This is a genomic window from Pontibacter ummariensis, assembly GCF_900188175.1.
Taxonomy (GTDB): Bacteria; Bacteroidota; Bacteroidia; order Cytophagales; family Hymenobacteraceae; genus Pontibacter; species Pontibacter ummariensis.
On record NZ_FZOQ01000015.1, the window covers coordinates 57,672 to 115,342 of the forward strand.

Here is a 57,671-nt window from a genome sequence, read left to right on the forward strand (position 1 = left end):
TCCTGTAGGGTGCTTAGGACCTGCTTCAGGTCTTGCAGGCTCCCGGTGGGGACACGGTGGGCATTGAAGGGGAAAAAGACCGTGGCACCGGTATACGTTGGAGCGGGAGCAGTTGGCGGCGTAGCAGGCCTGGCCTTCGCTTGCTTCAGCCGGGCTACCTCCTGTTCGTACTGGTTCAGGCGCTGCACAAGGCTATCGGTGCGCAGGACTTGCTGCTGCAGGTTTTGTGTCAGGCTGCTGTCCCGGGCAATGCGGATGGTGTCCGATACCTTCAATGCCTGGAGCGAGTCGACCTTGCTTTGCAGCCGCCGGATCTCTGCTTCTATCAAAGCCTGCCGGAACTGCTCTTTGCGGAGCTGTGCGGTGTCCGCCTGCATGGCTGGAACAGGTACTAAAATTGTTTGAGAAGGAACCGCTACCGTTTGAGCGGCCACACGCCCTGCTTCCGTTTTGCGTGCAGGTGCCGCCTGCTGTGCCCGGGCAGGCTCTCTTCGCGCAGGAGCAGGCCTTTGCCCGGTGCGGGTCCTTTCCCTTTCCGGAGCGGCTCTCACCTGCTGCTGTTTTGTTTCTGCTTTTTCAGAAGTCAGCTCCCTTTCCTGTGTGCGGGCAGCTGGTCTTTCCTGCCGGGTGGCTTTCTGTGTTTCCTCTGGCGTTCCAGGGCCTTGCACCTGTACCAGGGTGTCCACGAGCACCACAACGTTGCGCTGCGCCGTGGGCAGCGGTCGTAGTTCCCCCTGTGTCATTATGGAGTCGAGGCGGATCATGGACCTGGCGGAAGAAATCGTTTGGAGGGTTGTGGTGGCTGTATCCGCGGCCTGGTTGGGTTCGGCGCTTACTACCTCCCGGGGAAGGGGCTGGGCTTGTGTACTGGTATCCACTTCCACGGGGCTACTGTTCACCAGGGCGGTATCAACCGGCACTTTTGTTACGACTGGCTCCGGGAGGACGGTGGCATCTGGCAGGCTGTTCACCTGTGCCTCCTTCGGCTCCAGCTTCAGGATGGCTTCCAGCATGTTTTGCCGCGGCTGGCTTCGCTCCGCCACGGGGCGTAACAGGTCGCTGTCTCCCACATAAAACTGCGGGGCTTTAAAGGTCGACTTCCGGAAGCCAAAGCTATACCCTACCGTGATGCCTGTATGCAGGTAGGCATCGTAGCGGTTATGCTGCTCCAGGGCTGCCTCCGGTAGGTGGCGCTCGGTGTGGTAGACCCACTCCGCCTGTAAAGCCGCTTGCCAGCGCTCGGCAATCCGGAACTTCAGGCCTACGCCGAAAGGGATGGCAGGCACGTAGCGGGACTCTTCCTCTATGTCCTGGTGCGAGGTTTTGAGGATGCTAAAGCCATATCCCCCGAACACATACGGCGACACCAGGGCCATCGAAGGCAGCAGCCAGCCGTTATCGGTGTAAAAATAGGCCCTGAGCGCCGACAGGTGCACCCCCGTCGTAAAGGCGTTCCCCTGCGGATCGCTCCCCCATACATCGCCAACCGTATAGCCCAGCGACAGCGCCACACTGTTGCCGATATGGCGGCTTAGCTCTACCCGGTACAGCAGGTTATCGTCTGTTTTAAAATAGTCGGTGCTGCTGTTCGCGTCGTTCACGTAACGGGCGAGGCCGGTATAGCCGCGCAGCTGCCACGTATACAGGTCCTGCTGGGCAGAGGCCATCTGGCAGCCAAACAGGAGCATCCCGAAAAGTATAAAACGTTTCATGGCTACCGGTTTAAGTCCATCCACAAGTTAAGCTCCAGGCTGAGGCCGATAAAAGGCCGCACGTAAACGCGATCGACATTAAAGTCAGAAATGGAATTCGACCCCTGGTCGCTCTGCAGCACGGTGGCTCCCGCATTGATGCGGACAAACGGAAGGGCGCGGTAGCCCAGGGCCACGTATACCGGCCGCTTTACCACCGGGCCGGTGGCCACGTTATCGTCGCCAAAGTCCAGGTTCTTTAAGAACACACCCGTGGAGATGCTGGACCTGGACCAGAAAGTAGAAGAGAAGGCTGCCCGTCCCAGTGGAATGGAAATGCCCGCATAGGGCGCTGTGTCAGACGACAGGTTATCGGTATCGCCGGAGTAGTATACACCGCCGTAGCCCAGGTTAAGGGCCAATACGTTTTTGGTTTTCTCGGTGGCGTAGTCCGTTATTTTCTTCCGGTCCACCAGCACGAGGAGGCGCGTGTTAGCATACTGGACCAGCTCCTGGTTTACCATTTCTTTCAGGGCCTCGATCTGCTCCTGCGCGTACTTCAGCCGGACAGTGCGGTTGTCATCGTCTTCCCGGGCCAGGATGTTGAGTTTGGCCTTCCGGAGGCGCAACTCGTCCAGTTGCTCCAGCTTGTCCAGCACAATATCAGAGAAGCCCCGGAAGTCGTAGTCGATCTGGTTCCGGTAAAGGCCCAGCCCTTGGTTTACGATGGCATTCAGGTCGCTGCGCAGCTTTTTGGGATGCTGGCGCAATTCGACGCTGCTTCTGCTTACCTCAAAGGACTGGTCGATGTAGGCGTCCAGGGCCGAGGTAAGCTGCCGCAAAAGCTGCCGTTTCTGGCGTATAGAGGCGGGCGCGTAGTAACTGAGGACGAGCGTGTACTTCTCGTTGCCACGCAGGGGGTAATTGACGGGCAGTACAAACTGCTTATCGGTGTTGGCGCCGCGCGCTTTCCAGATGTTCGTATAAAGCGGCTCTTTGCTGGTGTCCGCCGTGCGGTAAATCGCAAGCTCCACCAGGCGTATGTTCCGTCCCACCTCTCCCGTCAGCATCAGGTTGCTTTCGGCTGGCAGGGGCTGTCCTTCGTTAAAGTAAGCTCTGTCGTAGTTAAACACCACCGTCTCGTACTGCGCAAAAAGTGGGGAAGCGTACAGCAAAAGAAAGAGGAGTGTGTAAAGTTTTTTCATGGGGCTGAGTTTTAGTTAAAAATGTGGTAGCAAGCACAACCAAAGGGATGATGAGAAGGGAGAGGCTCACACGTCCTATGTTAGGTTATACGAGATGTACCAATATTATGGGAACAGCCCCAGGGAGATATTGTTCAGGGGAAAAGCTATATACAGATTGGCTGTTATGCATAAAACATTGTGATACAAAGCCTTAAAACACAACTGCTCTTCGGGTTCCGATAGACAAGGAATGGTTCTTCTTTTAATTAGGGCGGGGCAAATTGCACTCTTTTTAGCGAGTGGTTTTAGTAGGTGCATAGTCCCCTGCCAGGGCAGTATGAATAGCGGTGGTAAGGTGTTCCTCTCTACAGGTGCGGTTTTCCGAACAGGTAAATCTATGGTAGATAGGTTAGAGGTGCTTGTAGCTCGTGCCTCTTCTTTACCACAATCCAGCAACAGGATCAGTAAACTGCTTAAGGCCCTTCACTTAAACCTCCCTCTCTGGCGGTCGTAAGTTAAGCTAACAGGAGGCCTGCAAAGGTTGTGGGCCCGCTTCATGCTAAAACACATTTACGATATGGCAGATAACAGAAATAAAAACCAAGACCAGACGGAACCAACGAAACGCGACCTCGCCAGTAAGGCAAAAGCACAGCCGAACCCGGAGGACTACTCGAACAAGGCGAACATAACCGGTGCTACCGACACCGGCGAAAACGGCACGAGGGCAACCGCCTCTCAGCAGCAAGGGCAAGGTGCCCGGAACAAGAAAACCGATACCCGAACAGGCTCCGACAGCGGCAGTGGCCACGGCGGCCATGGCGGTGGTAGCCCTACTGGTAAATAAGCATTTGTTTTTTTAAACACAAAGGCCCCTGGAGCAATACTCCAGGGGCCTTTGCTTCGGATAACTTCCGCTGCGCCAGCTTGGTACCTATCGCGCAAGTGTCCGTTTGTGCCAGAGAACAGACCGTCGCTAGCAGCGCTAAACGGACGCGGGACCTTCGGACACCGCAAGGTCTTTTAGGCCACCGCCATACGGCCCTGGCAGCAACACAATAAGTCCATCTCCCGGTGGCACCTGCAGCTTTAGATTGGATCAAAAGTCCCCTGATCTTACCCAGTGGCACCTTTCCTAAAAGAAGCTGGAATAACCCGTTGCTATCCAGTTTAATTGCGTACATTAGAAGATGTTAGAAAACCTATTCCCGATAGGATCGGAAGTATTTGCCAAGGTAAATCCCGATCTTAAATTAGTCATCAGGCAGTACCTGAAGCGTATTTATTATTGCACTGTGCAGGAGAATCCGACACAGAAGGAACTGGTTTATTTTGAGCGGGAGTTAATTCCTGTGCCGGTCAGCTAAGCACAAAGCCCCTGTCAAAAAGGGGCTTTTTTTATTATCAACCTAAGTGGCTGTTTTGCAGCGATACCTTTACGTGCATCCCACCTTTCCAACACATCCTGTCGCTTTATTAAAAGCGCTGTACTTACCAATGCACTGGTCTTTCCGCCCCAGCCAACAGTCGATGTAACTTTTATGCCAATCGCTTTGCCACAGCTGCTTTAACTCATTCTTCAAAACCTTCCCGCAGCCCTTTTACATGGGCATAGCATACCGGGCTGCTGTTTTCCTTCCGTTGGGCCTTTTCCTTTACCAGTTCGTCGTAATTCGCTGGGGTAGCTAAGATCCGGCACTTCGGGTAAAGGACGACACCCCGCCTGATGATCTTGCTGTTTTCTTCAATTTCGTGCGCATTTACCCCTTCCGCCCCATACACGTGAATGGTAAAGAAATGGTAATTCGTTTTCTTTGAATAGCCTTCTGCCGTTATCCTGCCGGTTATCGTCCGCTCCCCGATAAAGTCCGATTCCTTCCCTTCTGTATAAGGGGTGTATACCGACTCTGTCCAAACTACTTTGCAACCGACTGTTAAATTCATAATTCTGAGATGTACCCTTGGCTATACGTATTTAAACCAGGAAGTACATAATTCCCTCCTTCCTCCGCCGGGATGGCAGTTCGTGCCTTTTCATTCCCACGCAACCATACTTTCAGCACTTATAACAGTTAACAGCTGAGCGCACAAGTACGCCCTGATCTCGTGGCATCCGAATGCCTCGCGAGCGTCAGGGTTGATATACTGTTGCATGGAGCTTTAGGCGCACGCAGAACCTCCGTATAGTGTAAACGTCCGCTTGTGCCAGGGAAGGTATAAGGCTAGGCCTTTCTTACGTAGGAGTAGACGCTCGCGGGAGCTGCGCACGCCGCGGGCGTCTTGTGAGTCACCGCTATCTCATTTAGCCAGCAACACGATACTCCTGTTAGGTTAACTCCAGCACCACCACCGAGAAAGGCGGCAGCGTTACGTTTAGCTTGTCGCCTTTTAACTTGGCACCTTTAAAAGGCTGCGGTTTTATCTTCTCCGGGTTATCAAAGGTGTTGTAGTCCTGGAGCTTCTTAGAAGAAAGAATCCTTCCTTTCGCCGTTTTGTACCGGCTACCTTCTATCTGAATGGCTACCTCCTGCGCTTTGTCTGCATGGATGTTGACCAGGGAAACATGCGTTACCCCGTTTTTAGCTTTGGAAGCCGAGGCCGAAACAGCCGGCAGCTCCTCCCCTCCTACTTCGTAGCTGTTGCTCTGCAACTGAATAGGCAAGTATTGGGCATCCTGGTGCACTTTGTACATCTCCATTACGTGGTAGGTAGGCGTCAGTAGCATTTTTTCCTCGTCGGTCAGGATAACCGCCTGCAGCACGTTGATGGTCTGGGCCAGGTTGGCCATCCGTACGCGGTCGCTGTGGTTGTTGAAGATGTTTAAGGTGGCGCCCGCGATCATGGCATCGCGCATGGTGTTCTGCTGATACAGAAAGCCCGGGTTGGTACCTGGCTCTACCTCGTACCAACCGCCCCACTCGTCTACCACCAGGCCTACCTTTTTCTCCGGGTCGTACTTGTCCATGATGGCGCTGTGCTTTTGGATCAGTTCATCCATCTTTAAGGCTCTCTGCATAGTGGTAAAGTACTGCTGCTCTGTAAAGGTGGTAGAGGGGCCTTTGTCGTCCCAGTTGATGACCGCATAGTGGTGCAGCGCCAGCCCCTCCATTAAGTGAAGCGGAATCTTTTTCATCAGCACCTCGGTCCATGCATAATCATCAGAAGAGGGCCCGGAGGCGATCCGGACGATGCCCTGGTCCAGGTAGCCTTTGCCTAAATAAGTGGCGTACTGCTTATACAGGTCGGCATAATACTCAGCTGTCATGTTACCGCCACATCCCCATGGCTCGTTTCCTACGCCCCAGTACTTCACTTTCCAGGGCTCACTTCTACCGTTCTCGCGGCGCAGCTTCGACATGGGGCTTTGCCCTTCAAAGTTGACGTACTGCACCCAGTCCATCATTTCCTGCACCGTACCGCTGCCCACATTACCGGCCAGGTAAGGTTCTGTACCCAACAACTCGCACATGTTCAGGAAGTCGTGCGTTCCGAAGCTGTTGTTTTCCGTCACGCCTCCCCACCAGGCATTCACAATGGTTGGTCTGTCCGCTTTGGGGCCAATACCGTCCTTCCAGTGGTAGGTGTCGGCGAAGCAGCCACCCGGCCAGCGCAGGTTCGGAATCTGCAGCCTCTTGAGCGCCTCCACTACATCGTTCCGGACACCATTCGTATGCGGGATCTTTGTGTTGTCCTCTCCCACATAAAAGCCCCCGTAGATGTTTCGGCCCAGGTGCTCGGCAAAGTGGCCGTAAATGTGTTTGTTGATCTGCTGGTCTCCTTTCCCGGAAGCATCCAGGGTGGCAGTGTTTTGCGCCTGGCTAAAGAAAAAGGTTAGCGACAGGCAGCAACTGATAAGGGTTCTTCTCATGGTATTTTTTATCTAAGCTCTTTTTAGGGTTTGGTTAGGATGAACGCTAAGCGGTACTAGCTACCACTTTAAGTTGTCTTACTTTTACTAAAGTAGTGTTTTTACATCAGATATTATAACAAAGGCTGCTTGTTGGCGAAGGTCAGGCTTATTAGCAGGTGCTCTGTAGGAGGCATTTGCCCCTTCTCCTGCCCCCTAAAACTCTTGGTGCAGGCATAACCAGGAAAGGACTGTTGGTCTTGAAGCCTGCCTCTCCTTGTGAGCAATTCCTGTCGTGCTGTACAAAAAAACAGACTACAGCAAAAGTGCTGTTCGGGTAACGGCTCAGCGGGAAGAGCGTCCTCTTTCTATAGTGCCGTGTCCAACCACCCCCGGCCCCTCCTTGGATAAGGAGGGGCCGGGGGTGGTTGGACACGGTAAAGCAAAAGAAAGAGCTGAATGATTGACTGTGCCGTACGGTTTCCGGAAGTCTTAAAAACTGGGTTACGACCTGGACGAAGAAGAACTGTGGGTAACCGGCAGTTCTACAAGCTTGAGCCTGGGGTTCAGAGCAGGAGAAAAACGGTCTTCCGGTATGGGCTAACCTTCTACTTTTAAAATAAGAAGAGCAGGCACTTTGCAGCACCTGCTCTTTTGGTTTATGATACCGAACGCTGAGCTAGCGCTCTGTTTCCCTGCTATTTGAGGTAGCCGGCTTTCTACGCTCTCCTGGTTTCGGAATCGGTCTGCCGCTTTAGGTCCAGCAGGGTACCGTTTTCCGGGAGCGCCAGCATGGGGAGGTTGAGGTTCTGCAGCAGCTTGTTCGACACGCTGTTGTGGGTGACGCGCTCCAGGAAGTGCCGGTGCAGAATGGTGAAGGCAAGTAAGCTCGTGTTGTTTTCCTGCACAAAACGGGTGATGCCTTCGGCTACGTCATCGTTGGCAATCTCTATGAACTGTATCTCTGCCTGCGGGAATTGCTCCAGCAAGCCCTGTTTCACATACTCGTCATCAATGTAGTCTGGCTGCTTTTTGCTCTTGATGTGCAGGAAAGTTAAGGAGGCGTTAAACAGCTCTTTTAACTGCACCAGCTGCAGGGCTGTTACCTGGTCCCCGTTTTCGAAGTCGGCCGCGTACACAATATGCTCGATCGGTTTAATTGTACCGCTCTCCGGTAAGGCCAGCACCGGGCATAGCCCGCGCTTGGCAATGGCTTCTGTGGTGGTGCCGAACACTCTTTTCGTAAAGCTCTTTCCGCCAGCAGTTGCCATTACCACCAACGAAACGCCATAGGCTTCTATGGCCCCGGCGATCTCATCGGCGGTGTCTCCTTTTCGCACCAGCGTTTCTGTCTGCACGCCCTCGCTGTTTGCGCTGGCTATTAAGTCGTTTAACTTCTGCTGGGCCTCCTCTTTATAAGCTTGCTGCTCAGATGCATTGAAGCCGGGTAAGAACGAGGTCTTATCGTACACGTGGCAAACTACGACCCTGGCATCCACTCTTCTGGCCAGGTCACAGGCATAGGCAAGGGCTCTGCGGGAATTATCGGAGAAATCGGTTGGAACTAAAAAAGTCTTCATGGGCATAACGTTTAGTTTTAAGGTTTTGACTATAGGTTTGCTCTCGGCTCCCCCAGGATGGGCATAAAGGTGCGCGTTATACAGGGGCTTAAAAATTACCTGTGTCATTCAAATACATGATCTTCGTCAACCTGCTCCTTTTGCGGGCGCTTCCTGTTCCGGCCTATCCCCCGGCAGGCTACCCTTGCCAGTTCCGTGCTCTTAATACAGCGCTACTACACAATGTAGTTCTGCCAGGCAGGAAACAGGCTTAGCGATGATGGGCGAAGCTGTCTTGCCTTCTGCTGCTTTTGCGGGCGGCATCCACACTCCAGACGCCGGCCCCGTGTGCAGCGATGTACAGGAAAAGGAAGCAGTACAGCACCGCCTTCTCCCCCTCATTCACCAACGGGTTCCAGCCCTGCGGGGCGTGTGCCATAAAAAAGGCAACGGCCATCTGGCCACTGGCAATAAAGGCCGCCCAGCTGGCGAAAAGACCAAAAGCGATCAGCAGGCCGCCCACAAACTCGATGATGCCAGCAAGCCCCATGAGCGAGGCCAGCTCTACGGTGTTGCCGTCTCCCGGCCAGCCAAACAATTTCTGGGAGCCATGCATGGCGTACATGCTACCTGCTACAAACCGCAGGACAGCGAAAAGCTGTGGACTAATGTTTCCTAAGAATCTTTCCAAACTGGTGTCGCTTTAGGTGGAACATGTTATGCAACAAAATTTACAAATAGTTATAAAACAGCTGTTTGCTTATGGCCATTAACGTTTATTTTAATATAAAGTTAAATTATACCCTGACGCTGCTCCCCAAGGCTTTAGCACAACCGGCTTATTTCTACAGTTTATTTATTATGTTAACACGATTCCGCTGCGGCAGACCTCCAGCCTGACCACAGTACTATCGACCTGCTCTGTGCCCCTGCAAGTGTCGCAATCCGGACCTTTCCCTTACAGGACCTATTCCCCGCAAACAAAACAGCCGCTGTTTTCCGCAGCGGCTGTTTTGTTTTAAGAGGTGTGTTACGCCTAATACCTGTCTGACCAGTACCTGTCGCGGTCATCATCTGTCATCCTGTCGTCGTTTCGGTTGCCAAAGCCACTGCCGTAGCGGGAATCGTCAGGCGATCCGTAACGGTCGGAGAAATTTGCGCTGTTGCCATAGTTCTGATAAGCATAGCCAGAACCGTTGTAGCCTCCACGGGAGCCAGGGTAAAAATCCTGCCGCTCACCTGTTCCTCTGTCCGCATAGCGGTCATAGTCGTTGTAATAGTTTGAGGAGGTACCATAGCCTTGCCATCTGCTGCCGTAGTCTGTATTTCTGTCACGGTCTGTGTCGTAGCGGCCCACGTTTCCCCTAGTATTGTCTCCGTACCCGTAATCCATGCTCTGGTCGCGGTCGCGGTCGTAGATGCCGGTGTAACTCCAGGTGCGCTTCCGGTTATCATCCCACTGGTAATCGCCCCGGTACCCATCGTCGCGGTCCTCTTCCCGGTACCTGCCGTAGGCACTGCCTCTGTTGTCGCCGCGGTTCATGTATTGGTTGCGGTAGCGGTCATCGCTATTCCAATCGCCCTGCTCACGGCTATTCCAGTCGCCCTGCTCGCGCTGGTAGTCCCGCTCGAACTGGTCCTCTAAATGCCTGGCATTATAATAGGTGTCATCATTTCGGTCGGAACGCTGGTAGCGGTCGTAATCGAGTCCGGGCCGGGTACGGTCGTTTAAATCCCTGTATCGTCTGTCCATAGTTTTTTAGGTTTGTTTAGACATATGTGTTTTCTGTTTTAACGGAAGCCGGGTTTACTGGTTTAGCAGCAGGCAGGGAGACCTGGATCAGCTGAGAAGCAGCGCCAATTTTCTGGCTTGGGGATGACGCTAGAAAGGACTGTTCTTCTACCCGTTCTGCGCGTTTCTTTCCATGCTCTTTTAGACCTATCGCAGCCAGGTTTTTACCCAGTTGCTGCGGCGTTAAGGCAAGCTGTTCTGACACAAGAAGAACAGCATATCCCGCCTCAGCTGGCTACCGTTAAACAAAGGATGAAACAAAAAAATAAGCAAATGGGTGTGAAGCACATACATCAAGGCCTGCTGGCCATTTCCCTCCTCGCCTCCCTGTGGCTGGCTGGTTGCCAGGGCAGTACCACGCCAATGGGTACCGCAGCAGGAAACAGGAACGGAGTGCCGCAACGCGTGGATATCAGGGGAATCATCAACACAAGTCGCTACGACCAGGGACAGGTGGTGCTGGAGGTAGAAGGCACTCCTTCGCAATACTCCCGCTACGACCGGGCCTTTGTGCTCGTGCTCCCCACCACTGATGTTGTGGACGGGAACGGTAACTCCATCAGCCTGAGCGAACTACAACGCGGACAAAACGTGGCGATCTTGCTGCGTAGTGGCGGTGAGGGAAACATGGTGGGCATGGGAGTTGCCCGGAAGGTGTGGGTAGAAGAGGATAACTGATATACGCACAGCCATCAAACAAAAACAGCCGCTGCTGTAAGGCAACGGCTGCTCCTGACTAAAAGGCCTGCTTTTATGAAAACCCGCCTAGCTCATTGATATAGCGGTTGGAGTTGTGCGAGGTATCGCCTCCAAGGCCGGTGCGGCCGCCATAGGTGCCTCCCTGCATCGAGCCATAGCCGCCGTAGTTGCCAGCTGAATTACCATAGGTATGGTTACCAAAGGAGCCGCCCCGGTGGCCCGTCTGATAGCCGGTGCCGCCGCCATAGTTCTTCCCGCCGTAAGAGCTGCCTGTGCCCACACTGTAACCATCGGAGAAGTTGCCGAGGCCATAGGAGGTGTCGGGCACGCCCCGGTGAGATCCTGGGAAGGAGTCGCCGATGCCGCCCCCGAAGCGGGAGCTTTCGTAGCCATCCCTGTCGCCGGAGTAGTACACCTGGTCGTCGCCGGCGCCTTCCCTGTTCCTGTCGCTGTCCAAGGTATTGAAGCGGTCGGAGGTGCCGTCGTAGCTGGAGATGCCATAGCCTTGGCGAATGTTGCCGCGCAGGCTTTCGTCCCTGTCGCGGTCACCCCGGTACAGGCCCTGGTCGCCCCGGAAGTCATCCTGGTAGCTGCTGTACCGATCGCGATCGTGGCTGAAGTTCCCGGAGTAGTTTCTTTCCCGGTCCCGGTCGTTACGTTGGTAGCCAAAGTCGTTCCTGAAGCTATCCCTTTCTCTCCAATCCTGCCCAAAGCTATCCCTTCTGTCGTTTTGGTAGCTGTTAGGGTATTGGCTGCGGGTATCGTGCCAGCCGCCTCTTTCGCGCTGGTAATCCCGCTCAAACTGCTCGTCTAAATGTCTGGCATTATAATAGGTGTCATCATTTCGGTCGGAACGCTGGTAGCGGTCGTAATCGAGTCCGGGCCGGGTGCGGTCGTTTAAATCCCTGTATCGTCTGTCCATAGCGTTTAATTAGGTTTAGTTCGTAAAGTATCTTCTGTTTAACGATAGCCGGCCCCGCTGGTTTGGCAGCAGGACAGCTAGGCCAAGGATTCGTAAAGCTGCAGGTCCTTCAGTGAAGCGGGATCAGCCTGCCGTTCGGCTATGTAGGAGATGGCAAAAGATGAAAGGAGGAGATGCTGCTTGGAACGGTTACCCCTAAACAAAAGAGCCCTCACCAGGTAGCAAGGGCTCTTCTAACTTGATCATGAGGATTTTCTAATAGTATCTTTCCTGTAGGTAGCTTCTTCGGTCCGGACCGTACCAGTCGTTTCTGATGATGCTACTCCGTTCGTCGGCAAGGCGCGACCTTCTGTCATCGCCTCCGGAGCCGGGGTAAAAGTCTTGCCGGTCTCCAGATCCGCTGCCGGCGTATTGGTCATAATCGTTGCCATAGCCAGAACGGCCGTAGGCTTGCCGGCTGCTGCCGTAGCCTGTATTTCGGTTATGGTCGTTGCGGTACCGGTCCTGCCCTCCTCTGTATTCGTTTCTGTAGTCGCCCCGATTGCCATAGCCGCTGTACCTATCCCGGCCACAAGCCTCCGAGCTGTTTCGGTCCCGGTCATTCCCCCGGTAGTCGGCAGGTTCGGCGTAGTAGTGGCCCTCTCTCCTGTTATGGTTGTAGAAATCACGTCGAGGATCCTCGAAACCCGTGTGCCTGTTGTTTTCCGGGTTCGTGTTTTGGTTGCGGTAGCGGCCATCGTCATTCCAGGGGTCCCTTTCGCGCTGAAAGTCCCGTTCGAACTGGTCGCTTATGTTTCTGGTGTAAAAGTTATGGTCGTTTCGGCTCGCGCGCTGGTACCGGTTGTAATCCAGCCCGGGCTCGTTGCCGCCGCTTAGGTCTCTGTATCTGCTGTCCATTTCGTGAAATAGCTTTGGTTTGCATTGTACTTCCTTTTTCTAACGGCAGAAGAACTTCCTGGTTTAGCAGCATCCGGCCTGGCTTGTTTCCTTCTTAATCCCGAAAGAAGTAAAAGCAGGGGCTTTTCCTTCCAGAAAACAGAGGTTTCACTACTGGGGCATGTGCCGTAAAGGCAAGGGTCACCAGAATACTGGCCACACCGGTAGCATCGGCAACTTTTAGCTCAACATTAAAACAGTGAAGTACAGTCTTTGAAGCAGGTGTCGCCTTGGGGCAGGTAAAACACTATGCCGCAGAAGGGAGTAAACTGCCTTACAGCATAAGGCAGAAAAGATCTGCTTCAGAACAGCCCATGGCCATTAGTTTAACAAATTACCAAAAGATACTGGATCAGATCCAACAGGAAATCTCCGGGAGAGACATCCCCGGGAGGGTAGCCTCCTATATACCGGAGCTTGCCAAAGTGCCTGCCGACAAGTTCGGGATGCACCTGTACGACCTGCAGGGTGAGAGCTTTTATTTTGGCGACAACGAGGAGCGCTTTTCCATACAAAGTATCTCGAAAGTGTTCTCCCTGGCCCTGGCCATGAAAATGATAGACCATGACCTCTGGAAACGCGTGGGGGTGGAGCCTTCCGGTGCCCGGTTTAACTCCCTGTCGCTGCTGGAAGATAACTTCGGCATCCCCCGCAATCCGTTTATCAATGCCGGGGCACTGGTGGTGGCCGACGTGCTGATCTCCTCGCTGAGCAACCCGAAAGAGGCCTTCCTTACTTTTCTGCACGAACTAACCGGCGATGATAGCATCAGCTATAACGAGACGGTGGCTGCTTCTGAGAAGTCGGAAGGGTACCGGAATGTGGCCATGGTAAATTACCTGAAGTCTTTCGGGAACATCCGCAACGATGTGGAGGAAGTACTGGACTTTTATTTCCATCAATGCGCGGTGGCCATGTCCTGCAAAGAGCTGTCGAAAGCTTTCCTCGTGTTTGCCAACCAGGGGAAATTGCTGAACTCAGAAAAACAACTGCTGACAGGCCAGCAGGTAAAACGCATCAACGCCCTTATGCAGACCTGCGGATTTTACGACGAAGCCGGTGAGTTTAGCTTTGAAGTAGGCCTGCCGGGCAAAAGCGGCGTGGGCGGAGGAATCGTGGCCGTACACCCGAACCATTATGCCGTAGCCGTATGGAGCCCCCCGCTAAACCCCAAAGGCAACTCTGCCCGGGGCATGGCAGCGTTGGAGCGCCTCACCACCCTCACCGGCTACTCCATTTTCTAATACCTCTTCGCTTCTACGTGCTCCTTCGTACCCGCCAGTTTAGGTCGCCGCCCATTGAAGTAAAGCGGGAACTGGTGGGAAGAAATGGTAGCAAGTTTTCATCTTACGAAAGTGGGAACGCGCCTACCACCTGCACAAAGCTTCCTCCCATACAGCCGCGTTAACGCTCTCGCTAAACCAGACCTCGCGGTGTGCACAGCTCCCGCATGCGTCTGACCATACAAAGCAAAGCCTATCCACCTTCTCTGACGCAAACACCCGCTCCTGCCACCTTAGCATACACGTTCATACATTAACAAAGCAGCTTATTTGTTTGCTGCTTCCCCGGGGTGGTAGGTCGCTTTGGCTCTCTTCTCCACGTCTTCGCGGTAATAGGCCACGTCCTTGAACTGTACATCGGCATAGCGCTGCGCCTGGTCTGCGAAATGAGGCGAGGCAGGATCACCGCTCTGGCCACCAGCCAGCAAGGTCTTGGCCTTTACTTTGTCCCCAAACTCCACTACAGCCACAAAGCTGTTGCCGGAGGTACCGTACAGGCGCTTGGTATTGTAAGCATTGGCGCCATAGGAAGCCAGGGCACCCCAATTGCCGGAAGCCAGCCCTACCGGAATACTAGGCAGCGTGTCGTTAAAGGCCTGTTGTATGTCGCCGCTGAGGCGCTGGTAGCGGTTGATCTCGCCCCAAGGCGTGTTCCACTGGCCAAAGTCCTCCTCCAGTTGGGCCAGGGTCTGGCGGAATAGCGCCAGGCGCTCCTCCTCAGGTGATACCTTTGTGTAATGGTCAAAACGCTCCATCAGGCTCAGGCCTTTGGGAGCGCTGCCGTTCCGCAGGGAGTTGATGGCATAGAAATGGGCCAGCGACATAGCCACCGACTCTTTCGATACGGCATAGTCCCAGCGGCGCAGCACATTAATTGCTTCTTGCAGCTTCGGGTCGTTTGGTTTCTGCTTGTCATAAGCCTTTACAAGGCCCGGTATCAGCACTTCAAAGCCCGGCAGGTAAGGGTCATAAGCCAGCTGTATCAGTTTATCGAGGGTTAGGTTGTTGGCTTTCTGAAGAAGCCGAATGGCGTGTACCCCCCGGAAGTTTTCGGGCGATGGCGCCATGTACACCGGATAGTCCTCCTGCTTCGGGCTGTACTCGGCGGCACTGGTAAAAGGGGTGGAATTGCAGTTCTGTATCCAGCCATTCGGCGGGTTAACCAGGCGGATGGTTTCCTCTACGGGGTGCAGCCCGTTCCAGTCTGTCTTCGGGTTGCTGCCATCCACTGGTTTAGAGTAATCGAAAGCGGTATCGCGCCTCGGAAAGAAGTTGCCGTGGTAGTAAGCAATGTTACCGTCCGCATCGGCATATACTGTGGCGTTGGAAGAGTTGGTGCGCAGCTGCATCATTTCGTCAAACTCCTGCAGGTTGCGCTTCTTGGTTCTGGTGTAGGACTGGATCAGGGCCTCAGATGGCTTCCACATCAGGGCTGTCGCCACCCACTTATCGCCGTTTTTATGGGTGATAGGCCCGTGGTGCGTTCTGTAAGTCGTGAAGGTCTTCTGCTTTATTTCATCGCCTTCTTTGTAAGATAAAGTGACTTCATTCGTGGACACCGGGCGCAGCTCTTCGCCATATTTGTAAAAGAGCTTGCCTTCCTGCTCTACAATGGTTTCCTCGAACTCATCAATCACGTCGGCATAAGCGGAGGTGTGCATCCAGCCGGTCTTTTCATTAAAGCCCTGGTACACAAAAAACTGTCCCCAGGTAACCGCGCCATAGGCATTCAGCCCTTCTTCGCTCACCGCATGCACCTCACCCCGGAAGAAGAAAGAGGTATGCGGGTTGATCAGCAGCATGGCTTTGCCGGAGGCAGTATGCTGGCCGGAAATTGAAAAGCCGTTGGAGCCTTTGGGCTCTTCCAACAGGCCGGGCTGCACCAGGCTATGCCCGTAGCTGTTCAGCCCCAGCGACTTATTTTCTTCGTAGAAAGCCTGGATTCGCTTGGTGGAAACACTCTCGATATCACCCCCAATGGAGCCTTCGCTAAAGTACATCGGCATCCAGGGCTCGAAGTGCGTGAGGAGCTTTGGCTTTACCTCCGGGTGCGTATACAGGTAATAGTTGATGCCGTCGGCAAAGGCGCGGCAAAGTTCCTTCAGCCACTCCGGGCTCTTCTCGTACTGCGCAATCGCTTCCTCTTCTGTCATGTACAGGCGGGCACGCAGGTCGCTGTACAGCATTTCCTCCCCTTCTACTTCTGCCAGTCGGCCAATGGCCCACAGGTAATTGCGCTCTACCCGGTTAAAGTCATCCTCGCACTGGGCGTACAAAAGACCAAATACCGCATCGGCATCCGTTTTCCCGTACACGTGCGGCACACCAAAATCATCGCGGACAATGGTGACGCGCGCGGCCTGTTCCTCCCACTGGGCCACTTCTGCCGCAGAGTCGGTGGCCTGCTTTAGGGCACAGGAAGAAAAGAGGGAAACGAAAAGAAAGACAAGGGTAGCATTTTTGAAGGCGTATCTCATGGAGGCTCTTGTTAAGGCGAAAAACAAGCTACCAATTTAACTATATTTTTTTATTCCCTCACAGCCCTCCGAAGGAGCTAACGCGCCATACCTGTCAGAAGCTTGCCCGGTCACAGAAAAAGAAAGCCTTCCTAAAACACAACAGCCCTTGCCATACAGCAAGGGCTGTTATTATATACATAAACTACCAGGCTTTGCTATTGTCTGAACTGCTCGCTGCGCCGGTCGCTGTCGAGCCAGCTGTCTTCGGTGTTGGATCGGCGGTCCCTCTCGTACAGGTCATCGTTGGCAAGGTCACCGCGCCGGCGATTCCTGTAATCGTGATCGCCACCGTAGTTTTGGTCCCCATAGGAATCGTCCAGGCCAGCACTGTAGTACCCTTCGAAATTACGGTTGCTATACCCTGCGTCAGCCCCGCCAAAACGAGCGCCTACGTAGGCATTGCTGTAGCCGCCTCTGTCGCCGGCATAAGCATCCTGCTCTCTGTAGTCATCTCTGTTTTGCCTTGTGTAAGGGTCATAGGTACTGGGGTGCCCCGTGGTACGGTAGCCTTGCCACCTGCTGCTTCGCACGTTCTGGTCCCAGTCTCTCCTATCCATATCCTGGCCTCCCCAGAAGTCGCCCCTAGCATCGCGGTACCTGTCGCGGTCGCGGCCATAAGTATCCGCGTAAGGCTGGTTTTGCCCCCTGTCGTTGCGCGGATAATTGGAATACCCGCTGCCGCCTTCTCTTTCGCCTCTGAGGCGTTCGTAGGCATTGCCCATGTTCCCCTCGTGGTAGGTGTGCCGGATGCCATAGGAGCCCCGGTCATTATCCCAACGTCCTGTTTCGCGCTGGTAGTCCTGCTCGAACTGGTTTGTTAAGTTTCGCGCACTGTGGTAATGTTCATCGTTCCGGTCGTAGCCCCGGTACCCGCTGTAGTCAGCTTCGTAATCGTTGCGATCGTAGTGGTTTCTGTCTTGTCTGTCCATAGCTTTTTAGATGTGTTGGTGAATGGTTTCCTTTTTAAACGACGACAGCCATCCCCGGTTTAGCCCTCTGCGAAAGCGACAGAAGCTCCTCCCCTCGCGCTCCTAAAGCCTGCTTATACCGGCACAGAGTATCCCCCTAAACTCCCTGGTGGCGATGCTGCCTTCCAGAAATTTGTAGCCCAACACTTACGAATAACACCAAAAGGCTATCGCGAACAATATACACAGAGTGACAGGCTTCCTACAGAATACTAGATGCTCTCCCCCCAAGAACAATGGCTTTCCCGGCCTTCTTTAAATACGCGCCTGGTAAGTGTACAACTGGTAATACCGCCCCTGCTTTTCCAGGAGATCCTCGTGCTTGCCCTGCTCTACGATACGGCCCTGCTCAATCACCAGGATCTGGTCGGCCTGCCGGATGGTGCTGAGGCGGTGGGCAATTACAAAGGTCGTGCGGCCCTGCATCAGGGTTTTGAGGCTGGCCTGTATCAGGCTCTCGCTCTCGGTGTCGAGGTTGGAGGTGGCCTCGTCCAGGATGAGGATGCGCGGATCGGCCAGCACGGCCCGGGCAATGGCAATGCGCTGCCGCTGCCCGCCCGATAGCTTGACGCCCCGCTCCCCGATGCGCGTATCCAGGCCCTCCGGGAAACGATCGGTAAACTCCCGTACATGGGCTGCCTGCACGGCCTGCATCAGTTGCGCTTCGGTGGCATTAGGCCGCGGAAAGAGGATGTTCTCCCGTATCGTGCCCTCGAACAGAAAGTCGTCCTGTAAAACCACGCCCAGCTGGCTTCGGTAGCTCCGCAGGCTGAGCGTTTGCAGGTCGTGCCCGTCGACCATAATGGTACCACTGGCGGGGTTCAGGAAAGAAGCGGCCAGCCCGGCAATGGTGGTCTTCCCGGAGCCGGAAGTACCCACCAGGGCCGTCACGGTACCGGCAGGGGCTTTAAAACTTATCTCCTGCACGACCTCCTTCCCCGGCTCATAAGCAAAGGACACCTTGTCGAACACGATGTCCCCGTAAATGTGGTCTAACTCCAGGGTCCTGTTTCCCATGACACTTTCCACGGGGGTGTTCAGAATCTCCTGCGTGCGGTCGAGCCCGGCAAAGGCCTCGGTAAACTGGCTCCCGATGTTGCTCATCTGCAGGATAGGCGCGATCATAAAGCCGAGGTACAGCGTAAAGGCCAGGAAATCCCCGAAGGTCAGCTGTCCCTGCATGATCAGGTAGCCACCTATGCCCATGATGCCCGCCGAGGCCAGGCCCAGTAACAAAGTTGCCGCCGAGGTCACCATGCTTGTAGTAGTCAGGCTCTGCTTTATGTTCTGGAACAAACGCTCCACTCCCACCTCAAAAGTTTTGATCTCCTGCGCCTCTGCATTAAAGCCTTTTATCACGCGCACGCCCCCCAGGGTCTCGGTCAGGCGGCCTGTCACCTCGGCATTGATCACCCCACGCTCCCGAAAGATGGGCCGTATCTTGCCGAAGGCCTTGAGTGAGATCAGCCCGAAGATGGCCACCGGAAACAGCACGTACAGGGTCATGAGCGGGCTGATAACGATCAGCAGCACGAGGCAAATGAGCGAGGTCAGCACGCCGCCGACCATTTGGGCAAAGCCGGTGCCGACGAGGTTACGCACCCCTTCCACATCCGTCATGATGCGCGACACCAGCTCCCCGGTTTTGGTGTTGTCGAAGAAGCGGATGGGCAGCTGGATGATGTGCCGCTGCACCTTGGCCCGCAGTTGGGAAATAAGGTGCTGCGCCTCCACGCTCAGAATCTGTGTCAGGGCAAAGGAAGTGACTGCCTGGATCACGATGGCAGTGATCACAGCCAGGATCAGCCATCTCAGCATATCAAAGTCGCTGTTGGGGATCACGTCATCGATCAGGTACTTGCTGGCTCCCGGCAAGACCAGCCCGGCCAGCCGGCTGATGATGATCAGCACGAGCCCGATGCTCAGGTATTTCTTGCGGGGCCAGATGATGGTTTTGAATACTTCCCCGATGCTTACGTTCTGAAGTTTCTTGGATTTCGACATGCTACTACTCGTGAGGCCTGAAGGTAAACAAATTCAGCTATAAAAAATCTACCCGCCCTTACTTGCCCCACCAGACCTTCCCTGCCTTGCTCTATCCACTGCAGGATACTTGAAGGAATGGAAACGCCAGCATACGGCCCTGCAACGTGCGCTGCGCTTGCAAGCACCTGGGCGAAAGAAGGACGGCGAAGTGTAGCCTTGTAGCGTTACACGCTTTCAGGACCTTCGGACACTGCGAGTTCTTATGAGGTATCCCTTATCGACCCACTCCCAACAGGTATCCTCTTCATTATCCTTCATCCCCTACCTCTTTTACATCCTGTAAATCCTGATCCAGGGGATTGTTTGCCCCAATTTGTGCTAACTTGTCAGCCTTTAACAAAGAGAAACAACAAGGGCTTGCGGTACTTTTTTCATATTGCTTATAAGGGCGGGAACTACAAGGGCTGGCAGCGCCACCCGTATGGCCTGGGGGTGCAGCAGGTAATAGAAGAGTGCCTTGGCAAAATACTCAGAAAGCCTGTGGCGATCGTGGGCTGTGGCCGAACGGATGCGCAGGTACATGCCACCCAGTTCTTCTTTCACCTGGATGCCGACAAGCCCTGGGAATTTGACATGTTGGACCGGCTAAACAAGGTGCTGCCGCCGGACATTGCTGTGTTCGATATCATCCTTATGGAAGGCCTGCCCCACGCCCGGTTTGATGCCAGCCAAAGAAGCTACGATTACTTTATCCATACCTACAAAGACCCTTTTCTGAGCGATGTGAGCTCCTTTTACCTCTTGCGTAACCTGAACCTGGATGCCATGAAGGAGGCCACGGCCCTGCTCCCCCGCTACACCAATTACAGGAATTTGTGCCTGACACCGGCAGAGCAGGACAGTACCATCTGCCATGTTACCGCTGCCCAATGGCTTACCGACCGGAATGGTGACCGCCTGCGTTTTCAGATCTCAGCGAACAGGTACCTGAGTCGGATGATCCGGATCCTAGTGGGGCAGTTCCTTCGCATAGGAATGGGCAAACTAAGCGTGGATGCGTTTGAAAGTTACCTGGCAGGGGAAAACAAGCCCAAACACCTGGCACCGGCCTACCCCCAGGGCCTCTACCTATCCAAGGTTACTTACCCCTACCTGGACCTTCCGCCCCGCAGCTCCTTTGCCGCTATCCATCAGAACCAGAATGACGCAGACTGGAAAGCAGTCTGAGGTCAGGCAGGCCCTCTTAATGCTGCAAGCCAGACTGCTTCACCCCTAGCAAAAGCCCGTAGCTCGCGCCTCTTCTAAAAAACAGCTTTTCCTTGATGGAAAAATAGCACAGGTACTCACCAGCAACAGCAAGTGCCCCATGCCTTATTGTTTAGGATCCCCGCACCCGGGCAGCCAGGATCTTGAAGAGGATGTACAAAAGGGCAAAAGCCAGCATGGCGATCAAAGCCCAGAACTTCTTCCGGTTCATTTCCTGCCAGTAGTCCCGCTCCGCTTCGGTGCGCTTTAGCTGCCGCCTGATCTCTCCGCGTGCCTGTCGCTCCTGATACAGCTCCACCCGCAGCGCATCCAGCGCAGCTGTGTCTTTCAGGTAAACGGTTTTCGTGATCTGCTCACCCACACAGTCCGGGCATTTTGCCGGGGCACGAAAAGGAAGCAAGGATTCCCTTCTCTCCAAGGCCAGTGCAGGGTGCAGCCTCCCGGGCGTAAAAGGCGCAGGCGTGTACACAGCGGGTGGATAGAACCTGGCGGGGAAATGCTTGGCAGCGTAGGCGCTCCCGTGCTCCCGGGTATAGGCGGTATGCTTGTCTACATAGTCGGCCAGCTCCGCTGTGTGTTCATCGAAATACTTTTCTGCCTGGCGTTGGGTGACGCAGGAGCACAGCAGCAGCATTAGTCCGAAGAGTAACCTCATGTATTTATTGCTTGTCAGTTCAACTGTACCGCCACGGCCAAATCTTTACACTCGCCCGCTTCCCGAGTATATACGGAATTAACGATGTTTACAGTGGTACTTCCGGCATAAGAATGTGCCGGCAAGGATACCCACACTCACGGCAGCGCTTCCCTGCTAAACTAACCTTCTAACCCCGTCTACCATAATTACACCCTTCTCAGCCCTGGCTCCAATGCAGCCTGCCCATCGTTTTACATTGCACTTACAGGCCCCTGTATAGCCCCCTTAAAATATATAAGCAATTGATGAACAAGCAGATGATATGTAACCAATTTCACTTTTTGCTTCGTAAAACACAATAACAAGTTATGTTTAACTAAAACTTTGTGATTATGAAAAAGAATATAATGAATATAGGAAAGCTCTTGAAAATGGGATTAGTGTGGGGTGTGACCATAGGCCTCGTGTCATGTGCCAACGAAGGTGCAGGCGTTGTTCAGGAGTCTGAAGAATTAGGCGTAGAGACAGAAGAAACAGGTACGTTTGAAGGTACCACGCCCATGGAGGAAGAACCTGCCTACGACTACGATGCTGACGAAACCACAACGACGGTAGCCCTAGGTGTAAACGCCGATGAGCTGTATACCGACCTGACCACCACAGAGCTCTACGAAGGATGGGATGCCAACGATGACAACCTGCTCGACGAGAACGAGTACTACGGTGCCTTTTATGACACCTGGGATATCAACGACGACAACATGCTGGATGAGAACGAGTGGAACACAGCCCTGAGTGACTTTGGCTTCGACGATAACACCGCTTGGGGGTGGTCTGATTGGGATACCAACAACGATAACCTGATTGATGAGAATGAGTTTGGTACCGGACTCGGAACCGCAGGTCTGTTCTCTGACTGGGACATGAATGATGATAATGTGCTGGAAGAACGAGAGTATACCGAGGGTATCTTTGGCTTATGGAATGATGCCGACGATGACGGTATATTGGACGAGAATGAGTACAACGACTTATATGTAAGGTACTTTGACATGGACGTCGTGCAGTACAACCCTGAAAGAGGTTAATAAAAAGAATTATACCAGTAAGAAGCTCTGCAGCTTTAGCCTGCAGGGCTTTTGCTGTTTTTGGGGCCAAGCGTAGGCACTGCACAGCAAAATGGCCTTTTTAAGCAGGGAAAGCTTCGTTCTGCCTGAGGAGGGTTCTGCAAGAGAAAAGGAACTTTACCCGAGGTGCAGATCACAGCCGGTTTTAGGCTACGAACGGTGCTGCTCAAAAGCCTGCTGCTCATGCATGTTTTAGTACTTTACCGATACACAAATTGCTTCTTAATTTTGCTTAGCAGAGGCAAGTAATTGATAAACAAGTGCAATTAAATGTAACCCATCTCGCTTTGAACCCCGTAAACTATAAATACAAGCGATGTTTAACAAAACTTTAAAATTATGAAAAAGAATATAATGAATATAGGACGATTGTGGAAGATTGGTTTATGTTTTGGTGTAACAATAGGATTAGCCTCTTGCTCCAATGATGAAGCCGGCGCAGTAGAGGATGAAGTAGGCGTGGCCACAGAAGAGACGGCAACTTTTGGTGGTGAAACCGGACTTGCTGAAGAAGCAACAGTTGCTGGTGTTGAAGAGGATGCCTTCTATTCTGATCTGAACACAACCGGACTTTACGAGGAATGGGACGCCAACGATGACAACCTGCTCGACGAGAACGAGTATTACGGTGCCTTTTACGACACCTGGGATATCAACGATGATAACCAGCTGGATGAGAACGAGTGGAACACAGCCGTAAATGATTATGGTTTCGCTGGTAATGACACTTGGGTATGGACTGGTTGGGACACCAACAATGATAACCTGATTGACGAGAACGAATTCGGTGCCGGACTTGGTAACACAGCTATGTTTACGGACTGGGATGCCAACAACGATAGCGTACTGGAAGAACGAGAATACGCTGACGGTATTTACGCACTTTGGGTAGAAGGTGATGATGACGGTATTCTGGACGAAGAGGAATACAATGACATTTATGTAAGATACTATGACATGGATGTAGTGCAGTATATCCCTGAACGAGGATAATCGACACTACATACTTAATACCAAAGCCTTGCAGTTTGTTGCTGCAGGGCTTTTTGTTGATGGGGTACCGTGCCAACTTTCGTATTTCCCTCCTGTTACGCTAAGTCTCTATACACTCCAGTGTGCATAAGATCTCCTTAAAAGCTCCTTTCTTTTCCCTCTCGTCTACAGCTGCAACAGCAGGCTTTCTTGACCTTCTTCATGCAACTTCCTCCCCTCCTGTTGCCTGCATAAATCAGTATCTCCCTCTGCCCACGCTGGTATCTTATACTTAAAACAACGGAAATATTAAACATATCAGGCCTAGTTTTTGTATTTATATAGGCAATGCCCGTAAAAATTCAATTTCACATTCCGCCACCCTAGAGGTGGCTGGCGTGTTTGGGCTTGTCAATTAATTGTACCGAAAACCGAAACAAATATGAAGAGAACAAACATAGATATCCCTTTCCCCCACTACCTACTCGGCCTGCTGTTGCTGCTCGTGCCCTTCCTGAGCACAGGTGCTACCCCGGCCAAACTGCCAGGCAACTCCAATACGATAGGGAGCGCCACTAAAGTAGACAGCACTTACCTGGAGGAGTACATTGGCCATGAACGGGAGTTCAGGCACCAGCTCGACCTGGTGGAGCAGTTTTACCAGGACCGCGATTACCGGCTGGCCTGGTTTGAGAACGACAGGCTGATACCGCAGGCGGATAAGCTGATAGCAGCCATCGAGAAAGCAAACAAACACGGCCTGAACCCAAAGGCCTATAGCCTATCAGACCTGCGCGAGATGTCGCGCGACTACACTGCTTTGTCGGCATCTTCCCCACAGAAAGCACAAAAGAAGCAGGAACTGGACCTGGCCCTCACAGCCTCCTATTTTAACTATGCCTCTGACTTTTATAAGGGGGAGGTAGACCCGCACAGTGCTGCCGCCATTGAGTGGGAAGTGAAGAAGAACAGGATCAAGCTGAACAAAGCCCTGGAAGTGGTGCTGCAGGAACGAGAGAACAACCCTTTTTACGAGTTTGACGCCATCCACGAAGGTTACCAGAAGTTGCGCAATGCCCTGGTAGAGTACCGCCAAATACAGGAACGCGGCGGCTGGCCAAAAGTGCAGGGCGAAGGCATCGTGAAACTGAACGACACCGCCAAGGTAGTATTGGATGTACGCCGCCGCCTGTTTCCGCAACAGCCCATTAACCGGCAGGACTCCACTGCTTATGTATATGACGCACGCCTGGAGCAAGCCGTCCGGGATTTCCAGCAGCACCATGGCCTGGTGGTAGACGGCGTGCTGGGTCCGAACACCTATAAGGCGCTGAACGTGAGCGTAGACGAGCGCATCGACCAGATACTGGTGAACATGGAGCGCTGGCGCTGGCTCCCTAAAGACCTGGACCCGAAGGGAGACGATGAGCGTTACCTGATGGTGAACATCCCGGCCTTTCGGGTGCGCGTGATGGAGAATGGCGAAGAAGTGATGCAGATGAAGGCAGTGGTGGGCGAAACCATGAACTCCACCCCTGTCTTCAGCCATAGAATCCAGTACCTGATGTTTTCCCCTTACTGGAACGTACCCAATAGCATTGTGGAGGAAGACATAAAGCCACACTTACAGCGCGACCTGGGCTGGCTGGAGCGTAATAATATGGAAATGGTGACGACCTTCGGGGCTAACGCTGATCGGGTACCAGTAAGCCGCGTGAACTGGAACACCATGACCGCACAGAACTTCGAGTACCGCATCCGGGAGCGCCCGAGCGCCAACAATGCCCTGGGCCGCGTGAAGTTCATGTTCCCGAACGAGTATGCCGTGTACCTGCACGACACTCCGGCGGATCACTTGTTCTCTGAGCGGGACCGCGACTTTAGCCACGGTTGTGTGCGGGTGGAACGCCCCGCCGACCTGGCAACTTACCTACTGCAGGATAAAGGCTGGAGCAGAAGTCAGGTGCTCCGTGCCATGAATGCCCGCGAGCAGCAGCGTGTGAACCTGGAAGAGGACGTGCCGGTGTACCTGGTGTATTTTACCGCCTGGGTAGGAGACGACGGCGAGGTGCACTTCCGCGATGACCTGTACGGCCATGACAAAGCTCTCGCACAAAAGCTGTTTTAAGTTGCCGCTTAAACATTAGTTTCTCAAGCCTGTAGTGCCCGAGCACATAGGCCAGGGGATGTAAAAGAGAAGGGCCGTGGGTGAAAGCTACAATGTTTATAGCTTTCACCCACGGCCCTTTTATGATACAGCGTAGGCTTTTACTCTTGCAGTGGATCCCAGAAATTACCTGTTAAGGTGAAGAGGTATAAGACACGCGTATTCAGGTTAAACCAGTAGTTATCCCGGAGTTTGCTCAATTCGGTGCCAAATTTATCGACACGTGCCTGGCTGTGGCTCATGGCGGCTACCGTAAAGCCTCCCAGAAAGGCACTGTTCAGCCCATTTTTGCCTATGCGCGTTCCGTTCAGCTCATAGCCATCCACGATATTGGCTGGCCCTACCTGCTCTGCCCAGCCAGAAACCTTCTGGCTCCAGGCTTCGGCTTTCGCGTTTCCATTCCAGAGGTAGTCTAAGGTCAAGCGCCACGGCGCACGGCAGGCATCGTAGCCGAAGTGCCCTGCTCTGCCACCAGGCCCTGGCGTGCCGCTGGCTGTTTGCCAGTCTGGCACCAGGCCAGTGGTCGGGTGAGCACTGCCCTCCAGTAAAGTGTAGGTGTCGTCCGCCAGCTGGGCCCAGATGTTATCACCGGTTACGGTGGCGAAGACCCTGAAGAAGGCCGGAGTGTGGTACATCAGGTCCGTCATGCCGCACCCTCCCCAGGCAATGTTCGAATAGCCTGGCGCCAGGATGTAAATGCTTTTCCCGTTCACGCTGCACTGCACGATCAACTTTGTTTTGATGATCTGCAGAATCTCTTTCGCCGCGTCGGTGTAGGCACTGCCCCAGTGCTTGCCAGCCACGATCAGCGCAAAAGCCACGTCTATGTCGCCGTCGGTGGCACTGCCCGGGTCGTTTATCCCGCTGCAGGTAACAGACCAGGCCATCATGTTTGCCGCCGTCGGCGTGCGTTTGGCGTTGTAAAACTTCAGGAGCCCGTCAAAGGTGTCCTTGTCTTTGGCATAAGCCGACAGCAAAAGGCCGAAGCCGATGGCTTCTACTTTTGTTTCAGCCGCAGGGTCGGCAATCACGCGCAGGCCATCGTTACAAGCCACCACCTGGGTACTTCTCCAGCGCTCGTACTCACTCATGGCCAGCTCATGTGTTACAGTGGCAGGGAAGTAACCGTGCTTATAACCCGCTACCGGGCTAGGCGCAGGGGCAGCTCCCTCCTCAATCACCAGCTCCTTGGCCAGGGTCTCCCCTTTCGTGTAGTTCACTGCCACAGAACCCAGCACCTTATTCTCAGCCCCCTTCAGCACCGTAAAGTACAGGGTACCCTTTGGAGCAAGGCTAGGGAGGCTCTGCAAATTAAACCGGGCTAAGCCGGCTGAGTTTGTGGCCACGGTTTTTAAGGCGTTGGCAGGGGTACGCCCGCTTGTTGTGGTGGAGGGGTCTTTAAACAACAGCACGTTCCGGTTGGCTTCGGTAGCGCCAGCCGCATTCTTTACGGTAATGTCTACCTGGGTGGGCAGTTCTACTGCACTCTCTTCCTCTTCTTTACCACAACCGGCCATGGTACACAGTACCCAAAAGCAGGACAAGGTGTAAAGCATTGCTCTTTTCATCTGTTCCGTATTTAAATTAAAAATTTTGTTCTTTCCCAATGCCGACGCTTTGCCCCCAGAGGGCTTGCTGTTTTCACCCTGATTCAGTTCCTGCAAATGCGCCTTACTTTACCACGTAACCGCTTCTCAGGTAGAGAAGTATGCGTGACAAGCAGTAAACAGGAAGCAAAAGTTCCACCCTGGTTTTAAAGCAGCGCCAGTATAACGGACATAAACTCCGCAAAAGCCCTAAACTTAAAGGGGTCAGGTCTCCCTGCTTCCTTATAAGCGGTAGCAAAATAGGTAAAAAGGAATTAGGAATAGGCCTATATTTATAGATTTTAGTACTTCCTGTTTGACTTTCTAAGGTTGGCCTACGCTTTAGCTCAACGCTTTTCACCCATTGCCCTATCCGATCAAATTGCAGATTTGAACAAAAAAGTTGATATTGAGGCATATAAATGGATGACGGTAAAGCACCCAATCGTGACAGCAAGCCAAAGGTGTCGAAGATCTGCCTCCCACTGCTCATCCACGTTCATGTACCGCAAAACCAGTGACTGATCCGGCATCCTTAAAACATTGAAGACAACCATGACACAAGTCGCTTCCCTTACACCAGAAGTGCTCCACCTGCTAGAAACTGTACCGGATCTGTACCTGATTCTGTCGCCGGACTTTATTATTCTCACGGCCAGTGCACGCTACCTGAAGGCAACCTACACCGAGCGGGAAAAGATCCAGGGCAGACTTGTGTTCGACATATTCCCAGACAACCCGGCACTACAGCATTCGGAGGCGACTACGAATCTGCGGTACTCCCTGGAATGGGTGCTCGCGCACAAGCAGCCGCATGAAATGGGCCTGCTGCGCTACGACATCCTGGAGCCCGGGCAGGTCGGGGCCTTTCAGGAGAAGTATTGGCGCTCATCCCACACCCCGGTGCTGGACGGGGAAGGAAACATTCAGTACATCATCCACAAAACAATTGACGTCACCAGCGAGGTACTGGCCCAAAAGCAGGTAAAGGAGTACGAGCAGCAGCTAGAACAAGCCCAGGGCTTGCAGGAATTAGCAAATGCGGAACTGGCCTCTGCCCGTGCAGAAACAGAGTTGGAGCGGAAGAAGCTTTACGAGGTCTTTATGCGGGCGCCGGCCATGATCTGCATTTTTGAAGGGCCAGCGCACGTTTTTAAATTAGTGAACCCGCCCTATCAGCAGTTGGTAGGAGACCGCCCCCTGCTGGGCAAACCCATTGCCGAGGCCATGCCCGAGCTGGCCGGGCAACCTATTTTCGGGCTGTTAGACCACGTGTACCGTACCGGCGAGAGCTTTCATACAGATGAGATGAAGGTACAGCTCGACCATGACAATACGGGTGGCCTGGGGCACAACTACTATAACTTCACGTATCAGCCTACCCGGAATGTTGTTGGAGAAACAGACGGTGTGCTGGTGTACGCCTACGAGGTGACCGCGCAGGTAGAGGCCCGCCAAAAGATAGAGCAACGGGAGCAGGACCTGCAAATACTGAACGAGCAGCTGACAGCAGCCAACGAGGAGATCAGAGCCGCTTATGAAGAGTTGTCGGACACCCAACTCGCCCTTCAGGACCTGAACCAGCAACTGGAAGCGCAGGTAATGGTCAGGACCCGGGAGCTACAGTTGTCGAAAGCCGAAACGGAAGCACAGCGAAACCGCCTGCACCAGCTTTTTATGGAAGCCCCCGCCCCTATTGCGATTCTGGCTGGGGAGCGTTTTGTTTTTGATCTGGTGAACCCTGCTTACCAGCAGCTATTGCCAGGGCGAAAGCTGTTAGGTAACTCCATGTTGAGTGAAGCTTTGGCAGAATTGGCAGCACAGCCCTTTGCCAACCTCCTGCGGCAGGTCTATCGCACGGGAGAGACCATCGTGAAAAAAGAGGAACTCATTCCCGTCGCCCGGTATGAGGGGGCTCCCCTGGAAGAACGCTACTTCAATTATACCCTGCAAGCGCGGCGGGACGAACAAGACAAGGTAGACGGCATTATCATCTTTGCCTTTGAGGTAACAGACCAAGTGGAGGCCCGGCAGGCGGCGGAGCGAAGCGCAGAGCGCTTACAGCTCATCACCGATGCCCTGCCCGTGCTGATCGGCTACCTGGACAAAGAAGAGAAGTACCGGTTTGCGAACAAGGCCTATGAATCCTGGTTTCCGCTTAAATCAAAAGAACTGCTGGGCCGCCCTGTGCGCGAAGTGGTTGGGGAAAAAGCTTATAAGGGAGTAAAAGAGTATATCGACAGAGCACTGGCTGGGGAGCGGTTGGACTTCGACAGCAGGATGCCGTATCGGGAGGACTTTGTAAAATATATCCATACCAGTTATATCCCGGACATACAAGAGGGGAAGGTAGCTGGATTTTTTACCCTGGTAAGCGACGTGACAGAGCAAGTACAGGCCCGCCAACAAATAGAAGAAAGGGAAAAGGAGGCCCTGGCCCTGACAAAGGAGCTAGCCGCCATCAACGAGGAGCTGAAAACTGCAAACGAGCAACTCCGGCGCACCAACATAGACCTGGATAACTTTGTGTACACGGCCTCGCATGACCTGAAGGCCCCGATTTATAACATTGAAGGACTCCTGCGGCTTCTCACCGATACCCTCCCCACCCCGGTCCTGTCCTCTGAGGGTTTGGAAGGTGTGACAGGTATGATCGAGGACTCGATAACGCGGTTCAAGCGCACCATCGAGCACCTGACAGAAGTGAGCAAACTACAAAAGGAAAACAACCAGGAGCCTGTAGAGGTTAATCTGTCGGATGTGGTGCGGGATGTAAGGCTCGACCTGTCTTCCCAACTGGAAGCGGTGGATGCACAGCTGGACGTGGATATTGCGGCATGCCCTGGAATCCACTTCTCCGAAAAGAACCTGCGCTCTGTGGTCTACAATCTGCTCTCCAATGCCGTAAAGTACCGCTCGCCAGAACGCAAACCCCGCATACAGCTCTACTGCAAGCAGGAAGGGGAATACATTGCCCTTTCTGTTCGGGACAACGGACTGGGCATGGACCTGGCCGGCAAGCAAAAGCTCTTTTCCATGTTCGGCCGCCTGCACGACCACGTGGAAGGCTCCGGCATCGGCCTGTACATGGTGAAGAAGATCGTAGAGAATGCGGATGGGCGGATAGAAGTGGAAAGTGAGGTAGGCGTCGGCTCAACCTTTACCGTGTATTTTAAAAGCTGACCCTGCATAGTTTTATAGCTGCAAAGAGTCTTTGCCCCTTTAAGCGCGGCTTTGCCTAGCCGGCTGGCTCCCTTTCCGCTTTTGTAACCACAGCCACCGTCACAACAAGCACCCTGAAAGCGGGGAGCTAACTGCAACAAAAGACGCTCTGATGACCGTACACCCGGGTTTATCTGCACGCTGAACAAAGCGGTCAGCTCTTGTTTCCTTTCGCCTTATCTCTCTATCCCAATTTAATATCGGGTATCTTTTATAAATATCAGAAAAGCTATATGGCTGCGCTTTATATTTGCTGCACCAGCAGGCAAGGTACGGTTGTATAGTTCTTTCTCTTTTAAAGGGTGATTTACGATGACCGGTCAACCTCTAGCTGCTGCGTTTGTAATTTATTACCTTTAACAACCTGTAATTGAAACAGCTTTACCCTCTTCGTCTAGCGCTTTGCTTTTCCCTGTTACTTTTTAGTTATTGTACCAAGGCCCAACAGCATACTGCCCCATCCATTCCTTTTTCCACGAACAGTACAAGCCTTACTGTCTGGAATGGGGAGAAGTATGTTCCCCTCTTTATCAAGGGCATTAACATGGGTATCGCCACCCCCGGTACTTTCCCGGGCGAACTTGCGGCTAGCAGGGCCGACTATGGCCGGTGGTTCCAACTCATACGGGAAGCAGGTTTCAACAACATCAGGCTCTATACCCTGCACTATCCGCACTTTTATGAAGTACTCGACTCTTTTAACCTCGCAAACCCGCAGCAACCGCTCTTCTTTTTCCAGGGCATATGGCTGGAGGAAGAGGTAGAAGGCTACGACCACGACCTTTACACCCTTAGCCCCTACTTTGAGCAGGAGATAGAAGAGAACATAGACGCTGTACACGGCAACAGGGTAATCGCCAGCCGGTATGGGAAAGCCTATGGCACCTATAAAACCGATGCCTCCAGGTGGCTGCTGGGCTACATCATCGGGCGTGAAGTGCACCCGCCAGAAGTGGTTAACACCAATGAGCGCCATGCCGGCGATACCTCCTACCAGGGCCGCTACCTCTCTATCACCCAGGCTACTGCTGCAGAAACCTGGACGGTAAAACACCTGGATAAACTAGTGGCCCGGGAAACGGACCTGTACCAAACCCAACGTCCTGTCAGTTTTTCAAGCTGGCCAACCTTAGACCCCTTGTACCACGCCGGCGAAGCCAACCGCTATGAGGACATGGCCACCATCGATGTCTCGCAGATGGACCTCTCGAAGGCGAAGGCCGGTTACTTTGCCACCTACCATGCCTACCCTTATTACCCGGACTTCGTGAGCCAGGACCCGGCTTATGCCACTGCCTCTGATTACCTGGGGCAGAACAGTTACCTGGGTTACCTGCGGGCACTAAAGCAGCACTACAGGCACATGCCGCTCATCATTGGCGAGTTCGGGGCGCCTTCCAGCTGGGGCACGGCGCACTATGCGCAGAGCGGCATCCACCATGGTGGCATGGATGAGGAAACACAGGGCAAGCACAACCTGCGCATGCTTCGCAACATAGCAGCTGCTGGCGGTGGCGGAGGCATTCAGTTCGCCCTGATGGATGAATGGTTTAAGCGCACGTGGATCACAGACCCCATGGACTTCAACCCTGAAAAGCGCGCACGCTGGCATAACGTAACCGCCGCCGAGCAGAACTTCGGCCTGCTCGGGTTTAAAAAGGCGGGCCCTGCCACGCAGGCCTGGGAACAGATGTGCGCCACCTGCCCGATCAAAGCCGTTGAGGCTGGCGCTGACTTTGCATTCCTGAATTTAAAGCTTGCCATTCAGGCTCCCTTGAGTGTAGATGACACCCTCTGGGTCGCCCTGGATACCTATGATGCCGGATTGGGGGAGAAAGTATTGCCTAACGGAAAACAGGTTCGGAACAGGGCTGAGTTTGCCCTGATGATCACCAATTATAAAGCCGAACTGTACGTAACCGAAGCCTATGACCTTTACGGCATCTGGCACGAGACCTCCTCTCCGAAGCAGCTGTACCGCTCTACGGCTACCACAGGTGCTCCCTGGAACATAGTGCGCTGGCGCAATAACAACAACGACCGGGAGGTGCAGTACATCGGCAGCCTGCGCGTCAACCGCCTGGGCTTACCCCCCACATCCATGGACGCTGTTACTTTAACTGAATCGTCTGTCGAAATAAAGCTCCCCTGGACGCTGCTTAACTTTACCGATCCCAGCTCTGCTGCCGTGATGCACGATGACCAGGCTGTTGCAGGATACCAGGAAAGAACATCGGACGGCATAGCCCTTACCGTATTTTACAAGGACAAAAGCTACGAAACAACCTCAAGGTTCAAATGGGACAACTGGACTGACACCCGCCTGGCAGTAGAGCACAAAAAGGCATCCTATGAGATCGCCAGCCAATACCTGCCTACCCTGCCCGGCAACCCGATCGCAAAACAGGATACATACCCTGTGCAGCTGGACCAGTTAAATGAAGTACGCGCAAGCCAGGGGGTACTGCAAAACGACCTGTCGCTGGACGGTACCCGCATGGAGGCCGTGTTGCACAAAGGACCGGAGCATGGCCAGCTTATACTCTACCGTGACGGGGGCTTTGTGTACGTGCCGGAAGATGGGAAGGCAGGCGAGGTTACTTTCACTTATGCGGTGCTGGCTGGAACGCACCAGTCAGAGCCTGTCACCGTAAAGCTTATGGTAGAAGGCACCCCGGCCGGTAAAGGTTTTGCCATGCTGTACCCAAACCCTACGCAGCGGGACGTGCACATCAGTTCAAAAGCCGTCATCGACCAGATAGAGCTTTACAATAACCTGGGCGTACGGATTTTCTCCCGTGCTGTGCACGCAAAAGAAGTTGCGTTCCCGCTCGAGAATGTGCCTCCTGGCTTGTATACCATAAAGCTCTACTCAGGTAAAGAGAGCCTGGCCAGAAAAGTTATTCTGATACGATAAGGAAAAGGGCATGGGAAAGTGCCAGTGTATGCGCCTGCCCTTTCCGCTACGTCCTGTAACCATTTTGTGGGAGTTGCCTATAAAGCAGTACTTCGCCAGCAGTATTAGCTGCAGTTTTTAAGGTTGCTGTCTGAGCGGGCTACTTGCCTTTGCTTACAGCGCATGCTCTTTATCCCTGCTACCTATGAACCGTTTTTTATCGAAAGAGAAATCCCTGGAATTGCTCCACACCCTACAGGCGTCCCCCATGAAGACAGCGTATGAGCAGGAGAAGCACCGGATGGCGTTGCTGGACGAGCAGGGCAATGAGCAGGCCTATTTCCGTTTGCCGATCACCCTCCCCGCCCCGGATACCGCGCAACAGGAGGATGAGGGACAGGTGAATTATGTGATCCTGCTGATTCAATCAGGCAACTGTGCGATGGGCTATTTCGAGAACGGGGTGAACCTGGACCACAAAGTGTTCCGCTCCTACATGGTACGCAAAAAGCAGGGCAAGAGCCAGATCAAGTACCTGAAGACGAAAGGCAAGTCCAGGGCCGGCTCCCGCGTACGGCTGGGAGAAACAGTGGAGTTCTTTGAAAACATAAACGGGCGGCTGCAGGACTACTTTGAGGAGCATGAGATCCACCGCATCGCCATTAGCTGCTCCAAAACGCTAATTCCCTACCTGTTCAGTTCTAAAGTCACCACGCCTTTTGATAAAAACGACCCACGCCTGTACAAAATACCCAAGCACATCCATACACCCATTTACGAAGTGATGCTGGACGCGAACAGGTTCCTGACGAAGGGCGAGTTGATCTATGAAGAGGCCCAGCAGGGCCTGGTAGATGACTTGCTGGGGAAAGCGGAAGACCTCTATGAGGAGGACGATGAGCTGGGTTGGTAGGCGCTTGTTTCTAAGTATTCCTGGCGCAAACGACCGCTTGTGCCTCCCCCTTTAGCGGGCATGCTGGAATTAGGCAAAGCTTTCCCCGTACAGCATCATCTCAAGGCGTTAGGCTTATACGTGGGTGGTGAAATGGATTTGAAGTATCTCCGGCTGGTGAGAACTGTTGCGCACTAGCCGGAGATAAAGGCCGGGGGCATACCAACTCGTTAAGAATGCTTATGCGCCCGGCCCAGGTAAATGCCGTAAGCAATGAGGGCTGCCCCGGCTCCAAAAATGATATACTGTTGCTCCTTAACCGAAAGGTTCTTAAAAAACTTTATCCCTTTTCCAGCCGGGTCGTTCACAATGTCTGTTAATTGCGAAGGGTCCTCGATCAGGTCTTTGAGCGATTCTGTAGTAGATTCTGCCATAGTATTGATTTTATTTTTGTTTCAGATAGATACGGGGCTCCCTGCACAATAGATATGTATAGCTAGATCCGTTTTTCATCCACTCCCGATAACCAGGCATGCAGTCATGTCCCGGTTGCCCTAAAAGCAGCTTCGCTCCAGGCGTTTGGCACTCCCTGCTGCTTTTGATTTTAGCCAAGGAACGATTCCTTATTTCTGACTTGGGAGCACGATTGGACCAACCTCAGAGCGCAATGCCCGTATATAACTTTGCCATTATTTTTTTGCCACTTTATTAGTAGCATCAACTGCTACGCCTCACCCTTGCTGTTTCCGCTCCCCCTCTGTCCGCAGCAGTATCAGCTGCGCTCGCCCTGAAGCAACTCCTCAGACCGCGTCCACTATAATTATTTATATAAATATGAAAGTATTGGTTATTGGCGGTACCGGAACGGTAGGTTCCCAAACCGTAAAAGAACTTTTTGACCGCGATGTAGAAGTACAGGTGCTTACTCGCAGCGAAGAAAAGGCAAGGAACCTGCCGGCAGGCGTTCGGGCTGTTGTCGGAGACCTCCTCGACCCCAGGATAGTGCGGAGCGCCTTTAAAGGCATAGACGGCGTTTTCATGCTCAACCCGGTTAGCACGACTGAAACCAGCGAAGGGCTTTTTGCTGTGAATGGGGCCCGGCTGGCTGGCGTAAAGCACTTTGTCTACATGTCGGTGCACAACTACAAAAAAGCGCTTCACCTCCCCCACTTTGGCTCTAAGCTAGCCGTTGAAGCCGCAATTAAAGATGCTGGCATGGCCTACACCTTCCTGCGGCCCAACAACTTTTACCAGAACGACTATATGTTTAAAGACGCCATGCTGCAGTACGGGGTATATGCGCAGCCTCTGGGCAGTATGGGCACCTCCCGCGTAGACGTGCGCGATATCGCCGAAGCGGCGGCCATCACTCTGACAACGACAGGACACGAAGGTGAGGTCTATAACCTGGTAGGCCCTGCCCCATTAACAGGGCAGGAAACCGCAGCGATCTGGAGCAAGGCATTAGGGGTGCCTGTTACCTATGGAGGCGACGACATGGATGCCTGGGAACAGCAAATGGCCCAGTTCATCCCTGCCTGGATGGCCTTCGACTTCCGCTTGATGTACGAGCACTTTCAGCAGCATGGCCTCAAAGCCACACCAGACGATATAGCGCGCCTGACAAGGCTGCTGGGCCATGCCCCGCGCAACTTCGAGGCCTTTGCACAGGAAGCCGCCAGTGCCTGGAAGCCAATAGCGGAAGCCGACCCCATCCCGGCAGCTTAAGCGCCCCTTTACCAGAGACAACAGGAGACAAGGGAGCACAGAGAAGGGACGCGCGCCCTTATCTCCTGCGGTTTAGGAACAGCTTTACCCGCTAGCCTCTAGCATCAAAGTCACATGATTAACAGCCCATAAAACAGGAAAAATGGAACAAAACAACGCAGAAGGCGGCGCAACACAAAAGACCTTTGTAGAGCGGATTGCAGAAAATCTGGGTGGGGTAGCCAATGCCGAGCGGGTATATGGGAACCCGGTTGAGCGGGACGGCCTCACCATCATTCCCGTTGCCAAGGCGCAGTTCGGGTTTGGGGGCGGCGCTGGCAAAAAAGCCGGGGAAGAAGGCTCGGGTGGCGGTGGCGGAATTTCCCTTACCCCCATCGGCTACATCGAAATGAAACAAGGCAACTCCCAATTCCGCCCGATTCGGGACCAACAGACGCTTCTGAAGGTGATAGCGGTAGGAGGCTTGCTCGCCCTGCTTACGGTACGGAGCCTTACCAAGCTGTTGAAAAGGTAGTGGTCAGCGCTTGCCCTGCTTTTTACTCCCTCCTTTGGTTCTGGACTCTCCTGTACCGCTCCATCCTTCCTGTTATTTTATCTCATGTAGCAGCCCCTGCGGGGAGGGCCTTTTACTGAAGCTGCCGTGATTTTTCCGAGTACAATAAAGCAACAATAACCCTCATTATTTATGGAAGAACAAACTATTACCTCAGAACCAGGCGCTATAGCGAAACTGGCAGCAGACCAGCTGAGAGGAAAACTTCGGGGCGACCTGCTGTTACCCGGAGGCACCGGGTATGACCAGAGCCGCCGGGTATGGAACGGCATGATTGACAAGCACCCCGCCTTGATTGTGCGCTGTGCCGGTCCTTCTGACGTAATACAGGCTGTTAACTTTGCAAGGCAACATGAACTACCGATTTCTGTAAAAGCAGGTGGGCATAACTTTGCCGGAAATGCAGTTTGCGAAGGAGGACTGACGATAGACCTCTCTAAGATGCGGAGTATCCGGGTAGACCCGGTAAAGCGCACTGCAAGAGCGGAGACAGGCGCTTTACTGAGCGACCTGGACCACGAAACGCAGGCGTTCGGCCTGGCCACCACGGCAGGTACTGTGTCCCATACCGGCATAGCGGGTTTAACCTTGGGAGGCGGGCAGGGCTGGCTCATGAACAAGTATGGACTGACGATTGACAATCTGCTCTCTGTGGACTTGGTGCTGGCAGACGGCAGCTTTGTGACGGCCAGTGCAACAGAGAACGAGGACCTTTTCTGGGCAGTGCGCGGTGGCGGCGGCAACTTTGGTATCGCTACCTCTTTTGAATACCAGTTGCACCCGGTGGGGCCGCAGATATTGGGGGGCATGATCCTCTATCCTATGGACAAAGCCAAGGAAGTGCTTCGCTTTTACCGGTCCTACTCCATGGATACGCCGGACGAACTCAGTTCTGCCGCGGGCATGCTCACTACCCCTGACGGGCTCCCGGCCATCGCCGTGGTGGTGTGCTGGACAGGCAAGCCAGAAGAAGGAGAGGCTCATGTAAAAGCCCTGCGCGAGTTCAGCACCCCACTCGTCGATTTGATTGCCCCCATGCCCTACACAGCTTTACAGAAGATTTTTGACGCTGCTGTCCCCCATGGTCTGTACCGCTACGCCAAAATGGGATACCTGCCGCACCTGGAGGATGAGCTGCTGGATGTGTTGCTGCAATACGCCCATAACTTTACCTCTCCTTACTCCATCATCTTGCTGAACTGTATGAAAGGAGCCGTAACCCGGGTATCTCCTACTGCGACTCCCTTTGTTCACCGCAACGCGCAGTGGCACTTTGACATAGTGCCACAGTGGACAAATCCGGACGAAGCCGATACCCACATCAACTGGGCCCGCTCTTTCTGGAAGGCCACGGAGCAGTTTACGAAAGGAACCGGTGTTAACTTCTTTGATGCGGATGATGGTGCTGACCGGGTAAAGCTCGCCTACGGTACCAACTACGAGCGTCTCGCCAAGCTAAAACAGAAGTACGACCCAACCAACTTCTTCCGGCTGAACAACAACATTCTACCCGAACCTTCCATGGAGTCAGGGTTGGTTGCAGAATAAGCCAGGCGGTTCGGGCGGTGAGCACAGGAGGAACGAACGACCTCCATCGAGAACGACAAACACGTACAGTAAAGGCCCCTTGCCGGCAAGGGGCCTTTACATGCGTACGGTGAGTAAAGCTGTTGCTTACTCCAGGCTGATCAACAGGTTGGCCTGCAGGATAGACTCGTCGAGGCCCTCGATGCCCGCCACATTGTTCCAGTAGCGCCACTCGGAGCCCAGGTACACTTTTCCGGGCTTGCCCCAGGTATTTCCCAAATCCAGAAAGAGCTGCGGCTGTGTGAGGAACTGGGCGCCGCCAGGACCGCGGTCGCCAATGTAATCCATGAAGCCACGGAACCGCAGCCGTACTTTTTCGGAAACAGGCAATGGAATATCCCAGCTCGGCGTAATTTGGTAAGTACCCTCGTACTCCTCGCCGTGTTGTTTGTAGTAGTAAGTTTCGAGTTGCAGCAAACCGGAACCCGGGAGCCTGAACCGGAAAGCTGGCCCCGTCAGGTATACAAAAAAATCGCCGGTACCACCAAAGAGCACGTTCACGCCGCCTGCCCATAACACATCACTGACTGGCCCCCGGTTGATCTCCTTGCCCAGTACACGACTCAGACTCAGCTTCGGATACCACTCTGTGTAAAGACTTGGGCTCTCGAGGCTCACGTTGTTGTACAGGTCCGCAAAGCCGAACTGCTCCAGGACGCCATAGGTACCAAAATGCTCCAAGGTGATCGTGGCCAGTTCACCAGAGCGTTCCAGGTTACGGCCGTAGAGAAACTGCACATTGGAACCACCCTGGTAAATCACCTGCGCAGTTGCCTGCCCGTTAAGCAGCAGCACCAGTGACAAAAAAAGCAGTGATAAAAAAGTTCTTTTAACAGTACGGAGATTTGGGCCTGTAAAATTTAAGCGCATAAAGTTGTGGTTGAGGCAATTACAAACAGCGTTGAAAGTAGCAACAGTTTATTGGATGATCACTGCAGGAAGCAGCGCTTTACTCCTCGGCAAAGTTAATCTTCTGTACACGCTTGCCCAATCTTTGGACTGTAAAAAGGTTAGCCCCGCTGCACAAAAGCTCCTCGTGCAGTGGGGCAACATAACCATTGTGTTGAATAGCAGTATTTATAGGTAGCACCTAACGTATTTACCATGGATACTCCCACAGAAACTGTTGAAGAGACTGGCGCCGTATTACCAAACCCACAGGCTGTTGTACCAAATGCCCTACAGGAAGTAAATGTTGTTTTTATGGGCCCTGTCGTGGACGGATACTTCCAGCCCGTGCCGGATAAGCTGAACACGCCCCCCCGATGGGAGCAGGGCAGCTACAGCATTACTGCCGGCAAGTGGCCTACTCCTGGGCTTAGCCCGAACCTGATGGACCTCACGCGCTATAACGGCTACTCTATTCTGGTGATGGCCTCTGCCTGGGACAAGGAAGTGATCAGCCAGGCCAGGATCTTTGGGGTGTTAACGAATATGGCGAGTGACGTTATCGCAAAGTTTGCCTATGCAAGCCTGCAGGAAAAAGAAGAGGAAATAGCCGCCTATATCTCCGGCATCAGCAACTAAGGCGGCGACAGGCCAAAGAACGAAAACAACTCTTGCTACACGCTTTAACTACCTCTAAAGCCTCTCTCCCATCAAGAGGCTACCCCTTTCCCCGAAGAGCTTGCTGCCCTGCACAGCATTTACCACACCATAGCCCCTACCCCCCTGTTGTTTCTGCTCCTAAACCGTGCTTAGGATCTTGATATGACAAGGAGAAATCGGTTATATTTACTTTTTATCACCTAACCTGATTCCCTTATAACAACAGCAACATGAAGTCATTTATTCCTGCTTTACTCCTTGGCACGGTCATTTTCCAGGGCTGCTCAGCCCCCGCCGATTCCGTTACAGCAGAGCATAACAGTCCTGACTTAGTGGGCTACCTGGACAGCTCGAGCAAAGAAGACCAGCTCAGCGGTGGTGCCCGCATGATCCCAATCTCAACCCCCAAAGGTGAGTACAAGGTCTGGACAAAGCGCGTAGGCAATAACCCGACCATGAAAGTACTGCTCCTGCACGGCGGGCCGGGCGGCACCCACGAGGCCTTTGAGTGCTTCGACAGTTACCTGCCGAAAGAAGGGATAGAGTATTATTACTACGACCAGCTGGGCTCCCACTACAGCGACCAGCCAAACGACACCAGTCTTTGGCAGACCGAACGCTTTGTGGAAGAAGTGGAGCAGGTACGCCAGGCACTGGGCCTCGGTAAAGAGAACTTTTACCTGCTGGGCCATTCCTGGGGTGGTATCCTGGCCATGGAGTATGCCCTCAAGTACCAGGACAACCTGAAAGGCCTCATCATCTCGAACATGATGTCGAGTGTGCCGGCTTATAATACATACGCTGAGGAAGTACTGGGTCCGCAGATGGCGCCGGAGGTGTTGGCCGAACTAAAGCAGATCGAAGCGAACAACGACTTTAGCAATCCGCGGTACATGGAGTTACTCCTGCCTAACTTTTACACCAAACATGCCTTGCGTATGCCGGTAGCGGAGTGGCCAGACCCGGTAAACAGAATGTTCAACCACATGAACCAGACCGTGTACGTGCAGATGCAGGGACCAAGTGAATTCGGGATCAGGGGCAATGCTTCCCTGAAAAACTGGGACCGCTCTGCCGACCTTCCTAAAATAAAAGTGCCTACCCTGACCATTGGTGGCGAGCACGACACCATGGACCCCGAACACATGAAATGGATGGCCAGCCAGTTCCCCCAGGGCAGTTACCTGTACTGCCCGGAAGGCAGCCACATGGCCATGTACGACGACCAGAAAACCTACTTCAATGGCTTGGTGAAGTTCATTAAGGAGGTGGACAGCGAGGCAAAAAGCAAGGCTTTGTAGAATAACTTAAGTCTTTTGTAAAGCTTGTATAACATAACAAAGGAGGCAACCGCAATCGGCTGCCTCCTTTGTTTTCTATCACGTTATTTTCTTAGTCTTTCGCTTTCCGTGCTATCAGGGCAACGGCAGCGGTCGTGACAAGGGCCCCTACGGCCAGTTTCTTGAACAAGCCCGTCCGGTCATGTTTCCACAAGGCTTTATAGCCTTTCTCCGCATAAATATTGGGCACTTGCCCCCGCTTCAGATCATCGATAACCCCTTCTACCACGTTTACCCGATCAGCCATGATCAGTGACAGCCAATGGATGTAGCTGGCTTCACTGTACCTGAATGCAAAACGGCGAATCTGGCCGCTCAACCCGTGAGGCGGCATGGCGGTGCCGAAGACGGCCGTAATGTTCGGGCGCTCTAGTGAATGAAGCACTTCCATGTTGACGGGTTGCAGCGGCGGGCGCTCCCAGTCATAGCCCCCATGGTCTTCTTTCTCACGGTTTCGCATGGGGTACGTGGGGTCATTCTCCGGGTCTATGTCTGCCCCCCATCCTTTGATGTGGGCGAAGTCTTTTGGCGTAGGAGCGCCCCCTTTTTTACTCCATGCCTTTATATCTACATTATCTCTCGTATTTTCTTCCATAGTGTTACGCTTTATACTCTGGCTGTTGGCGGAATAAGCACTGTTTTAATGCAGTTATCCAGTTTGTCGTTAAAGATGCGGTAAGCATCAGGTACTTCCTCCAGCGGGATGTGGTGCGTGATGATCGCTTTGGGATCAAGGTGCCCTTTCTGGATATGATCGATCATGCGGGGCAGCAGGCGTTTTACCGAGGCCTGGTTGGTCCGGATCGTTACCCCTTTGTTCATGGCACTGCCAATAGGCACCAGGTTAGCGGGTGGCCCGTATACGCCAATAATGGAAACAACGCCTCCTTTTTTCACCGCATTGATCGCCCAGTGCAGCGCTGTAGCGGCACCCGCCTGCATCAGCAGCTTCTTACCGGTAAGGGTTTGCATGGCACTGCCCGCCGCGTCCACTCCTACGGCATCAATGCAGACGTCGGCTCCCAACGAGTCAGTTGTTTTCTTGATAAAGGCCACCGGGTCTTCCAGCGACTTGAAGTTGTAGGCCTCACACTGGGCATACTTGCGGACAAAATCCAGCCGGTACTCCACGTGGTCGATCACGATCACGCGACCAGCCCCAAAAAGCCAGGAACACTTCGCCGCCATGATGCCGATAGGTCCGGCCCCAAAAACCACCACGGTATCACCGGGCTGTATGCCCCCCATTTCGGCCGCCTGGTAGCCTGTTGGCACCACGTCGGTTAATAAAACGGCATCGTCGGGGTGCAGGTCAGGTGGAATTACCATGGGTCCAACATCCGCATAAGGAACCCGTGCGTATTCTGCCTGTCCGCCGTTGAAGCCACCGGCGGTGTGCGAATAGCCAAAAACACCCCCTACTGCTGTGGCCTCCGGGTTTGCCTCATGGCAGTTGGCGAATAGCCCCTGCTTACAGAAAGTACACTTGCCGCAGGCAATGTTAAAAGGCACAATCACCTGGTCGCCTACCTTCAGTTTTTTTACATCAGGCCCTATCTCTTCCACCACGCCAATAAACTCATGCCCAAAGGTTGCCCCTACTCGCGTATCCGGCACCAGCCCGTGGTAGAGGTGCAGGTCAGACCCGCAGATGCAGGTGCGGGTAACCCGCACAATGGCATCCTCGGGATGGAGTATTTCGGGCATCGGTCTGTCACGATCGGCGCGGATTCTGTAAGGCCCACGGTAATTCACTGCTAGCATAAGCTTGTTTCCTTCCTAATTATGTGTGATATACTGTTTGTTCTTAGCGCTGGCAGTACAGGAACAGGAACCGGAGCCACTGCACTACGCATCCTTTCGTATCACGCGGGATACTAGATAAATGATACTAGGCAGCTTTTTGAAGGTTGCAGGAACTGGGTTAACGTCTGGATTTTAGAGTTTACGCGGTCTTTCTGTGTGGTGAGTCCTATACAAACAAAAAAATGAATGCAATAGCTGCAAGGAAACAAAGGCTTCCTTCTGGTAAAAGGGAAGCCTTTGTTTCCTTGTATATTATGAGGGGTGCAAAACAGATGGAGGCGCTCTATACCACGCCCTGGGCCAGCATAGCTTGAGCTACCCGTACAAAGCCCCCGATGTTTGCCCCTTTTTCGTAATTAACGTACCCATCTTCTGCCCCGTACTGCACGCATACATGATGAATGTCCTTCATGATCTGGAGGAGCCTGCTGTCTACTTCTTCTCTGCTCCAGGAGATGCGCACGGAGTTCTGAGACATTTCGAGGCCAGAAACCGCCACGCCGCCGGCATTAGAGGCCTTGCCAGGGGCATATAAAATCTTTGCCTCTCTGAAGACCTGGATCGCCTCCGGTGTGCAGGGCATGTTCGCCCCTTCCGCTACACAGAAGCACCCGTTCTTTACCAGCGTCCGGGCCTCCGCTTCATTCAGTTCGTTTTGGGTGGCAGCCGGGAAGGCCACGTCTGCCTTTATTTTCCAGGGACGTTCCCCCTCGAAGTACTCGCACCCATACTTCTCGGCATATTCCCTGATCCGTCCCCGTCTTTCATTTTTAAGCTCCATCACGAAGGCCAGCTTATCGGCATCTATGCCCTCAGGGTCATAGATAAACCCGCTGGAGTCGGACATGGTCACCACTTTGGCTCCTACTGCTATGCATTTTTCTACCGTATACTGCGCCACGTTTCCTGCCCCGGAAACAAGTACCGTCATCCCTTGCAGGGCCTTCCCATGCGTTTCCAGCATTTCTTGTGTAAAGTACACGAGCCCGTAGCCGGTTGCCTCCGGACGTATCAGACTACCGCCCCAGGTAGCGCCCTTGCCTGTGAGCACCCCCGTAAACTCTGCTTTAATGCGCTTGTACTGCCCGAACAGAAAACCTATTTCCCTTGCGCCTACCCCAATGTCGCCGGCCGGAACATCGGTATCATCATCTATGTGGCGGTACAGTTCAACCATAAAGCTTTGGCAGAACTTCATCACCTCATTATCCGACTTTCCTTTCGGGTCGAAGTCCGAGCCGCCTTTGCCGCCCCCCATGGGCAGCCCCGTCAGGCTGTTCTTAAACACCTGCTCAAACGCCAGGAACTTCAGAACGCTGAGGTTAACGGAGGGGTGAAAGCGAAGCCCGCCCTTGTACGGCCCAATGGCACTGTTCATCTGAACCCGAAAGCCCCTGTTTACCTCTACTCCCCCCTGGTCGTTCAGCCAGGGCACACGGAACATAATCACACGTTCCGGCTCCACGATGCGTTCCAGAATCCCCGAGTCCTTAAATCTTGGGTTCTTTTCTACAAAGGGAATAATTGTCTCCATTACTTCCTGCACAGACTGCATAAACTCCGGTTCATGCTGGTTTCTTAACGTTACCTTTTCCAAGAATTCTTTTACCAGTACATCCATAGGGTATGATGAGAGATGAGTTCAAAATGCAGCAGATCGGACCTGCCAGGTTTCTACTGTTTACCCCTGTGCGAGCACTTAAGTTTTGGAAAGCAGGCTTGTTTTACGGGTAAAGCTTTGTTCGCTAAGCAACAGGTACTGATGCCCTCACACCTGAAAGGTTAACTAGTGCAACAGTTCTCAGGAAGCCACCCGAATACCCTTCTCTGCTGCTAGTGGAAATGCCTTTTGCCTAGAACTGTCCCCAATAAAGCTGCCCCCTGTTGCAACAGGCTAAAATGTTGCCCATCTTGCAGGTCCTGTAACACCGATGCAAACCGCTTTTATGAATTTTAAATACAAGTCCCTGATGGCAGCTTTCAGTTTGCTTTGCCTAAGCTGTGCCCCCCTGAAAGACAGCGGAACCCAAACAGATGATGTGTTACCGGCCACTGCTCTGCAACCCTATGGCCGGTATAACTTAAACAACACCCAGGATCTGGAGCTAGTGAGCTCTGCCGTGCATTTCGGGTTCAGCTTCGAAGGAGACGAAGCCCGCCTCTATGCCTCCATCCCGAACGCCGAGGGCCACAATTACCTGCAGTACGAGTTGGACGGGGCCTATCAGAAAAGAGTAAAGGTATCCGGCACCTCAACCGAACCCATCGTGATTAAAGTTCCAACAAGGGGTAGGCACACGGTGTGGGTATACAAAGCCACAGAAGCCCATACAGGGCCTATCGCCATTCAGAAAGTAGTGGCAGACGATATTAAAGCAATCCAAAAGCCCGGCGCGCCTATCATTGAGTTTATCGGTAACAGCATTACCTGCGGCGCTGCCATGGACCCTTCGGAGGTAGCTTGCGGCACCGGCGAGTACCACGACCAGCACAATGCGTACATGGCTTACGGCCCAAGGGTAGCCCGAGCCCTGAACGTTAATTTTGTTCTGAGCTGCGTAAGCGGCATTGGGGCCTACCGTAACTGGAACAGCGACGGACCCACCATGCCACAAGTGTATGAGAAAACAGACTTTCAGGATACAAACACGCAGCGCTGGGACTTCAGCACCTTTACCCCAGCAGTGGTGAGTATCGCGTTAGGCACGAACGACTTTAGCCATGGCGACGGCAAGAAAGAGCGCTTGCCCTTTGACAGCGCCCGTTTTATTAGCAGTTATGTCAATTTTGTGCAACTGGTTAAAGCGAAGTACCCGGAAGCCCAGATTGCCTTGCTGAGCAGCCCCATGCTGAACGGCAAGGACAGGACGACCCTGCAACACGCACTAACAGCCATAAAAGAGCAAATTGATGCAAAATACCCGGCTGATAAACCTGTCGCCCTACACTTCTTCCAGCCCATGCAGGCAAGCGGCTGCACCGGTCATCCGAGCGTGGAAGAGCACGGCATTTTAGCAGATGAGTTAACTCCTTTTTTCAGCAAGCTGCTAAAAGACCAGGTAAAGAGCTAAGCCAGGGGCTAAGAAGCATTCTGCTGGTTAAGCTACTACAACTGCCCCGAAGGTACATTCAGCTCTGAAAGTGCCTTCTTTTTTTAACCGGACTCACTCTTCAGCCTTTGAGAGCACACGCCTGGACCAGGGCCAGCCATCCGCCTCCGGGCGTGGTGTTACCCAAGCTTTCGCCCCCCTGGTGTACGGCACGGAAGCAAGGTCAACGGTGCCATCTACGATAGGGTGACGCCCATAGCCGTTCAGGCTGAGGTAGGACCTTACATATACCTGCGGCCTGGCCATCCCCTGCTTTTTGTACTCTTCTTTAAGGAATTGCGCAAATTGCCAGATCATGTCCGGGTGCTTTGCCAGTTCCCTTACCTGGTCTCTTGTCAGATAGTCTCTTTCCCGGACAGTTACCGTCTTTTGCATGGTAGCATCCTGCACGATAAAGTTGATGCTCCCGCTTTTGGTGCGCAGCATCATGCGCCAGGAGAAGCGATGCCCCTCTTCTGTCCAGTTCACGTCGCCCGGTATAAAAAAATGCCGGAGCGGAAACACCAGCTGCCAGCTCAGGTACAGGATGAAGAAATAAACACCTATTTGTTGCTGCCAAACCGGTTGGGCTAAAACGCGGTGGCACCCTACTGCTGGCAAAGCATCTTTCCGGAAAAACCACCTGGCGATTTGTGCCGGACTGAAGAAAAGCACATTGGCGGCGATCATGAAGTACGGGAAGATGCCTACATGGAAAACGGCAGAGTTAAAGATATGGAAAGCAAAAGCAACCCAAAAAGCAACCATACGGGTACGGGGCCACAGCAAGGCAAAACCAATCAGAAAGTCGAACAGTACGCCGCCCCAGCAAACCAGCCAGATCATTTCCGGCGTGTTCAGGTAAGGCCCTATCACATAAAAATCCGTTTTATGCGACATCCAGATGCTCATGGGCTTGGCAGCCAGCCAGTCGGGCTGTACTTTGGCCACCCCCGCATAAAAGTAAACTAAGAGCAGCTGCACCCTTAAAAGCCACAGGGTCCACTGTGGGGCCACGGCGCTTTCCAGCTCGGGTTGTCGCCGTACGTCCAGGGAGTGCTTACGATGGGCTGGTAGCAGCACCATCAGGCCACTGATTAAAAAGATAAGGTAGTGGTGGTTCAGGTAGTGGGTCTTTTCGCAGAAGAAACTGTAGCCAAACAGCAAAAAGAACAGGAAGGAGACGAGTTTGTAGCGCCAGCCCACCAGAATCAGAAAACCTAGGAGGGCCATGAGCAGGTAAACGTACACCATGCCATCTCCCGGAAGCGGCTTCAGCCATTCCAGACCTATGTATCCGAAATGAAAAGTAGGTGCTACATAATGCTCCTGCACCCACCCGATCAGCACGGCTCCAATCCCCTCACAAAGCATCAGCAAGCCAAATACAATCCGGAAATAAACCAGCGGGTAAATGGAGATGGGCTTTAAGAGTTGCAGCATGTTTTAACCTGTTTCTAAAACACCTGGGAATGGGAATCTGGCGTGTTCAAGACTCCCATAAAAGGAAACAAGGAGCCCAGGCTATGCCCTTTATAACCTGATGGATCGGCGGGCTTGCTTTGCTGCCCCGGGTATGGTGAGAGACCTTCACAGCATGCTGAAGATCTCTCACACTTCACTGCCATTTTCGGCTCTTACCTTCAGCACATCCGACGAAACGCACTGGAGGCTTTTTGCGCAATAACTCCTTCCCCGAGTTAAGGGCACGGGGTATAAGCAACCCCAGGGCAGCTAATGGCAAACTTCTGCCGGGGAATACGGGTACCTTTTATCTAGATCGTTGGCTGCCGTACCTTGCTGTCACTTTCCTGCTCGTCTTTGATCAGAAGCTTTAACTGATCTGCAAGCGCTGGCGTTACCGTAACGCCGTGCACCTCGCGGGCGTGTTTGCCAGCCAGGTTTAACACCTCCTGGTCATCTGCGGCACGAATCACACCATCACAGTCAAATCCGGCATCGCGACATTTTAGCGTTCTCATAATACCTGTCCTTTAAAGATTGATATAAAAATTACCCAAGGCCAACAGTACAAATACGGGCATGCAAATAAATACATGACTTTGTAAGCAAGGGTAACAGCCGAGTCAGAAAGCTTCTTCTGCTCCCCTTGCGCACAAAGTTCTCTATACTAAGCTGATACCCTTCTTTCTTTATAAAGTTTAATTACAACACTATTTAGTTAAACTAAATAAGTAAAAGCCCCTGATTCTTGTGTAACAGGCCTGTTCCGCGGCCTCAGTTGATCTGCTTGCTGCCCTTAGCGGTAGCTTGACTTAATGCCGGATGATCCTGCCGTCTTCCATCTCGATGATGCGGCTGGTATTTTCAGCGAAACTTTGGTCGTGGGTTACGATCAGCAGGGTCTGGTGATACGCTTCTGCCAATTGCCTGAAAATCTCAAACACCATCTCGCTGTTTCGCTTGTCGAGGTTGCCGGTAGGCTCGTCGCCCATGATGATGTGCGGGTCGTTGATGAGCGCCCGGGCGATGGCTACCCGCTGCTTTTCGCCTCCCGATATCCGGTTGGCCATTTTCATGGCCAGGTGACCGATGCCCAGCATCTCCAGTCGCTCCATAGCCCTGTGCTCCACTTCCGCCTCACTGTACTTGTTAAGCTTCAGGCCGGGCAGCATCACGTTACGCAGCACGGTAAACTCATTCAGCAGGTAATGAAACTGAAAGACGAACCCGATCTTCTCGTTCCGGATACGGGCCAGGGCTGCGTCCGTCCTGCCCGTCATCCGTTCACCGTCAATCAGGAGTTCCCCCTGGTAGTCGGTATCCATGGTGGAAAGAATGTAAAGCAGGGTAGACTTACCGCAGCCCGACTTGCCGATAACAGACACGAACTCCCCCTTCCGCACAGAGAAGGTAATATCGTTCAATACCTGCACCGTTACCGGGTCGTGGAAGCTTTTGTAAATGTGCCTTGCCTCCAGTATAATGTCCTGCATCTTACTTACCTCTTATAATTTCGACAGGGTCTACCTTACTCGCCTTGCGGGCTGGGAAAAAGCCGGCAAAGTAAGTTGTGATCAGGGAAAAGACCCCTCCTATAAAATAGAAAACCGGGCTGTAGTTGACGGGGTAGGTTTTGACGGTGGGCAAGGCCGCCGTGTTAAAGGGGATGTTATCAATGACCACGGAAAACATAAAGCCCAGCACAAGGCCTACCAGGCCCCCAAAGAAGCCAATACTGAGGGCTATCACCAGGAAAATGCGGTTCACATCGCGGCCCGAAAAGCCCGTGGCCTTCAGGATGGCGATGGAGTCCATCTTCTCGAAGATCATCATGTTCAGGATGTTGAAAATCCCAAAACCGGCGACCACCAGTAAGGTAATGCCTACCGCATAGGAAATAAGCGAGCGGATAGAACTGCCTGTTTCGAACTGGGCATTGGCCGTCTGTATGTCTTCCGCATCTGCCCCGTACAATTGGCTGTACTCTTTTGCCAGCGCCGGAGCCAGTGCCATGTCCTTTAGCTTTATCTGTATATCAGTAATATAGTTGGCGGGCTTCCCCAGAAGCTTTTGCACAGTACTGATGGAGGCATAGCTCTGCACTTTGTCAATCTCCTGTATCCCCGACTGAAAATAGCCCACCACTTTCAGGGGGAAGCGCTCGCCCTGGGAAGTGGTTACCTGCACCACGTCACCGATGTCTGCCACCAGGATCTCGGCGAGGCCTTTGCCCAGGATAATGCTGTTCGACACGTTTTTAGCGTCTATCGCCGTGCCCGCTGTTACATAATCCTGAAAGTTGAACAAGCGGCTCTCCTCCTCCACGTCAATGCCATTGATGATCCCCGTGATGTCGATCGTGCCCTCGTTGAAGAACACCTGGGTACTAAGCTTGGGGGCTACCCCCAGCACCCGGTCATCCGCCTGCACGGCCTGCATGATAGGCCCACTGTTGTAGATCTCCTGCCGGGTTACCCCCGACTTTACGGAGTGGATAAAGTTATAGGATTCTTTGAAATCCGGGGACGCGTTAACGGGCTGGTTTGTGCTGGGCTTTACCTCATTGTACAGGCGCACATGCGGAGTGCGGTTCAGGATCAGGCCATCCAGCAGGTCGTTCAGGCCGTTCATAAAGCCGAGCAGGGTAATGAACATGGCAATACTGAACGTTACTCCCACTGCCGCCACCAGCGTTTGTTTCCAGCGGGCAAGCAGCAGGGACTTGGCGATGCCGAATATCAGTTTCGCGTTCATGGGGCGGGCTTCACGATAACGTCGTCCTTGCTAAGTCCCTCCAGTATCTCCACCTGCTGATAGTCTTTAAGGCCTGTTTTTACCGCCACCTTCTCCTCATTTTCCTTCAGCACAAACGCACCGTCCAGCAAATACTCCCGTGGGATAAGGAGAGCGTTCTCTTTGGCCTGAATGATGATGTTGGCCTCGGTCGTCAGGTTCGGGTACAGGGTGGCCGGTTTGGTGACAAAGGCAGCCTCTACCGTAAAGGAACGGGTTCTTTCGTTCATGGCCGGGTTTATCTTGTACACCTTGCCTTCAAACACCTGCCCCTTGTAGCTGTCCAGGTTCAAGAGTACCCTTTGGCCTGGCTTCACCCGGGCGATGTCGTACTCGTCTACCTGCAGTTCCAGGATAAATTCATCGGCATCCCCGATCACGGCCACCGGGCTTTGCGGGCTCACCATCTCGCCTTTCTCTTTCAGCACGCTGTACACTTTACCGTCCGTTTCGCTTTTCACCGTATAGTCATCCGTCCTGGTCTGGCTGATCTGCAGATTCTTCTGTGACTGCCGGGCGGCAAAGTCAAGCTGCTTTTTCAGGTCCTGGTACCGTAGCACGGCAGACCGGTAAGCGGTCAGTGAGTTCTTGTAGCTGAGCTCTCTTTGCTCCAGTTCTACTTTGGTGCCGATCTGGTTTGCCCACAGGTTGCGCTGCCGTACCAGAAGCAGGGAATCGTTCTGTTTTTTACTCCGGGCCAGGTCTATTGCGGCCTGCAGTTCGTTCAGCTTCTCCGCATTGGCGTCCACGCGGGCAAATTCAGCAGCTATGCGGGCATTTTCAGTGCTTAAGCGGGCGGCCTCGTTCTCCACTTTCAAGAGGGGCGTACCCTGCTGCACCAGGTCCCCCTCCGTCACCAGCACTTGTTGCACAGTACCGGACACCGATGGGAACAGCTGGTACTGGTCTTTGCTCCTCACTACCCCCGATGCGTAAACGGACTCGGAGATGTTGGCCACGGTAGGTTGCGTTTTTTCCTGCTCACCCCCACAGGAAGCCAGCAGGAACATAACCGGGAGCAGGGGAAGCCATCGCTTCAGAAAGGGTATGCTTGTAGATGCCATGGAGCAGCTTTAGGTATGATAAAGGCTTTGCAAGACGGACAAACAACAGGCGAGGCCCCGCTTTGTTTCCTGCCCGCCATGCTGCCCCAAATGTAACGGATTCAGGAGACTCAAAACATGATATAGCTCAGTTTCTTTATCCGGCAAAGAGCCTGGTTATCTCTTAAAAGCCGGCCGCGGCATCATCTCCCCGGGGATCGGCTCCTCCTTCCAACCGGCCGTCTGGCAGTACCAGTATGCCGGCAGCCCGGCCTATGCCACCGCTTGGCTTCGGCACGACTTTATGGCCTTTCCACCACAATCCTAAAGCAGTACCCGGCCCCAAAGCGCCCCATTCTGATAAGATCCAGTCCGGCTTCCACTGATGGTGAAAACGACCAGCGTTCACAGCCCCCTGCATCGGGAAATCATGGACAATCACGTTCAGGATGATCTGGTACACCGTGGTAATGATGGTAGAGCCTCCCATGGCCCCGATCACCATGAACAACTCCCCATTCCTTTCCAGGATGGTGGGGCTCATAGAACTCAGCATGCGCTTACCCGGTGCAATGGCGTTTGCTTCCCCTCCTATTAATCCGAAGCTGTTGGGGTAACCTGGCTTTATACTGAAATCATCCATCTCGTTGTTGAGTAAAAAGCCGGCCCCGGCTACAAATACCGTGGAGCCGAAGTTGCTGTTCAGGGTGGTGGTAACAGAAACAGCGTTCCCCGCCGGGTCCACAATGGAATAATGCGTGGTATGGGGGCTTTCGGGGGGAGCAGGCACACCGGCAGAAATGTCATCGCTGTCGGTCGCATCTTCAAGTGAGATACTTGCTGCCCTGCGCCTGATATAAGCGGGATTCAGCAGCCCGGCAACAGGCACCTCATAAAAGTCTGGGTCGCCGAGGTGCTTGGCGCGGTCGGCATACACGCGTTTTTCAGCCTCCACCATCACATGCGCGGTTTTTACTGTATTCCAATCCCAGGCATCCAGCGGATAGTCCTCTGAGAGCGTTAACAGCTGTATCAAGGCGATGCCGCCACTGGAGGGAGGGGGCATGGTGATAATGCCGTAATCCCCGATCTCGGCTGTAAGGGGATCGCGCCAAACAGCATCGTAGGCAGTGAGGTCCTCTTTGGTAATGATACCACCGCCTCTTTCCATTTCAGCCACGATCAGGTCTGCCGTAGGGCCTTCGTAAAAGCCCGCTCTGCCCCTGTCCCTGATCCGCTCCAGGGTACGGGCCAAATCCAGCAGTTGCAGAATATCCCCTTCTTTCCAGTGATCTTTGAGGATAAACTCCGGTCTGCGGGTGTTATAGGTCAGGAAATCCGCGCGCCGCTCATTAAGTTTCCTTGCCTCCTTCTCGGTGAGGGGGAAGCCATTGGTAGCCAGCTCTATGGCCGGCTGCACGAGTTCAGGCCAGGGCATGCTCCCGTAGCGTTCATGTGCCTCCACCATGCCCGCCACGGTGCCCGGCACGCCTGCCGCCAAATGTCCCAGCACGCTAAGGTTCTCTATGACCTCTCCCTCCTCGTTCAGGTACATGTCCCGGTCCGCCGCCAAAGGAGCCTTCTCCCGGTAGTCCAGGGCATCCAATGTGCCATCCTGCTGCCGGAGCACTAAAAAGCCGCCGCCTCCAATGTTCCCGGCGTCGGGGTAAACCACCGCCAGGGCAAACTGTACGGCAATGGCCGCATCCACGGCATTCCCACCCCGCTGCAGGATCCTGGCACCCGCCGCGGAGGCTAGCGGATGAGCCGTAACCACCATGGCCTCGTCCGTTATGAGGCCTACCTCATCAAGATCTCGGTCCAGGCAACCTGTGAGCCCGAGTAAGGCAAAAAGGAATACAATTCTTTTAACTGTCACAATATGCTTTTAGTCGATAATTGGTAAACCTTTCTCTTTACCCCCACTCTGCACCACAGGTTTTACAAGCAGGGGTTAAGGCCCCGACCATAGCAGAGGCAAGCCCCAGTACTAAGGTTCTTCCTCATCCTATCTCTGTACTTGTTTGCGTGGCACTGCAGCTGCCGCGGAACAGAATTCAGTTATTGACGTTCTTACTTAGACATCAGACTTATGGCATATGCAATTCAAGCAACCTCCTATCCTGTACAATGAGCAAGGGCAGCTGCGCACCGTTGGCTTCGAGCTGGAGTACGCTAACCTGGGCATAGAGGAATCCGTCCGTTTGGTGCAGGAACTGTACGGAGGGCAGGTAGAGAAAGAGAACCGGTTCAAGCAGCACGTCAGGGGCACGAGTTTAGGAGATTTTACAATAGAGTTTGACCTGACACTCCTGACGGAGATGCGTTATAAGAAAGCATTTGCAGCGTTTAACATCCGGCTGGAGGACATAAGGCTGGGGGAAAGTGCACTGGAGGAGGAACTGGAAAATGCGCTAGAAAGTGTTATCGGGAAGTTGTTCCCTTATGAGATTGCCTGCCCGCCTGTGCCTTGTACCCAGCTGGAGCAAATTGAAAAACTACGGGAGGCCCTGCACCAGCACCATGCAGAAGGCACAGAAGCTTTTCCGACGAATGCCTTTGGCACCCACATCAACATACAGGCTCCAAATACAAATACGGAAACCCTGTTAACGTATTTAAAGGCCTTTTTACTGCTTTATCCATTATTAATAGAAACAGGTAAAACGGACCTGGCACGTAAAATCAGTCCTTTTATTGATCCTTATCCCACTGCTTATGTGGAGCTGGTCTTGTCTCCGGACTACCGCCCAAACCTGGACACGTTCATTGAGGACTATCACACCTTTAACCCGGACCGCAACCGGCCTGTGGATATGTACCCCATGTTTTCCGCCCTTAAGCACGATAAGCTGGAGCAGTACACGGGGCTGGGGAAAGTAAAAGCGCGGAAAACCTTCCACTACCGCTTACCAAACAGCTCCATCGCAAACCCTAACTGGACCTTGGCACAAGAATGGAATAATTGGGTAATGGTAGAGGAACTGGCAAATGATCCTGAAAAAATAGCGCAACTAAGCCGGGAGTACCTCGCCCTGAAGAACAGCACCCTCTTAGGATTTGAGAGCAAGTGGCTAAAGCTGCTACGCCAGTCATAAGACAACCTGCTGTCTTGGCGGAAGCATAGTAACCTGAAACACGACTGCTATACCCCAATAGAAGTATAAAGAAAGAAGAGGAGCTAGTGCGTGATAGAAAGAAAAGTTATTGGTGGTATGCCGCACTGATATGGTTATGGATCATACCCTCGGCTTGCAGCGATAAACCGCCGCAGCAAGAAAAGGGGACAGAGAAAGAGGTTGTACTAACGATTCCTAACTACCCCCTGCAGAGTGAAGAAGACCTGGACGTTTTACTTGAGGAGATTGGTGACGCGCGGATTGTACTGCTCGGAGAGGCGTCTCATGGCACTTCAGAATACTATACCTGGCGGGCAGCGATTACCAAGCGCCTGATCGCGGAGAAAGGCTTCGACTTTGTGGCCGTAGAAGGTGAATGGGCCGACTCTTACCGTGTAAATGAGTTTATCCGGGGTGGCCCCAGAGACAGCGCAGAAGCCGTGGCGTTGTTGCGCAACTTTAACAGGTGGCCTACCTGGATGTGGGCTAATTACGAGGTAGCCTCTTTCGTGAGTTGGCTGAATGCCTACAACCAGGCGGTACCGGAGCCAGCCGAGGTTGGCTTTTATGGGCTCGACGTATACTGCATCTGGGAATCAATGACCGAACTGATGCCTTACCTGGCAGGAAACCCAGCCCTGATGAAAATGGGGCAGGAGGTACATGAGTGCTTTCAGCCCTATAGTGCCGATGCACAGCAATATGCCCTGGCTGTCGCGAACGCCGATGCTAACTGCCGGGCAGAGATAAGGCGGTTGTGGAAGGCGGTTCAAAAGCTAAGCAAAGCAGAAGGAGAAGGAGCCACCCAAAGTGAGGCGCAGTTTGTAGCGGAGCAGAATGCCCTGGTAGCCCTGAACGGAGAGCGTTACTTCCGGACGATGGTGACCAGCAGCGTGGAGTCCTGGAACATCCGCGACCGCCACATGGCCCTTACCTTGGAACGCTTGCTGGAATTTCACGGTCCCGAATCAAAAGCAATCATCTGGGAACATAACACACATGTTGGGGACGCCCGCTACACGAATATGGTAGAGGCAGGCGAGGTAAACGTGGGGCAACTGGTACGGCAGGAATACGGAAAGGAGAACGTGTTTCTGGTGGGCTTTGGCTCATACAGCGGTACTGTTATTGCGGCCGGCAGCTGGGGCGCGCCGATGAGAACGATACCGGTACCGCCTGCCGCAGAAGGTAGCTGGGAGCAAATACTGCACCTGCTGGGCCCTACAAACAAGATCATCCTTTCGAAAGACATCCGGAATGAGAACTTCCTGAAACGCCCCATAGGGCACCGGGCCATTGGGGTGGTGTATAACCCCGAACTGGAGCACCTGGGCAATTATGTGCCCTCCGTCATCCCCAAGCGCTACGATGCCTTTATTTTTATCGACACGACCCAGGCCCTGCATCCCATCGAGACGATCACAGTAAGTAAGGAACCGCCCGACCTCTACCCTTGGGGCACTTAAGCTTTGGCTAATCCCGACAGCAGAACTGCTATGCAAAGAAACGACAGGCTATCAGGGCTATCACACAGCCTCAGGGGTAGCTTTGTCCTCGCGGCTTATGCTTGCGTCTGCCCTGTGGTTGTAAGCTATGTCCGAAATCTGCAGGCGGTACCAGGTGAAGTCGCCCGTCAGTAACTGCCAGGTAACGGCTGCCCTTGTCGGCACGCGTATGCCCTGGAAGGACCGGAAAGAGTTGCCTTCTATCGCCACGTGCCACGACTCCAGGGTTGCGCCACCTTTGCGGCTATAATAGCGCTGCGCCTGAAAGCTTTTAACGTCGCCCTCCTCTGTAAATTTAAAAACACCAGCGGCCGTTATTGCGCCATAGCGCATCGTAGCCTTTGCCGTCGTTGCATCTATTCCCTCCCAGCTTATGTAACGGCATAAGGCCGCCGTAGGGTACCACACCATCTCTGCGAGGTAGCGTAACAAGGAGCCCTGATCTGTCTCCGGCCCCTTTGCATCGGCAACTGAAAAGAGGGCCAACAGCTTGATGAGCATATGCCCCCTGCCCTCCTCGTACTTGTCGCGCCCATACAAGTGCAGGTAAGGGGCTGCCTTTACATCTGCCACCCACAAAAAACCGGGCGTATCCACCGTCACATACTGCTCGGCATTAACAGGCATCCAGGCTCCGTTAGGTTTGGTGCGCATTTCCCCTGTCTGCTTCAGCTGCACGGCCTGTATACTTTCTTGGCCGACGACGCTGGAACGCTGCAACCATTTTTGCACAGCAGGAGGTAGCCGTAACAGCATCCCTTCTGTGAGCACCTCCTGCTTCTGGGGAACCGGCTGGTAGAAAGCTCTTACTTCCGCTGCCACCATCCTGTGGAAACGCCAGGCGCCGTATGCTAACAGGACGCTGAACATGATGATCCCATTCGCCACCGTGCCGTACCGGGCATCTGCCCAGCAAGCGATAATAAGCAGTTGTGACAGCAGCACCGCTGCCAGGCCCATCATCCACCACCAGTCCTTTTTCAGCAAGAACAGCAGGGCAGCAGCCAGAAACAGCACGCAGCTTAGGCCCCAGGCTAGACCTACCACCTCTAAAGGTGCATGCTGCAGCCGTAGCAGTGTATCGGTATTAATCGGATCTTCCGCAGCCAGGTGCCAGGCGTTCAGGAAGCCCAGCAAGTGCGTAAGCCCGTGGATTACCAGGAGCAATGAAAAAACAATGCGTACCATATTAACTGTAGTTTGGTAAAGGTTTCAGATTCCGCAACAACAGCAGTATCCCCATAAGGCCGCCGCTGGCCACAAATACATAAAAAGGCATGAGGGGATCCCAGGCGCCACCCAGGCGAAAGCCCGCAACAAGAGCCGTTGCCACGCTTAAGACCAGGCCATAGGTAAACGCTTTCACCAGCATGATGGCTGCTAGTACATAGCCCCAGGGACGGCGCCTCCAGAGCAGTACTGCCGCCAGGGCCGTGCCTGGTACCACCACCGACAGGTCTAAGGCGAAAATGAGAGGGGGCACCTCTGGCACTTCCCCATGTAGCACAAACTGAAGGCATTGGGAAATCTCGACAATGCCGAGGGGGATGGAGATAAAGAGCAGAAAAACGCTGATCCCTCTTACGGGGGTCTGCCGCGTAAACTCCTTACTGATCCTGCGGGCGTTTAGGGAGGCCAAACCTTGCACCAAGGCACAAATGGAAAGCGAGAACAGGGCGACGTACAGTAGGAAGAACAGGTTAAAGCTGGCTCCAAACAGGTAAAAGGCATAGTTATAGACCATGTAGCCAAGTAAGCCCATCCACACCAGCTGTGCCCGTTCAGAGCCTCTTTGGGCATAAAACAAAGAGGCAAGCAGTAAAGGGACCACCACAAAAAAAGTAACCAGGTCGTTGCCGAGCCAGGCAATCTTGATAGGGGCACTGTCGCGGTAGAGCCCCTTTATTACGAGCCCCCCACCAGAGGCAACAGCTGCCAACCC

At 53.4% G+C, this 57,671-nt stretch carries 47 protein-coding genes (2 of these 47 cut by a window edge); 19 read left to right on the plus strand and 28 right to left on the minus strand.

The window, feature by feature from the left end; translation table 11 throughout:
- Positions 1-1,712 carry the 5' portion of an OmpA family protein gene (locus CHB92_RS16105; RefSeq protein ID WP_089320258.1) on the minus strand. Its footprint begins 223 nt before the window's first position, so only the first 1,712 of its 1,935 coding nucleotides appear in the window; its start codon is at positions 1,710-1,712; the stop codon falls past the left edge of the window.
- 2 nt (positions 1,713-1,714) lie between these two features.
- Complete coding sequence (locus CHB92_RS16110) at positions 1,715-2,896, minus strand: hypothetical protein (protein ID WP_089320259.1); 1,182 nt, start codon at positions 2,894-2,896, stop codon at positions 1,715-1,717.
- Between the two features lie 559 nt (positions 2,897-3,455).
- Between CHB92_RS16110 and CHB92_RS16120 the strand changes: the two genes are divergently transcribed.
- Positions 3,456-3,725: a hypothetical protein gene (locus tag CHB92_RS16120; protein ID WP_089320261.1), complete on the plus strand. Its 270-nt coding sequence runs from the start codon at positions 3,456-3,458 to the stop codon at positions 3,723-3,725.
- Positions 3,726-4,068: 343 nt separating this feature from the next.
- Positions 4,069-4,245 carry a hypothetical protein gene (locus tag CHB92_RS25890; protein WP_179223077.1) on the plus strand — a complete coding sequence of 59 codons (177 nt, stop codon included), beginning with the start codon at positions 4,069-4,071 and terminating at the stop codon, positions 4,243-4,245.
- Between the two features lie 205 nt (positions 4,246-4,450).
- Here CHB92_RS25890 and CHB92_RS16130 read toward each other — a convergent pair whose 3' ends face one another.
- The 6 genes from CHB92_RS16130 to CHB92_RS25895 form a co-directional block, all read right to left on the minus strand.
- Entirely contained in the window at positions 4,451-4,822 is a 372-nt protein-coding gene (locus CHB92_RS16130) for a hypothetical protein (protein ID WP_089320263.1), read from the minus strand.
- Between the two features lie 382 nt (positions 4,823-5,204).
- Positions 5,205-6,746, minus strand: coding sequence for an alpha-N-arabinofuranosidase (locus tag CHB92_RS16135; protein WP_089320264.1), 1,542 nt, complete (start codon positions 6,744-6,746; stop codon positions 5,205-5,207).
- Between the two features lie 698 nt (positions 6,747-7,444).
- Positions 7,445-8,305: a universal stress protein gene (locus tag CHB92_RS16140; protein WP_179223078.1), complete on the minus strand. Its 861-nt coding sequence runs from the start codon at positions 8,303-8,305 to the stop codon at positions 7,445-7,447.
- Positions 8,306-8,555: 250 nt separating this feature from the next.
- Complete coding sequence (locus CHB92_RS16145) at positions 8,556-8,975, minus strand: DoxX family protein (protein ID WP_089320266.1); 420 nt, start codon at positions 8,973-8,975, stop codon at positions 8,556-8,558.
- A gap of 345 nt (positions 8,976-9,320) precedes the next feature.
- The gene (locus tag CHB92_RS16150; RefSeq protein ID WP_089320267.1) at positions 9,321-10,037 is read right to left on the minus strand and encodes a hypothetical protein; all 717 of its coding nucleotides are present in this window, start codon (positions 10,035-10,037) and stop codon (positions 9,321-9,323) included.
- Between the two features lie 16 nt (positions 10,038-10,053).
- Positions 10,054-10,281 carry a hypothetical protein gene (locus CHB92_RS25895; RefSeq protein ID WP_089320268.1) on the minus strand — a complete coding sequence of 76 codons (228 nt, stop codon included), beginning with the start codon at positions 10,279-10,281 and terminating at the stop codon, positions 10,054-10,056.
- Positions 10,282-10,328: 47 nt separating this feature from the next.
- Here CHB92_RS25895 and CHB92_RS16160 point away from each other — a divergent pair, with 47 nt between their 5' ends.
- The gene (locus CHB92_RS16160) at positions 10,329-10,754 is read left to right on the plus strand and encodes a hypothetical protein (protein ID WP_089320269.1); all 426 of its coding nucleotides are present in this window, start codon (positions 10,329-10,331) and stop codon (positions 10,752-10,754) included.
- A gap of 73 nt (positions 10,755-10,827) precedes the next feature.
- Here CHB92_RS16160 and CHB92_RS16165 read toward each other — a convergent pair whose 3' ends face one another.
- On the minus strand, positions 10,828-11,697 hold the full coding sequence (locus tag CHB92_RS16165; protein WP_089320270.1) for a hypothetical protein: 870 nt from the start codon (positions 11,695-11,697) through the stop codon (positions 10,828-10,830).
- 255 nt (positions 11,698-11,952) lie between these two features.
- Positions 11,953-12,594, minus strand: a complete 642-nt coding sequence (locus CHB92_RS16170; RefSeq protein WP_089320271.1) for a hypothetical protein — start codon at positions 12,592-12,594, stop codon at positions 11,953-11,955.
- A 353-nt stretch (positions 12,595-12,947) separates the two neighbouring features.
- On the opposite strand from CHB92_RS16170, the gene CHB92_RS16175 reads away from it, so the two are divergent.
- Positions 12,948-13,877 carry a glutaminase gene (locus tag CHB92_RS16175; protein ID WP_089320348.1) on the plus strand — a complete coding sequence of 310 codons (930 nt, stop codon included), beginning with the start codon at positions 12,948-12,950 and terminating at the stop codon, positions 13,875-13,877.
- A gap of 305 nt (positions 13,878-14,182) precedes the next feature.
- On the opposite strand, the gene CHB92_RS16180 is transcribed toward CHB92_RS16175, so the two are convergent.
- The 3 genes from CHB92_RS16180 to CHB92_RS16190 all read right to left on the minus strand — a co-directional run bounded on the left by CHB92_RS16180 (position 14,183) and on the right by CHB92_RS16190 (position 19,407).
- On the minus strand, positions 14,183-16,393 hold the full coding sequence (locus tag CHB92_RS16180; RefSeq protein WP_089320272.1) for an acylase: 2,211 nt from the start codon (positions 16,391-16,393) through the stop codon (positions 14,183-14,185).
- Between the two features lie 197 nt (positions 16,394-16,590).
- Entirely contained in the window at positions 16,591-17,364 is a 774-nt protein-coding gene (locus tag CHB92_RS16185; protein ID WP_089320273.1) for a hypothetical protein, read from the minus strand.
- Positions 17,365-17,658: 294 nt separating this feature from the next.
- The gene (locus CHB92_RS16190; protein WP_089320274.1) at positions 17,659-19,407 is read right to left on the minus strand and encodes an ABC transporter ATP-binding protein; all 1,749 of its coding nucleotides are present in this window, start codon (positions 19,405-19,407) and stop codon (positions 17,659-17,661) included.
- 399 nt (positions 19,408-19,806) lie between these two features.
- On the opposite strand from CHB92_RS16190, the gene CHB92_RS16195 reads away from it, so the two are divergent.
- On the plus strand, positions 19,807-20,616 hold the full coding sequence (locus CHB92_RS16195) for a tRNA pseudouridine synthase A (RefSeq protein ID WP_089320275.1): 810 nt from the start codon (positions 19,807-19,809) through the stop codon (positions 20,614-20,616).
- Between the two features lie 151 nt (positions 20,617-20,767).
- Here the strand turns inward: CHB92_RS16195 and CHB92_RS16200 are convergent, their stop codons facing one another.
- On the minus strand, positions 20,768-21,310 hold the full coding sequence (locus CHB92_RS16200; protein ID WP_144266331.1) for a hypothetical protein: 543 nt from the start codon (positions 21,308-21,310) through the stop codon (positions 20,768-20,770).
- 374 nt (positions 21,311-21,684) lie between these two features.
- Between CHB92_RS16200 and CHB92_RS16205 the strand changes: the two genes are divergently transcribed.
- From CHB92_RS16205 to CHB92_RS26395, 3 genes are all read left to right on the plus strand, one after another.
- Positions 21,685-22,380 carry a hypothetical protein gene (locus CHB92_RS16205; protein WP_089320277.1) on the plus strand — a complete coding sequence of 232 codons (696 nt, stop codon included), beginning with the start codon at positions 21,685-21,687 and terminating at the stop codon, positions 22,378-22,380.
- A 378-nt stretch (positions 22,381-22,758) separates the two neighbouring features.
- Positions 22,759-23,412: a hypothetical protein gene (locus CHB92_RS16210; RefSeq protein ID WP_106219140.1), complete on the plus strand. Its 654-nt coding sequence runs from the start codon at positions 22,759-22,761 to the stop codon at positions 23,410-23,412.
- A gap of 421 nt (positions 23,413-23,833) precedes the next feature.
- Positions 23,834-25,519: a L,D-transpeptidase family protein gene (locus CHB92_RS26395; protein WP_089320279.1), complete on the plus strand. Its 1,686-nt coding sequence runs from the start codon at positions 23,834-23,836 to the stop codon at positions 25,517-25,519.
- A gap of 140 nt (positions 25,520-25,659) precedes the next feature.
- Here the strand turns inward: CHB92_RS26395 and CHB92_RS16220 are convergent, their stop codons facing one another.
- Positions 25,660-27,126, minus strand: coding sequence for a glycosyl hydrolase family 8 (locus CHB92_RS16220; RefSeq protein ID WP_144266332.1), 1,467 nt, complete (start codon positions 27,124-27,126; stop codon positions 25,660-25,662).
- Between the two features lie 573 nt (positions 27,127-27,699).
- Between CHB92_RS16220 and CHB92_RS16225 the strand changes: the two genes are divergently transcribed.
- The 3 genes from CHB92_RS16225 to CHB92_RS16235 all read left to right on the plus strand — a co-directional run bounded on the left by CHB92_RS16225 (position 27,700) and on the right by CHB92_RS16235 (position 34,175).
- Complete coding sequence (locus CHB92_RS16225) at positions 27,700-30,327, plus strand: PAS domain-containing protein (RefSeq protein ID WP_144266333.1); 2,628 nt, start codon at positions 27,700-27,702, stop codon at positions 30,325-30,327.
- Positions 30,328-30,910: 583 nt separating this feature from the next.
- Positions 30,911-33,283, plus strand: coding sequence for a T9SS type A sorting domain-containing protein (locus tag CHB92_RS16230; RefSeq protein ID WP_106219142.1), 2,373 nt, complete (start codon positions 30,911-30,913; stop codon positions 33,281-33,283).
- Between the two features lie 184 nt (positions 33,284-33,467).
- Positions 33,468-34,175, plus strand: a complete 708-nt coding sequence (locus CHB92_RS16235; RefSeq protein ID WP_179223079.1) for a hypothetical protein — start codon at positions 33,468-33,470, stop codon at positions 34,173-34,175.
- Between the two features lie 209 nt (positions 34,176-34,384).
- Here CHB92_RS16235 and CHB92_RS16240 read toward each other — a convergent pair whose 3' ends face one another.
- On the minus strand, positions 34,385-34,588 hold the full coding sequence (locus tag CHB92_RS16240) for a hypothetical protein (RefSeq protein ID WP_089320282.1): 204 nt from the start codon (positions 34,586-34,588) through the stop codon (positions 34,385-34,387).
- 400 nt (positions 34,589-34,988) lie between these two features.
- Here CHB92_RS16240 and CHB92_RS16245 point away from each other — a divergent pair, with 400 nt between their 5' ends.
- The 3 genes from CHB92_RS16245 (at position 34,989) to CHB92_RS16255 (ending at position 37,983) form a co-directional block, all read left to right on the plus strand.
- Complete coding sequence (locus CHB92_RS16245; RefSeq protein ID WP_089320283.1) at positions 34,989-35,882, plus strand: SDR family oxidoreductase; 894 nt, start codon at positions 34,989-34,991, stop codon at positions 35,880-35,882.
- A gap of 142 nt (positions 35,883-36,024) precedes the next feature.
- Complete coding sequence (locus tag CHB92_RS16250; protein WP_089320284.1) at positions 36,025-36,396, plus strand: spore germination protein GerW family protein; 372 nt, start codon at positions 36,025-36,027, stop codon at positions 36,394-36,396.
- 171 nt (positions 36,397-36,567) lie between these two features.
- On the plus strand, positions 36,568-37,983 hold the full coding sequence (locus CHB92_RS16255) for an FAD-binding oxidoreductase (protein WP_089320285.1): 1,416 nt from the start codon (positions 36,568-36,570) through the stop codon (positions 37,981-37,983).
- Positions 37,984-38,109: 126 nt separating this feature from the next.
- Here the strand turns inward: CHB92_RS16255 and CHB92_RS16260 are convergent, their stop codons facing one another.
- A complete protein-coding gene (locus CHB92_RS16260; protein ID WP_144266334.1) occupies positions 38,110-38,826 on the minus strand; it encodes a hypothetical protein in 717 nt (238 codons plus the stop codon).
- Positions 38,827-39,126: 300 nt separating this feature from the next.
- Here CHB92_RS16260 and CHB92_RS16265 point away from each other — a divergent pair, with 300 nt between their 5' ends.
- Positions 39,127-39,549 (plus strand): hypothetical protein, encoded by a 423-nt coding sequence (locus CHB92_RS16265; protein ID WP_089320287.1) that lies wholly within the window; start codon positions 39,127-39,129, stop codon positions 39,547-39,549.
- A gap of 251 nt (positions 39,550-39,800) precedes the next feature.
- Positions 39,801-40,871: a proline iminopeptidase-family hydrolase gene (locus tag CHB92_RS16270; RefSeq protein ID WP_089320288.1), complete on the plus strand. Its 1,071-nt coding sequence runs from the start codon at positions 39,801-39,803 to the stop codon at positions 40,869-40,871.
- A 91-nt stretch (positions 40,872-40,962) separates the two neighbouring features.
- Here the strand turns inward: CHB92_RS16270 and CHB92_RS16275 are convergent, their stop codons facing one another.
- From CHB92_RS16275 to gdhA, 3 genes are all read right to left on the minus strand, one after another.
- Complete coding sequence (locus CHB92_RS16275) at positions 40,963-41,505, minus strand: hypothetical protein (RefSeq protein WP_245842642.1); 543 nt, start codon at positions 41,503-41,505, stop codon at positions 40,963-40,965.
- An 11-nt stretch (positions 41,506-41,516) separates the two neighbouring features.
- The gene (locus CHB92_RS16280; protein WP_089320289.1) at positions 41,517-42,674 is read right to left on the minus strand and encodes a zinc-dependent alcohol dehydrogenase; all 1,158 of its coding nucleotides are present in this window, start codon (positions 42,672-42,674) and stop codon (positions 41,517-41,519) included.
- Between the two features lie 325 nt (positions 42,675-42,999).
- Positions 43,000-44,337: an NADP-specific glutamate dehydrogenase gene (gene gdhA / locus CHB92_RS16285; protein WP_089320290.1), complete on the minus strand. Its 1,338-nt coding sequence runs from the start codon at positions 44,335-44,337 to the stop codon at positions 43,000-43,002.
- Between the two features lie 325 nt (positions 44,338-44,662).
- Between gdhA and CHB92_RS16290 the strand changes: the two genes are divergently transcribed.
- Positions 44,663-45,787: an SGNH/GDSL hydrolase family protein gene (locus CHB92_RS16290; protein ID WP_179223080.1), complete on the plus strand. Its 1,125-nt coding sequence runs from the start codon at positions 44,663-44,665 to the stop codon at positions 45,785-45,787.
- Between the two features lie 93 nt (positions 45,788-45,880).
- On the opposite strand, the gene CHB92_RS16295 is transcribed toward CHB92_RS16290, so the two are convergent.
- From CHB92_RS16295 to ggt, 6 genes are all read right to left on the minus strand, one after another.
- Positions 45,881-47,248: an HTTM domain-containing protein gene (locus tag CHB92_RS16295; protein ID WP_089320292.1), complete on the minus strand. Its 1,368-nt coding sequence runs from the start codon at positions 47,246-47,248 to the stop codon at positions 45,881-45,883.
- Positions 47,249-47,580: 332 nt separating this feature from the next.
- Positions 47,581-47,787 carry a DUF1059 domain-containing protein gene (locus CHB92_RS16300; protein ID WP_089320293.1) on the minus strand — a complete coding sequence of 69 codons (207 nt, stop codon included), beginning with the start codon at positions 47,785-47,787 and terminating at the stop codon, positions 47,581-47,583.
- A 294-nt stretch (positions 47,788-48,081) separates the two neighbouring features.
- The gene (locus CHB92_RS16305) at positions 48,082-48,762 is read right to left on the minus strand and encodes an ABC transporter ATP-binding protein (protein WP_089320294.1); all 681 of its coding nucleotides are present in this window, start codon (positions 48,760-48,762) and stop codon (positions 48,082-48,084) included.
- 1 nt (position 48,763) lies between these two features.
- Positions 48,764-50,023 (minus strand): ABC transporter permease, encoded by a 1,260-nt coding sequence (locus tag CHB92_RS16310; RefSeq protein ID WP_089320295.1) that lies wholly within the window; start codon positions 50,021-50,023, stop codon positions 48,764-48,766.
- Positions 50,020-51,126 (minus strand): efflux RND transporter periplasmic adaptor subunit, encoded by a 1,107-nt coding sequence (locus tag CHB92_RS16315; RefSeq protein WP_089320296.1) that lies wholly within the window; start codon positions 51,124-51,126, stop codon positions 50,020-50,022. Before CHB92_RS16315 ends, CHB92_RS16310 begins: the two co-directional genes overlap by 4 nt.
- Before the next feature lie 163 nt (positions 51,127-51,289).
- Positions 51,290-52,984 carry a gamma-glutamyltransferase gene (gene ggt / locus CHB92_RS16320; protein ID WP_373422651.1) on the minus strand — a complete coding sequence of 565 codons (1,695 nt, stop codon included), beginning with the start codon at positions 52,982-52,984 and terminating at the stop codon, positions 51,290-51,292.
- 220 nt (positions 52,985-53,204) lie between these two features.
- On the opposite strand from ggt, the gene CHB92_RS16325 reads away from it, so the two are divergent.
- The gene (locus CHB92_RS16325; protein ID WP_089320297.1) at positions 53,205-54,203 is read left to right on the plus strand and encodes an amidoligase family protein; all 999 of its coding nucleotides are present in this window, start codon (positions 53,205-53,207) and stop codon (positions 54,201-54,203) included.
- An 86-nt stretch (positions 54,204-54,289) separates the two neighbouring features.
- Entirely contained in the window at positions 54,290-55,690 is a 1,401-nt protein-coding gene (locus CHB92_RS16330; protein WP_245842644.1) for an erythromycin esterase family protein, read from the plus strand.
- Positions 55,691-55,750: 60 nt separating this feature from the next.
- Here the strand turns inward: CHB92_RS16330 and CHB92_RS16335 are convergent, their stop codons facing one another.
- The gene (locus tag CHB92_RS16335) at positions 55,751-56,917 is read right to left on the minus strand and encodes a DUF6920 family protein (protein ID WP_089320298.1); all 1,167 of its coding nucleotides are present in this window, start codon (positions 56,915-56,917) and stop codon (positions 55,751-55,753) included.
- A 1-nt stretch (position 56,918) separates the two neighbouring features.
- A protein-coding gene (locus CHB92_RS16340) for a hypothetical protein (RefSeq protein WP_089320299.1) crosses the window boundary here: on the minus strand, positions 56,919-57,671 show its 3' portion. 51 nt of this gene lie beyond the right edge of the window; 753 of the gene's 804 nt are visible here — the last part of the coding sequence; the start codon falls outside the window, past its right edge; its stop codon occupies positions 56,919-56,921.

Excerpts from the sequence above, each read along its gene's own strand:
- CHB92_RS16110 (WP_089320259.1), bottom strand. The coding sequence starts at position 2,896 with ATGAAAAAACTTTACACACTCCTCTTTCTTTTGCTGTACGCTTCCCCA.
- CHB92_RS16120 (WP_089320261.1), top strand. The coding sequence starts at position 3,456 with ATGGCAGATAACAGAAATAAAAACCAAGACCAGACGGAACCAACGAAA.
- CHB92_RS25890 (WP_179223077.1), top strand. The coding sequence starts at position 4,069 with ATGTTAGAAAACCTATTCCCGATAGGATCGGAAGTATTTGCCAAGGTA.
- CHB92_RS16130 (WP_089320263.1), bottom strand. The coding sequence starts at position 4,822 with ATGAATTTAACAGTCGGTTGCAAAGTAGTTTGGACAGAGTCGGTATAC.
- CHB92_RS16135 (WP_089320264.1), bottom strand. The coding sequence starts at position 6,746 with ATGAGAAGAACCCTTATCAGTTGCTGCCTGTCGCTAACCTTTTTCTTT.
- CHB92_RS16140 (WP_179223078.1), bottom strand. The coding sequence starts at position 8,305 with ATGAAGACTTTTTTAGTTCCAACCGATTTCTCCGATAATTCCCGCAGA.
- CHB92_RS16150 (WP_089320267.1), bottom strand. The coding sequence starts at position 10,037 with ATGGACAGACGATACAGGGATTTAAACGACCGTACCCGGCCCGGACTC.
- CHB92_RS16160 (WP_089320269.1), top strand. The coding sequence starts at position 10,329 with ATGAAACAAAAAAATAAGCAAATGGGTGTGAAGCACATACATCAAGGC.
- CHB92_RS16165 (WP_089320270.1), bottom strand. The coding sequence starts at position 11,697 with ATGGACAGACGATACAGGGATTTAAACGACCGCACCCGGCCCGGACTC.
- CHB92_RS16170 (WP_089320271.1), bottom strand. The coding sequence starts at position 12,594 with ATGGACAGCAGATACAGAGACCTAAGCGGCGGCAACGAGCCCGGGCTG.
- CHB92_RS16175 (WP_089320348.1), top strand. The coding sequence starts at position 12,948 with ATGGCCATTAGTTTAACAAATTACCAAAAGATACTGGATCAGATCCAA.
- CHB92_RS16180 (WP_089320272.1), bottom strand. The coding sequence starts at position 16,393 with ATGAGATACGCCTTCAAAAATGCTACCCTTGTCTTTCTTTTCGTTTCC.
- CHB92_RS16185 (WP_089320273.1), bottom strand. The coding sequence starts at position 17,364 with ATGGACAGACAAGACAGAAACCACTACGATCGCAACGATTACGAAGCT.
- CHB92_RS16190 (WP_089320274.1), bottom strand. The coding sequence starts at position 19,407 with ATGTCGAAATCCAAGAAACTTCAGAACGTAAGCATCGGGGAAGTATTC.
- CHB92_RS16200 (WP_144266331.1), bottom strand. The coding sequence starts at position 21,310 with ATGAGGTTACTCTTCGGACTAATGCTGCTGCTGTGCTCCTGCGTCACC.
- CHB92_RS16205 (WP_089320277.1), top strand. The coding sequence starts at position 21,685 with ATGAAAAAGAATATAATGAATATAGGAAAGCTCTTGAAAATGGGATTA.
- CHB92_RS16210 (WP_106219140.1), top strand. The coding sequence starts at position 22,759 with ATGAAAAAGAATATAATGAATATAGGACGATTGTGGAAGATTGGTTTA.
- CHB92_RS26395 (WP_089320279.1), top strand. The coding sequence starts at position 23,834 with ATGAAGAGAACAAACATAGATATCCCTTTCCCCCACTACCTACTCGGC.
- CHB92_RS16220 (WP_144266332.1), bottom strand. The coding sequence starts at position 27,126 with ATGAAAAGAGCAATGCTTTACACCTTGTCCTGCTTTTGGGTACTGTGT.
- CHB92_RS16225 (WP_144266333.1), top strand. The coding sequence starts at position 27,700 with ATGACACAAGTCGCTTCCCTTACACCAGAAGTGCTCCACCTGCTAGAA.
- CHB92_RS16230 (WP_106219142.1), top strand. The coding sequence starts at position 30,911 with ATGGGTATCGCCACCCCCGGTACTTTCCCGGGCGAACTTGCGGCTAGC.
- CHB92_RS16235 (WP_179223079.1), top strand. The coding sequence starts at position 33,468 with ATGAACCGTTTTTTATCGAAAGAGAAATCCCTGGAATTGCTCCACACC.
- CHB92_RS16240 (WP_089320282.1), bottom strand. The coding sequence starts at position 34,588 with ATGGCAGAATCTACTACAGAATCGCTCAAAGACCTGATCGAGGACCCT.
- CHB92_RS16245 (WP_089320283.1), top strand. The coding sequence starts at position 34,989 with ATGAAAGTATTGGTTATTGGCGGTACCGGAACGGTAGGTTCCCAAACC.
- CHB92_RS16250 (WP_089320284.1), top strand. The coding sequence starts at position 36,025 with ATGGAACAAAACAACGCAGAAGGCGGCGCAACACAAAAGACCTTTGTA.
- CHB92_RS16255 (WP_089320285.1), top strand. The coding sequence starts at position 36,568 with ATGGAAGAACAAACTATTACCTCAGAACCAGGCGCTATAGCGAAACTG.
- CHB92_RS16265 (WP_089320287.1), top strand. The coding sequence starts at position 39,127 with ATGGATACTCCCACAGAAACTGTTGAAGAGACTGGCGCCGTATTACCA.
- CHB92_RS16270 (WP_089320288.1), top strand. The coding sequence starts at position 39,801 with ATGAAGTCATTTATTCCTGCTTTACTCCTTGGCACGGTCATTTTCCAG.
- CHB92_RS16275 (WP_245842642.1), bottom strand. The coding sequence starts at position 41,505 with ATGGAAGAAAATACGAGAGATAATGTAGATATAAAGGCATGGAGTAAA.
- CHB92_RS16280 (WP_089320289.1), bottom strand. The coding sequence starts at position 42,674 with ATGCTAGCAGTGAATTACCGTGGGCCTTACAGAATCCGCGCCGATCGT.
- gdhA (WP_089320290.1), bottom strand. The coding sequence starts at position 44,337 with ATGGATGTACTGGTAAAAGAATTCTTGGAAAAGGTAACGTTAAGAAAC.
- CHB92_RS16290 (WP_179223080.1), top strand. The coding sequence starts at position 44,663 with ATGAATTTTAAATACAAGTCCCTGATGGCAGCTTTCAGTTTGCTTTGC.
- CHB92_RS16295 (WP_089320292.1), bottom strand. The coding sequence starts at position 47,248 with ATGCTGCAACTCTTAAAGCCCATCTCCATTTACCCGCTGGTTTATTTC.
- CHB92_RS16300 (WP_089320293.1), bottom strand. The coding sequence starts at position 47,787 with ATGAGAACGCTAAAATGTCGCGATGCCGGATTTGACTGTGATGGTGTG.
- CHB92_RS16305 (WP_089320294.1), bottom strand. The coding sequence starts at position 48,762 with ATGCAGGACATTATACTGGAGGCAAGGCACATTTACAAAAGCTTCCAC.
- CHB92_RS16310 (WP_089320295.1), bottom strand. The coding sequence starts at position 50,023 with ATGAACGCGAAACTGATATTCGGCATCGCCAAGTCCCTGCTGCTTGCC.
- CHB92_RS16315 (WP_089320296.1), bottom strand. The coding sequence starts at position 51,126 with ATGGCATCTACAAGCATACCCTTTCTGAAGCGATGGCTTCCCCTGCTC.
- CHB92_RS16325 (WP_089320297.1), top strand. The coding sequence starts at position 53,205 with ATGCAATTCAAGCAACCTCCTATCCTGTACAATGAGCAAGGGCAGCTG.
- CHB92_RS16335 (WP_089320298.1), bottom strand. The coding sequence starts at position 56,917 with ATGGTACGCATTGTTTTTTCATTGCTCCTGGTAATCCACGGGCTTACG.